This is a genomic window from Paenibacillus sp. FSL H8-0280 (assembly GCF_045040665.1).
GTDB lineage: Bacteria > Bacillota > Bacilli > Paenibacillales > Paenibacillaceae > Paenibacillus > Paenibacillus xylanexedens_A.
In genome coordinates, this window is sequence record NZ_CP150296.1 from 5,824,816 (window position 1) to 5,882,486 (window position 57,671).

Genomic DNA, 57,671 nt, shown 5'->3' on the forward strand with positions numbered 1-57,671 from the left:
AGGAGCCTTTTCGTTTGGAGCATATCGCAGACACTCTTCATCTGTCCCCCTATCATCTATCTCATGTATTCAAAAAAGCGACCGGCACCACAATTGTTGCTTATGCTCAAGCCACCCGCATTCGTCATGCCTGTGTGCTACTCACTCGGTCCTCGCTCACCGTTCCCGAAATCGGTCACCGTGTCGGTATGACCAGCCCCTCCTACTTTTGCAAAGTATTCCGTACTACCACAGGCTCTACACCACATCAATATCGGCTGAAGATGCAGGGGAGGAAGTAATGAAGTAATGGATCACAACAACAAGAAAGAAGCGAAAGAATTCACTTCTCCGCTTCTGCTCCTCTTTTACACTTCACCCGACTCAACGCAGATTGAGCTCCAACCGTTTCAAATAGGGGATTAGGCGTCTCTCTAGCTGACTTAAATCATCCTTCTGCTCCGCTGACAATCGTTCCTCATGGGTACTTCCATCCTTGTCCATCACCATAACTTTGTATTTTTTCATTTGTTCATAGACAGACTTGAACTCACGATATTGTTCCTTGGTAAATGTCTTTTCTGCCTGTTCCAACTGTTCCGTCCAAAATTGCTGCTCGTCCATCAGTTTTTTGGAGGACCCTACACTCACAGTTTCCAGCTTCTCGAAAAACGGTTCCAGCTCAGCTACAAGAAGGTTGTATCGTTCCTGCTCCACTGTACTCCACTGCTCTGGATGCAAGTTTCCCTGAGAATCAGCATACTTCACAGCCATTTGCCCTAATTGCTTCAGCAAGTCCATATATTGAACAAATTCTTCTTCGCTGAAATGGGCCTTGGCCGTCTGCAGCTTTGCTTCCAACCTCATATAATCCTCAGCTGTCCCCCCCATAGCTGTGATGTTTTCCTGTGAACCGTATATTCCGTCTGCGAGATAGGTGTACCCTGCGTAGGCTCCGGTGGGAATAATGAGTACAGCAGCCAAGAGCCCCGTGACCAGCCATTTTTTTCGATTTCTTCTGATGTGTGAATCACTTCGAATACCATCCATCATTTTATGTTTAATCCTCGCAGGAACGGACCAGTCTTTGGTCTCTTCCTGGTAGGCTCTTCGCAACTGTTCATCGAGTTTCATGCAGATCCTCCACCTTTCCCCGCAATCTTGGATTCATCTTCTCTTTTTGTCTCAACTTCGCCAGCGCCGCATGTATACGCGATTTCACAGTTCCAAGCGGAATCTCCAATATGTCAGCAATCTCCTCTTGCGTATATTCATTTAAATAATGAAGTGTAACCACCTGCTGCAGCTTGTAAGGCAAACGGCGGACCTGTTCCAGCAGAGGACGATTAGCCAGTTTGTTGACCAGATCAGTGGAAAAATCATATTCTAATCCCACGTCAGATTTTTCGATTCGCTTGCCAAACCGAAACTGCATCAATCTTTTGCGTCGATAACTCTGAACCTGCCGCATTGTCACACCCATTAACCAGGGACGAAAAGCACGCTCCGCATCATATTGCGCCAATGATCGATACGCCTGAATGTAAATCTCTTGTACCACATCCTCCGCGTCATACTTGTCCTTGATGAGAAATCGTACAGTCCGATATACCCCCGTCACTGTTTTCTCATATAATTCTCCATATGCTTCTTCCTGCCCCGCCCGTATTAACGTTACAAGTTCTATGTACTCATCTTGCTCACTCATTATCCATCCCCCTCCTCCTTACACTATATATTGGCATGCCAGCATCATATCGTTCGATTTAATTATTGATGAGTAGGTATGGCTGAATCTTATACAAAAAGGGCCTCTGGTATTTATCATGATATAATATACCTAATTTTGATATAATTGGAGGTTCTGCATCTGAGTTATAAAACACCTTTGGTCTTTTGATATTATCTATTTCGATCATCGGATTTGCAATCGCCAGAAGCAACCTCGAGGCCTACGTCACGGTATATAGACTTATTGGGATCTTGGTTATCTTATCGTCTCTTTTTCTTTTGAAACCGGATATAAGAGAGTAACTTAGCAGGGGTGGTCACTACTGTAATGAAACTTTTCAGCAAATTGTACTCAGAATATCTCCTGATTCCACGACCTTTACGTTTGTTGTTTCTATGGGGATGGATTGTTTTATTTTTTGTTGCCGGTGCCAAATTCAGATGGTTTCACTTCCTACAATAATCTGATTTCAAAAAGTCCGTCCTCATGGTACATATAAGAAGAGCTGAGTCGTCATTATGACGTCTCGGCTCTTCTTTTGTACTATCTGTTATACCACTATTTTTCGAGACAAACTTTACCTGATATTCAGAAATTCTTTAGAAAATTCCTCTCAAGTTCTTCAGAGTTTATCTCTACTATGGATACATTGATAAATCTGTATAGGAGTTGAGCATTTGAAGCTTTCCAGTCCGTCCTCTACCAAATCAGTCTGGCTTTCCCTGCTTTGGCTTGCAGCCGTTCCAATCTTAAATATCTTCTATGGTGTACTAAATCACCCTGGGAATCATGTCTACAGTCTTGCAACGCCCCTGATTTCCATGATCCCTTTTGTGCCGGCCTTTATCATCCCTTATGTATTATGGTACCCGTTCATAACAGGTGCATTAATAGCACTTGCTTTTAAGGACAAACGAACCTATTTTCAAACCCTCATTGCACTTTGCAGCGGTCTGGTGATCTCGTACATCTTCTTCGCTCTGTTCCAGACAGCGATTGAGCGCCCGAACATCGAGGGGGAGAAAAGCTTTCTCATTACTATGGTTGATTACATCTACCGTAACGATCAAACCTATAACTGTTTTCCGAGTATTCATGTGCTAAACAGTTATCTGATCCTTAGAGGAACGCGTGTGTTTGGACGAGCGATTTGGGCGATGACTTCCGCCTTCTCGATTGTTATCATCGTGTCTACCGTACTAGTTAAACAACATGTCGTCGTAGATATTGCGGGTGGGATCCTGGTTGGAGAGCTTTGTTTCCGCTTGGCTGGAACAACCCTCCATGCTCTCTCATCCCGTGTTAAATCGACTCGATTGGAGTGAGATGAACATTGACTGATGTCCCCTGGTTTTATCGCAAACATAGTATTCGTTTCCATATCCTAATCAGTTCTGGTTCCAGTTTTCTGATAGCCTTTCTCATGACCTTCATAGGCATACTGCCGCTTGCCGCAGTTCATCATCTAGCCAAGCTGCATCTACTGCAATTGCATCTGGCATACCTTGTTCCTATCCTATTTACTACGTTTTTTGCGATATCTTTTTCCATACTGACTCATCACATCGTTAGGGAAATTGCCGCTTTGGACCACGCCATACGCATCATCTCGGGAGGAGATTTGAGCTATCGAGTGCCTCCACTGCAACATGTTGAATTAAGAACATTTTCGTCTCAACTTCATTCCATGGTGGATCAATTACAAGAACAGATGATCGAGGAACATGAGTGCGAGACCGCCAAAAGGGAATGGATCGAAGGTATATCGAAAGAACTTCACGCACCCCTCGAAGGGATCATTCAAAATGTGGAGTTATTAAAAACCAACTCAGTTACGAACCCGGAAGAATATAGACGAATTGTACAAGAAACATATACAGCTGCCTTTCAATTACGAAAGTTAATAAATAATCTAATCCAGCATGCCCGACTCTCATCCCATGATACCTGATGAATACGGCATACCTATGGATCGTACACAACAGCACAGCTCATACCGCACTGCATCAGAGGTCTATGCCAGCACTGCAATGGGCCTTCATTCGCCAGATATATGATTAAGCTGTAAGGTGGCAAGTTAACATTAAATCACGCGAACAACATTATGGTTGTGACTGTGCCAATTGATCACCGCTCCTAAGTATATCCACCTATTCGAGTCTTGCCAGTACGTGGGCAAGGCTTTTTCTCTTGAACGCAGTTTTTTGACTTTACTTATGTATTCTTTAGATTTTCTTCAGAATTATGCTCATTAATTCCTTAGTTTTTTTCATTATGATTGCAATATCAACAAGAGAGGAGGCAAAACAATGATCAGTAATACGATCTTAGAGCTACTTCATCAGTATGGATATCTGATTTTTTATTTTGCCTTCTCATTGGGGCCTTTCGGCATTCCAATTCCAAATGAGATCACGATTATCAGCGGTGCCATTCTGAGCCACACAGGAGTTATCAATTCATGGATCACATACTTCTGTATTTTATCTGGACTATTAACGGCCATTACCTTTGCTTATTTTGCAGGGAAGTTATTTGGAAGCAAGATAAAACACAAGTTTCAACATCATAAACACTTCGTCAAGGCTGAACTGATTCTGAATAAAAGTGGCAATTGGGCGATGTGCATCGGTTTGTTCATTCCAATTGTGCGTTATGTTCTCCCTTTGCTTATTGGAATGAGCGGCGTGCGGTATCGGAAATTTGCTCTCATTTCATATTCCAGTGCTTTGTTATGGACCATCACCTATTTTACAGCAGGAACTTACTTCGGCGGTCCCATTCTATCTACGCTGCAATTATTCCATTTCTAACTGGTTTGATAACATACCATCACATATATGGAGGAACCACAAATATGAATTCTAATGAACCCGTTTTATTTCTGAAAAGCTTTCTACAAAGCCCTAAACATGTTGGCAGTATCATACCCAGTTCCCGATTTCTCGCAAGTAAAATGGTGAAGCAAGCCTCTTGGCTAGAGGCAAAAGCAGTCGCCGAGCTTGGATCGGGTACAGGTCCTATCACTCGCTATATTCATCAACAAGTACAGGATTCCACCAAAGTCCTATTGTTTGAGATGAACGAAACGATGAGGAATACTCTTAAGACGGCATACCCGGAGTTCTCCTGTTATCCAGACGCCGCTCGATTGGTAGAATCCATGAATCAAGAGGGCGTTCAGCAACTGGATTACATTTTTAGCGGATTGCCGTTTTTCAACTTTGAGCCTGAATTAAGAAATACGTTGGTAGACCAGATCTATAAGGCACTCAAACCTGGAGGATTATTCATCGCCTTTCAATATTCACTTCAAATGAAAAAAACATTATCCGAACACTTTATCATCGAAAAAATAGAATTAGTGCCTTTGAATATCCCACCTGCGTTCGTTTATGTCTGTCGCAAAAAGGAAACAATTTAAACATTCCGGACTATCGTTTACACTGATGTTATCCTAATTTTTAAGGAGTGTTGAATTATGAATACCGTTCTCGTTGTTGATGATGAACCCGATATCCGGGATGTCATTCATGTCTATTTACGTAACGAAGGATATCAGGTCATTGAAGCAGCCAATGGTGAGGAAGCGCTAAATATTATCAAAACAACATCGGTCCAACTCGTAATACTGGATGTCATGATGCCCATCATGGACGGAATCAAAGCCTGCTTCAAAATAAGAGAAGTATCATCCACTCCGATTATAATGCTATCCGCCAAGGAAGAAGACATTGATAAAATCACTGGCCTGACTACCGGGGCTGACGATTACATGGTCAAACCGTTTAATCCATTAGAGTTACTAGCTCGCGTTAAAGCTCAGTTACGACGTCAAACACTGATCGGGAAACCAGAATCCAATTCACTTATTTTGATTAAAGACCTTGTCATTGATACGAGTAAACATTCTGTGAAGCTCAAAGATAATGACATTTCGCTTACACCACTGGAGTTTTCCATTCTGGTGTTACTTGCAAGCCATCCCGGACAAGTATTTAGCTCCGAGAAGATTTATGAGACCGTGTGGAAAGAACCTTATGGATATTCAGATAATACCGTGATGGTCCATATTCGTAATCTGCGAGAAAAGCTGGAATTGAATCCAAGAGAACCTCAGTATATTAAAACGGTATGGGGAGTGGGATATAAAATTGATTAAACGAATACCACAGTTTAAAAAAAAGATACAGATTAACATTCTATATCAAATGTTGATCAGTTTATTGATTTCGTTTGTTGGCTCTGTGGGTGTAAATAATATGTTAATCATAGCTGCCGCAAAAATTAGTGAAAGATTTAATTGGCCTTCGCTTCTCTACATCTTTCCTTATGTTCTAACACCAATCTTCATCGTAATTTTCACTTTAATTTTTTTGTTTTTCACACGAAAAATTGTGAGAGATCTCATTACACTAGAGCAAGGGCTTCAAATCATATCTGAAGGAAATTTGAATCACAGGGTGCCCGTTAATCGACAAGATGAACTTGGGCGCGTCGCTTCCAACATTAATCACATGACAGAACAGTTAAAGCAACAGATTGCTAAAGAACGTGAATTGGAGCAATCCAAGATGGACCTAATCACTGGCATCTCACATGACCTGCGTACACCGCTTACCAGCATAATTGGCTATATTGAGCTTCTCAAATCAGAATCATTTCAAGACAAAGCGGAGTATGACCGTTTCATACAAAACACCTATAACAAAGCAACGCATTTGAAGAAGTTACTCGATGATTTATTTGAATATACGCGTCTTAACGAAGTGAACACCCAATTGGATTTGAAAAATGTTGACCTCTGTCAGCTATTGGACCAATTGTTGTTTGAATTCGAACCTTTAGCTCAGGAGCATGGGATTCGTATTGAAAAAAAACTCGGTGATGCTCCAATCATGATTTCCCTGGATAGTGATAAGATCGCTCGAGCCATCGACAATCTCCTCATGAATGCACTCAAGTATTCCTTTAAACCGGGCACGATTCATGTTCGAATGAGTGTGCAGCATAATCACGTTACCATTGAAGTAGAGAATAAAGGCATACCACTAACGATAGAACAAAAAAACAGGCTGTTTGATCGCTTTTATAAGGTGGATTATTCGAGGAATAGCGAAGGTATTCAATCAGGATCTGGTCTGGGACTTTCTATTGCGAGAAACATTGCGGATTTACATCAGGGGACTTTAACACTAAAACATACGCGTAACGTATTTATATTCCAACTAAGCTTGCCTTCTAACATCCAGTGAAACATCAATAGCATTGATAATGGAGGATACCGCGATGAAAACATCCGAACCACTTCTTTTCCTGCAAGGATTTCTGAGGAACCCCAAACGAGTAGGCAGTCTCCTGCCCAGTTCCAAATTTCTAGCCCGTAAAATCGTCCAATCAGTACGATGGGATGAGGTTAGAGCCATTGCTGAGCTGGGGCCAGGAACAGGTGCCGTCACACGTCTCATGGAAGCACATTTACCGCAATCTGCAACCGTGTTTTTATTTGAAAGAGACCCCAAAATGAGAAGTAATCTGAAGAAAACTTATCCTGAATTCATGTTCCATTCGAACGCGTCCTATCTATTGAAAAGGATCAATCAAGAACATATTCATCAGTTGGATAGCATCATTTGCGGACTGCCCTTTTTTAATTTTTCCAGAGAAATGAGACAAAACATCCTGTCACAGATCCATACAGCGCTCCGACCTGGAGGCACGTTAGTTTTATACCAGTACTCCCTTCATATGAGGAAACAATTAGCTGAGTTATTTGAGATGGAGAAAATTCAATTTGTGCCTTTCAGCTTTCCTCCTGTTTTTGTGTATGTTTGTCGTAAAAGACAAGATGATGAACAACGTGAAGCGATCGACTTGAGGAAGACTTGATTTATCCTCTTTATATGTTTAATGTTCTGTCTTATCCTGGGAGGATCTAATCATGCGAGTCATCATCTTACGTGGTAACAAGCGCGGCATAAATGCAATGAATCGGTTTCGAGCTCCAGGCATAATTAACGTCTTGCCACGCAAGAAGCCTTGATACCCTTCTTCGGCCACCTGTCCGGCTTCCATGATCGGGCCCTGCAACATCTTCGAGACACCCATACCCGAACGATCAACAAATCCGGTAGATGTCAGGCCTGGGCACAGTGCTGTCACCGTAACACCAGTTCCGCTTACTTCATTTTCCAAAGCCTCAGTGAACGATAGCACATATGCCTTTGTTGCATAATATACCGACATCATCGGTCCAGGGAAAAAACCTACCAACGAAGCCACATTCATCACACCGCCGTGCCCACGTTGGATCATATCCGGCAAGAATAGCTTTGTCATGATGGTTAAAGCCTTAATATTCACGTCAATCATATTAACTTCTTGTTCCATATCCGTTTCCATAAACGTCCCGAACAGACCGAAACCTGCATTGTTGACAAGATAGTCAACAACAATGCCCTTTTCCTTCAGCTCATGATAAATCTCTTGTGGTACCCCAGGTGCCGCCACATCTTTGGCAATAACCGTCGTCTGAATACCATACTTTTTCTGATACTCCTGAGCTAGATCCTGTATTTTACCCTTGCTTCGTGCTACCAGCACAATATGATGTCCACCTTTGGCAAACCGATCGGCTAACTCTTTACCGATCCCACCCGATACGCCTGTGATTAGTACTGTCTTTCTCATGTCGTTACCTGCCTCTCTTTTCTATAACATATGTTTCATCTGGAACACCTTTATTAGAACGATCATTCTTTTAAAGTAAAAAAAATAGACTACCTTCGTATGAGATCCATGGATAGCGTCGCTATACGAAGCAGTTTTTCCTTGGTCGTCGAAGTCTTTGCCATCACCCTTAGACCAACGCCTACATTATGCAGATATTCCGCCAATACCTCGGCGTTGTACTCCGTTGTGAATTCACCTTCTTGCTGGCCCCACACAATAATGTCCTTGATTAGTTTCTCCGTATTTGCAAACATCTCCGTCGATCGGTGGTTCATGTCCTTATCGCGTGCCGCCAATTCTACCGTCGAATTAACAATGAAGCAGCCTGATGCTGGATGCTCCTCTCCATGATGAATTAAAGAAGAAAATATAAACTGAAGTGCTTCCGTTGCCGTTTTGGAACGCTTTACGCCTGCTACAAGGGCGGAGCTGATTTTGTGATCATACAGATCTACTGACTTTAGAAACAAGGTATGTTTGTCGCCAAATGTGTCATACAAGCTTTTACGATGAATTCCCATATGATTAACCAGCTCCGTCATAGACGTCTTCTCATAGCCTTGTTCCCAAAAAAGTCTCATCGCTTTATCCAGTACAACAGACTCTTCGAACTCTTTGCTTCTCGCCATTGGCTTCCCTCCTGTTCAGAAAACGAACATTGAATAGTATGAGCATCATCTTAACGAGCCTTTAAAAGGTAACAATGACTTTGCCCTGAGAGTGACCCGTGGATACTTTAATCAATGCCTTTTCAATGTCATCAAACGTATACGTAGAATCGATCGAAGGTTTAATGTCTTCTTTTTCTACAAGAGCAGTGATTTCTTGCAATTGAACTCCACTGGAGTGCACAAATAAAAAACGATATTCATTTTGATTCTTACGCGCTAAAGAATCCAGGCGTGCACCTACGAGACCAAACAATGCTCTTTTCCACAACGGGAATTGACTGTCCACTGCAAAGCGATAATTGGGTCCTGCCTTCAAAGAGACTAATTTCCCCTGTGGTTTCAAAATGCTCAGTTCAGCTTTGATCTCGTCCGCACCCAAGGTGTCGATCACATAATCAATATCGGACAGAATATCAGCATACTGCTCGGTCTTATAATCAATGAATTGATCTGCTCCAATAGATAAACTACGTGCTCTACCCCTTTCACTGCCACTTGTAATAACCGTTAATCCCATGGACTTGGCAATCGGGATGGCCATCGCACCGAATCCACCGGTTCCGCCAGGAATAAACAACTTTTTATTCGGTTCAGCTCGGAGTACATCATGCAATGCTTGATATGCGGTCAGGGCAGTAAGGGGTACCGCAGCAGCTTCGATAAAAGACAGATTTTCAGGCATTATGGATAAGGCATCCTCATGTACAGCCGCATATTCAGCAAAAGCACCAATTTTATTTAGTGGCAATCTGGTATAAACCGGATCCCCCACTTTAAAATTCAAAACATCATCACCAACAGCTTCAATGACACCCGATAGTTCATTACCTAAAGTTAAAGGTAACGTATAGTCAGCAATCATCCGAACACTGCCATTCATATTCAAGATATCCAGTGGATTTACACCCGCAGCTTTTACTCTGACGAGAACCTCATGGCTCTGAATCTGAGGTCTCTCAATAATATTGATTTCCACTTGGATTTTTTTAGAGTATTTCTGAATTTGAGCTGCTCTCATCATATATCCTCTTCCTTTGCTTATAGACTATATAAGTTGAACTCAAGATTATTTACACTGACACTACGATGACAGAACAACCTTCCAATCGCTGTTAATGTGTAAATGATTAGTTCAACTTCAACTTATGTTAGGAACATGGCGCACAATGTTCAGTTGTACGCCACCTTACTTGCTTGTGCTAGTGTAGCCCCTCTTGTGACTTTAATTCTTCCAACGTAGGATAATCCGTGTAGCCCTTACTTCCCAATCCAAAGAATGTTGTCGGGTCTGCTTCATTCAGTGGCTCACCTTGTTGAAGTCGTTCCACCAAATCTGGATTAGCTAAGGACCATACACCAACCGGTACCAGATCAGCGAGACCTCGATCTAGATCTACACTGATATCCTCCAAAGTTCTTCCAGCCCGGTTAACCAATAGTGGATTTTGCCAGATCGAACGAATGTCTTGGAGCAGTTGTTCATCTCCAAGATGCATAACATGAAGGTAAGCCAAATCCAATTGAGCCAATTCTCTTACAAGATAGCGATAGAGTTCAGGGCCTTGTTCGCCATCTTGAATTCCACCCAGCGGTGTGCCTGGTGAGATACGGAAGCCTGTTCGTTCTGCCCCTATTTCCTCCACGATGGCTTTCGTTACTTCAATCGCAAAGCGAGTACGATTTTCAATAGATCCGCCATACTCATCTGTGCGTGTATTCGAATTTTCTCCTAAAAATTGATTGATCAAGTAACCATTGGCCCCATGAATCTCAACGCCATCCGCCCCTGCTTTGATCGCTGCGACTGCTGCTTTTCGGAAATCGGCAATGGTCGTTTGAATATCCTCCTGACTCAATTCCCGGGGAACGGGGATATCCTGCATCCCTGTAGCCGTAAACATTTCTACACCCGGTGCGATTGCTGATGGAGCAACCGGTTGACGATGATGCGGGGTATTTTCCGGATGTGACATGCGACCCGCATGCATTAATTGGATGTATACATATCCGCCAGCTTCATGCACCGCATCCGTTACCTTTTTCCATCCTTCAATATGCTTATCGGTGTAGATGCCAGGTGACCACAAGTATCCCTGTCCATCATCGGAAGGTTGTGTTCCTTCCGTAATCAGAAGTCCCATCGTTGCACGCTGAGCATAATAAAGTGCCGCCAACTCTCCAGGTGTACCATCTTCTTGTGCTCGACTGCGTGTCATGGGTGCCATCGCTAGTCGATGAGGCAATTCCATGTTGCCAATCTTTGTTTTACTCCATATCTTTTCCAATTGAATGTACTCCTCTTCTTATTTGAGATTTTGTAGATGTATCCTCTAGATTCTGCTGTATTAATTCAATTCTGAAATCACCGGGTAGATTGCGCCTGTCAGTTGGAACTCATAGTTCTGGTCTACAATTCCTACGACCACTTCATTGTGATCATACAGATCGATCATGAAGCCCGCCATTTCTTTGGCCGTGTGGTACTTAGGCATATTTGCTTTGTAATCAAATCCTTCAGCATCTATTGATTTTTGTACAAATTCTGTTTCCGTGATCGCTGGTGCAAGCACCTTAGCTTTTAGTTTTGCACCCTTCAGTTCCAGTTCTTTGGCAAGACCTTCTGTGAAGGCACTAACGTAGTATTTAGATGCAGAATAAGCTACACTGCCTACAGCAATGGCATATCCGAGTGCGGATGAGACGTTAATCAATTGAGTGCCTTCCACATTCGCATAATCTCGTACATACAGTGTAGATAGAATGGTCAAAGATTCGATGTTAACACGTAACATGGTCTCCACTTTATCCAAATTCTGTTCAGCAATGAACGAGCCTTCTCCAAGCCCTGCATTATTGATCCAAGTCTCAATTTCATATTCCTTCAAATTGTTGTACAGTGCATATGCCTCTGCGGTAACAGACAGGTCGCTTGTATGAACGATAACATTTACTTTAGGGTCGATACCCTGAATAGTTGATTTAAGTTCTTCAAGCTTATCCAATCTTCTAGCTACCAAGATCAAGTTTTACCCCGTGCTGCAAATGCCAATGCTGTTTCATATCCAATTCCTGAACTTGCTCCTGTAATTACGGTGTATTTCATCATATTCTCTCCCTTATATTCTTTAGATTAGTGTAATTTCAGTTTCGAGAACGATCGTTCTATATTGTGCAAAAAAAAGTAGTTAGATCTAACTTGCTGTTAGCATATCATTTCTAGAACGAACAGTAAAGAATTAATTTATATATAGAAAAAAATGCTTGAAACATACTTAAATGAGACTAAAATCACGCTATATAAACCATTTTTTATATCATAAATTGAGAATTCCTATATCGTTTCATAAGTTCTTTCATTGAATAATCTAATGTCAGGCCGCTGGCCACAAGTATAACCATCAGGGCAATCAGCATTAGGCAAACACGCCTTACCCCGGCCTCGCTTACGAAAGTGATTACTTCAGATATTTTCCTTCCATCACTAAACATCAACCTTTCCTAGCTACACTAATCTGAATTCGACATCATCCATGCCAGAAATTCTCCAAACGAATCGGATACCTTTTCAACCTCTTCAAATTCAGGCTCACATCCACGGACAATAGCTCCACTGTCGGTTGTTAAGTCAATGGCATAGAAGGAATATCCATCCTCCACAGACATTACGATCGGTAAGTGATGATCCCACCAGGCCGTTATCTCTGACTGCCAAATAGAATCACCCTCTGCTGCCTCCAAACTAAGCATTTCAAATTCATTCCATTGGAATGGGGTCTCCGTGCTATTGTTAAACTCAGCCTCACAAATAAACCAGGTTTGCTCATCCGGTGCAACGCATTTTTTAACTACATTTAGAAATTCTAAATATTCATCTGGAAGTCCTTTATATCTTGAAGTAATGCTGCTGTTTAAATGTGACTGCGAACCGGATTTACTCATTATGTCCCAGCCCTTTTCCCCGGCCCAAGTCATAAATTCCCTAAGGTGAGTTTTTCCTTTTCCATTATTCATTTCCAATTTATACACCTGCCCATCAGCTTAAGAAATAGAAACTATATCACCTATTCGGGATTTGAATGGAAAATCCCTGCTGTGGTGCTTCAAAGAGAAAGACAAAAAGACTGGAAAAATGGTTGGGAATAGCGACAACCAAGTTCCAGTCTTTGGTGGTTTGGGGACAGTTAATTTGAAATTGGACAGGAATTATTAGTTAGTTAAACATCCGCTGTCTCATCGCCTCAAACAACAAAATCGTTGCCGCCATTGCCGCGTTAAGCGATTCTGCCTGTCCTTGCATCGGGATCGTAATCGCATCATCCACCAAGCGTGCTGTAGCGTCCGAGATACCTTTGCCTTCGTTACCGATCACAAGCCATACCGACTGCGTAAAATCATAACTATAACATGAATGCTCTGCCTGCAAAGAAGTACTAACCAGCTTCACGCCCGCAGCCTTCGCTTCGGGAAGCAAGGATTCCAACTGGCCCTCCACAATGGGCAAATGAAACAATGACCCCATCGTCGAACGAATCGTCTTCGGATTATATACATCAGCACAGCCAGCGCCAAGTACCACCCCAGCAGCTCCAGCTGCATCTGCACTACGGATGATTGTCCCCACATTCCCTGGGTCCTGCACACCATCCAGCACCACAACAAGCCCGCGCGCTCCGGTAATCAGGCTTTCCAGTGGCTCACTGCCTTTACGCACAATCGCGAATACAGGCTGTGGAGTCATTGTATCCGTACATTTGGCGATAACCGCAGGAGATACACTGACCCACTCCACACGCTGTAGCGGATTCTCAAGCCCGGCGAGTTCGCTAGGTACGCCTTGCTCTCCGTCGTACACAATACACTCCAGATCTGCTCCGGCGCGCAATGCTTCCTGTACCAGATGAATGCCCTCAATGATATATTTATGTTGACGGGTACGATGCTTTTTCTCCAGCAACTGCGCCCATTCTTTTACACGTGTATTTTGCGGTGATACAATATCCATCTTTCCATCCTTCCCATCTGCATCCATCACTTCGGATACGCAAGCTCCATTTTTGTCAAATGATCCTTGTGACCCACAATGATCAGCACATCTCCAGCTTCGATCCGGTCCTCCGCGTACGGCGAGATGTTCATCGAATTCCCACTGCGAATCGCCATCACGTTACAACCAAAACGTGCACGGATGTTTAATTCCATCAGGTTTTTACCGATCATTTGCTCGGAAGCTCTCATCTCCAGAATGCTGTAATCCTCAGACAATTCGATGTAATCCAGTATATTAGGCGAGGTCAGATGATGGGCTACGCGTAGTCCCATATCCCGCTCAGGATAAATGACTTTATCTGCCCCAATCTTCTGCAATACCTTACCATGAAGCTCATTTTGAGCTTTTACGATCAGAACGGGTACACCCATATCTTTCAATATCAGGGTTGTCAGAATACTCGCCTGAATATCTTCACCAATCGCCACAACGACAACGTCGAAATTCCGTATGCCCAGCGCACGCAGCGCTTCTTCATCTGTTGAATCTGCCGATACCGCATGGGTCACCACATTGGACATTTCCTGAGTCCGCTGCTCGTCCGCATCAATTGCCAGCACGTCGAATCCCATGCCACTCAGTGCATTGGCGACACTTGATCCGAACCGTCCCATGCCAATTACGGCATACTGTTTCTTGGCCATTAGGGTCTTAACCTCCCGCTGCACTTCAGCATGACGCATCATTACGGATACCCATGCTAACGTAAATAATCCTTCGTAGTATACCACAAAGCCCGATAAACTTGAATGCGCTCGCGCTTCCCAGGGAACAGTATTAGAGCAGCCGAATATACGAGGAGGGAATTGCGATGCCCATTACATTAAGCCTGCGTGAAGCGATTGTTCATAAAGTTCATGACAAGAGTGATGATCAGCTCCGGGAGATGATTGAAGGTTCAGTAGATGGACCGGAAGCTGCATTACCTGGACTTGGCGCCATTTTCGAGATGATCTGGAAGAACACAGAACCTGCCAAGCAGGAAGAACTCATTCAAATCGCGCAGGAGCATCTGCACACCATTCCCATTCAACCGCTTCGCTAATCGAAGCAGTGGAGGGTAAGGTAACCATCAAACCGTTTGTTCTGTCTGCAAAAGAAAGCTTTCCCTTATTCGGCTGGATCATACCCGCCTCTAAGTAAGGTGTATAGCAATAGATCCCTCCGCCAATTAGCGGAGGGATCTTATTTTTAACAAGCTCTATCTCATCACATGAACTTGTCACGTTTAACTAACCTTTTAACAATATCCACGAAACTTCTGTCTTCACTTAAGGCGCAGTCTCCAGGAATTGAGCTGTAGGATTTTTATCCATAGCCGTTCTCATGGCGTACTCATTTTCGAAGAGCACTACATAATTTCCTTTTTTATCTTTTACAAGCGCAGAGTTAATCCGGAATTTGCTTGGGTCCAGATTCTCGTCCACGATCCAGCGAGCGAACTGATAAGGCATACGCTGCAATTGAACATCTACCCCATACTCGCCTTTCATCCGGTATTCAAATACCTCGAATTGAAGTTGACCAATTACGCCGAGGATTGTCTCGTCGAAACTTGCCGTCTGGAACACCTGAATGGTTCCTTCCTCCGTCAACTGATCAATTCCCTTTTGGTACTGTTTATGTTTCAATGCATTTTTCACGGTAACTTTGGCGAAAATCTCTGGTGAGAACGTTGGCAACTCCTCAAAGACAATCTCGCTGCCTTGGCTCAGTGAATCGCCAATCCGGAAGATACCCGGATCGAACAAACCGATAATATCGCCAGCATATGCCTCTTCGACAATATCCCGGTCTTGTGCCAGGAATTGCTGTGGCTGTGACAGCTTGATTTCTTTGCCCACACGAGTATGCTTCACACTCATGCCACGTTGGAACTTGCCTGACACAATACGCAGGAACGCAATACGATCCCGGTGTGCCGGGTTCATGTTTGCCTGAATCTTGAACACATAACCGCTGAATTTCTCATTCGTTGGCTGAATCTCTCCTGCCGTACTGCGACGTGGTTCAGGCTTCGGTGCCAGTTCCAGGAAGTTCTCCAGGAAAGTCTGTACGCCGAAATTGTTGATCGCACTACCGAAGAAAATAGGTGTCAATTCGCCGCGTTGAACTTTCTCCATGTCGAATTGGTCGCCCGCAATATCCAGCAACTCCAGATCCTGACACAATTGATCATGCAGATATTCCCCTGCCATCTCACGGATAATCGGATCTTTGTAGCCATCTACCTTTTGTACTTTGATCGTGGAGTGATCGTCCCCTTGGAACAATTCCACCTGATTTTTCATCCGGTCGTAGACACCGCACAGCTCGCGACCTGTACCAATAGGCCAGTTCATCGGAACCGAACGAATACCCAGTACATTTTCAAGTTCCTCCATCAGGTCAAATGGGCTTTTACCCTCACGGTCGAGTTTGTTGATAAACGTAAAGATTGGAATGCCACGCTTCGCACATACCTGGAACAACTTGATCGTTTGTGCCTCGACACCTTTTGCCACGTCAATCAACATTACCGCGCTATCGGCAGCCGTCAGTGTCCGATACGTATCTTCACTAAAGTCCTGGTGACCCGGTGTGTCCAGAATGTTGACGCGATGATCCAGATAATCAAATTGCATTACGGAAGAGGTAACCGAGATCCCCCGTTGTTTCTCAATTTCCATCCAGTCACTTGTTGCGTGTTTGCTGGCTTTCCGAGCCTTTACCGTTCCCGCAAGGCGAATCGCGCCCCCGAACAGCAACAGTTTCTCGGTCAATGTAGTTTTACCCGCATCCGGGTGAGAGATAATGGCAAACGTCCGGCGTTTGTCCACTTCCTGTTGAAGAATATCATTTGCAGCTTTGCTCATAGGTTTAATCCCTTTCGTCCGTTCATTCACGTTAATCCGGCATGGCCGGTCCATCATTCAATCTTTATGCAATCCGGCGAGGCCGGTTGATTGTACACAAGTTTTTACGTACTAGGTATTTACACACTAGATTAATTTTACACATTTACAATGGAGTTCATCCTCCTCAAATCTGTGCTTTCATGCATACCGTGAACTGCTTCTTAACCCAACTCTCCTATTGTACCATAATCTGTACCGAAAATAACCGATTACTACAGCAGATTCTTCTCTTTTCATTTGCAAAAAAAAGCACCCTTCAGCCATTTCCATGGCATCCAGGCACTCCTCATTCATTTTTATTTATCGGGTTTAGAAAATCAATGCATCCAGCGCGTATTGTCCGCCACCTGTCAATGCCAGCGCTACACCAATCACCAGAATCGCGAGATTATACTCGAATCCGTTCTGTGTGGACCAGTATCCGTTCGCTCCATGGACTTTCACAATCGCAATGACCATCGTCAATGCAATCAGAATGCCACCTACCGGTGTAAGCAGACCCAGGGCCAGCAGCAATCCGCCACCAAATTCCGCGAGTCCAGCCAGTAACGCCACCAATGCACCGGGCTTCATGCCCATCGACTCAAACCAGCCACCTGTACCCTTGATCCCGTAACCTCCGAACCAACCAAACAGCTTCTGAGCCCCGTGCGCCATGAACGACAATCCAATCACCAAACGAATCAACAACAACCCTAAGTCTAACATCATTTTCTTTTCCTCCATTCAATATATACAAAATAGTATTCTTAGATTAAAGATATTATGCGAAATTTTTTTCTTCATGATTCTCTGTGACGCAAACCCCTTCAACTGGTTTACATTTTATCTCATGAATGATAACTTATCCGAAACGTTTGCCCGAATGAAGTTGGTCATTTGCGTAACTCTTTAACTCATGTGTTGAGTATAAGTTACATACTTACTTTTTGTCAACAACTTAATTTAAATTACTTATTTCCTTATGATGGATACCTCCCTTTTCCCCTACTAAAAAGCCTGGGTACACCGCAAAATTTGCGATTTCCCCAGGCTCAGTCATGTTGTGTATGTTGTTAATACTGTTGTTAATGCCCTTACCCTACCCTAACCATTCACTTGCCAGATCACGCTGTCCTCGTCCTGACCATTCACCGGCCACCAGTGGAATCCGTCCTGCTCCAGCAGCTTGTCTGTCGCTTCTGGCCCCCAAGTTCCAGCAGGGTACGTATGAAGCTCTCCTTGATTCTGTCCCCAGGCTGCTGCGATTCTATCCACAAAAGACCATGCTGTTGCCACTTCATCCCAACGGGTAAAGTACGTAGAATCCCCCTCTGCGGCATCGTGCAGCAGACGTTCATACGCTTCAGGCGAGTTAATTCCAATCATGCAGCTCTGACAGAAATCCATTGCAAGTGGCTGAATCTCGGAATCCGAGCCTGGCTTCTTGGCATTGATTTTGATATATATGCCTTCCATCGGATTCACCCGAATAACCAGCAGGTTCGGTTCGAGCTTATATTTTTTCCCAAGGTACACGTTGTTTGGCATCGACTTGAACTCAACTACGATCTCAGTCGTTTTCACCGGAAGACGCTTGCCTGTCCGAATGTAGAATGGGACACCTGCCCAGCGGAAATTATCCACGAATACACGTGCTGCAAAATAAGTCTCCGTATTCGACTGCGGATCAACCTTGTCTTCCTGGCGGTACCCCGGAAGCTGCTTGCCACGGTACTCCCCTTCGGCATATTGCCCCCGCACAACGTTGTTGCTCACTTCCTCATCCGAGGTGAACGCCCGTAGAGAGCGTAATACCTTCACCTTCTCATCCCGAATGTCTTCCGGGAATAGGCGACTTGGCGGTTCCATCGCAATCATCGTCAGCATCTGAAGCATATGGTTTTGCCCCATATCACGCAGTGCGCCAGAGTGATCATAATAACCACCACGTTCTTCCACGCCTACCGTCTCACCAAGCGTAATCTGAACGTTGGCGATATGTTTATTGTTCCAGAGCGGTTCAAAAAAAGCATTTCCGAAGCGGATCACTTCGATATTTTGCACCATTTCCTTGCCTAGATAATGATCAATCCGATAGATTTCTTCTTCACGAAATACCTCACGAATCTGCTCATTCAGATGTTCCGCGGATTGCAGATCATAACCAAATGGTTTTTCGATCACCAAACGGTTCCACCCCTGACTTTCCAGCATACCGCCGTCCCGCAAACTGTATGAGACACTGCCAAACAACTCAGGTGCCAGTGCCAGATAGAACAGCCGGTTCCCCGGCGTGTTAAACTTCGATTCCAGATGCTCCGTCTGCGCACGCAGCTCTTTGAATCCTTCCACATTATTGATGTCCAGTGCTTTGTATTCAAAATGATCGACAAAAGCGTTCCACTCATCAGGTTCCCCCGCTGGATAACGGCAGAACTCTTTAATGGATTCATAGATGTCTTCCCGGAATTCTTCTGGGGACCTCGGACGACGTGCTACGCCAATAACCGCAAAGTCTTCGGCAAGCTTGCCTTCACGGTAAAGACTGTAGATAGCCGGAAACAGCTTCCGGCGGGCCAAATCACCCGTTGCTCCAAAAATGAAAAATACTGCGCCTGGTGTCTGTACTTCATCTTGTAACTGTTTTTCAACCATGGGCTCCTCTTTCTTCCGGGAAGATAACCTTCACGCTCTCCCCGAGCTATGTAATGGTGTTATATATGCACGACATACAACTGTCAATTACCAGCAAGTTCCTTCTTGGATGTGATGCCATTTTAGCATATCAACTGAATGGATGCACTATTTCAGGCTCATTTTTCTGATAAAGATTCTCAATATTGGGTCCCAATTCATGAAAAATCCATCCCTTAGTATTCAATCGTAATCACCGGAAACCCCACTGTAATTCGATTATCGACCTCGTCCCCAACCTGGTGAACTGCGAGTTGCATATTCAACATGTGCGAGCCACTCTTGATCGACAAGGGCAGCTCAGCCGCCTTATAAGAGACACTTGCAGTGCCTGCATCTGTATAACGTTCAACTGAGGCAATATCTATCGTTCTGGACAACGTTTCTTCAATCAGTTCCAGTTGCTGACTCGCATCATGTTCAGTAGCAGTAACTGCTGTACCTTGCACTGACATATTCCAACTTGCCTTCATCCCTGAGTCTACAAGCAGTTGATCGACCTGTTCATGTAATGTCATTAATGTATTCCGATCCGTGTGTGCATCCCCTGAAAGTTGTACGATGGCATAGTAACCATTGTCACCTGTATCGACGACATTGACCAACAAGCCTACACCTCCATTAGCCATATCGACAACCACTTCACTGCGGTACACATCATGGCCCGTCTGGCGTACCTGTACCGGTTGTTCCAGTCCCAAGTGACCAGCCAGTAATGCTGCCTGTGCTTGTGCATCTCCCCGGCCTTCTCCTTGCCATTTAATAACCAAACGATCCACATTATCAATCACGCTGTCAGCAGTATAAATTAACTGTTCCAGTTGGGCAGCTTTGGATTCGTTCTTCTCTGCGTATACCTGTGTCACACCAATAAGAATTATGATAGCTATTGCCAAGATACCTGCTGTCATCCATCGATTTAACATTTGAATCCCCCGCTTCTTTCTTGCATTCTATGAATCTATCAACAGCATGCCCCTTTCCCACATTAGCTATACTTCTTCTGCACACAACAAAAAAGCCCCACCCGCCACATCCATGGCAGATCAGAGCTTTCCATTCATCCTTTTCTAGATAAATTGAACTAATCAATATTTACACTCGCACTCCGCTGACAGAACAACCTTCCGATCGCTGTTATCCCCAGATTTTTTTAATTCCCTTTTTTAAGGTGAAAATCTGAGGATAAAGGCGAAGTGTATGCTTCCGAAGTAGCTTTCTTTCAGAAAGCTTTTAGCTTCGCTTCTTCAGGTTCTTTCTGTCCTCTCCGTTTTGTATAAATCTTTAGTTAAATTTATATAATCACTTATCTATTACTTCCGCACATTAATGCACGGTTCTTTGGCTTAATGATGTCATTGCATATAATCCTGCTTACTCTGCAAGTCCGTTTTTATAAGCATAGATCGCGGCCTGTGTACGGTCGTCTACGCCCAATTTTGCCAGTAGGTTTGTAACATGGAATTTAACTGTCTTGATACCAATGATCAGATCATCAGCGATGTCCTGATTCGATTTGCCTTTGGCGAGCAACCGGAGCACATCCATTTCACGGTCTGTCAATTCATCATGCAAAGGAGCTGCTGCCTGTGGCTGCCGGAAGCGATTCATCATTTTTGAAGCCACCTGTGACTCCAGAACGGATTGCCCGCGAGCGGCTGCGCGAATCGCATCTGCCACTTCATTGGCTCTTGATGTTTTCAACAGATAACTGAATGCGCCTGCTTCAATGACAGGATACATTTTTTCATCATCCAGGTAACTGGTCAATACGATGACTTTGCACTCCGGATACATTTTAAGTACCTGACGAGTAGCCTCAATACCATCCATTCCTTCCATCACCAGGTCCATCAGAACAACATCAGGCTTATATTCCTGTGCGAGCCGAATGCCTTCCTCTCCACTACCTGCTTCACCAACAACTTCAATTCCATCTTCGGTATCCAGTACCGCTGCAAGACCAATACGTACCATCTCATGATCATCCACGAGCAATACTTTGATCGACGTTTCCGTCTCCGTTTCGACTTCCGGTTCCATTGACATGTTCTTCCTCGCTTTCATCGTTCATCAAAGGTATCGTAATCTCAATCCGCGTTCCTTTACCAGGCGCTGTTACAAATTGTATGGCCCCGCCAATCTCCGTAACACGTTCACGCATGTTAGCTAGACCGTAGGAAGCTTGTTTATTCTCATCCAGATCAAAGCCTTGCCCATCATCACGAATCAATACCCGGATCGCATCAGTACGGCGCTGGATCCGTATCTCCATTTTTTCCGCTCTTGCATGCCGTAACGTATTGGACATAGCCTCCTGAACGATTCGAAACAGATGATTCTCGATGCCTTTGATCAGATCAATGTCTTCGTCCATTTCGAGCACAATGTCCATCGGTACTTTTGTTTTCAGTTCCATCACCAGATCACGCAGACCTTGTTCGAGATGTTTACCCTCCAGATAGACTGGCCGCAGATGTAACAGTAACGCACGCATCTCGGACTGAGCTACCGAAGCCATCTCCTCAATCAAAGCCACCTGCCGCTGAGCACGTTCAAAATCCTTCTCCATCTTCCGTCCAACGGCTGTTGCTGTCATGGATATCGCGAATAATTGCTGCGATACCGCATCATGCAGTTCCCGTGCCAAACGTTGCCGCTCTTCCACAATAGCCGTAATTCTGGCTTGTTCAGCAAGCTGTGCATTATGAGTAGACAATCGCTGGAGCGAAGATATCTGATCTTCCCACTTTTTGCCGATTCGTCCGAGTTGCTCACTTAAACGGCCCACATCATCATCGCCCAGATCAGGTACAGTGCGTGATAGAGAACCCTTCTCCCACAGTAGAAGTGTTTCCCGCAGCAGTTCAAGCCGGCGTTTAACCCGGTAACTCTGATAGAACCCAAAGACCGCACCGATTCCAATCAGAAGCAGCAATAAGGCCAGACCCGATTGAATCAGATGCCGCCAGCCTGTAAACGGAGCAAGATAACCATATGTATACAATACATACAAAATAACTGCGAGCACAATGAAAACCAGGAGGATCCCTTCACCCATACTTCGGGTTACCATGTCGGTATGTCGTTTTGTCTTCATCGGGGTCTCCTCCTTCTCTTCATCTATTTTACTACGGATTACTGATGTTTAGGTCGCCAACAATATAAGAAATGACAAATTTTGCTTTATGTTCACTGGATTCATATCCAGGCGTTCTCCATACTAATTTGTTCATCATGCCGCTATCTTGTTCTCCAAGAAGATTAATCCGGCCGAAAAGAACCGATGCTTCAATCTCCACACCATAATCTTCTGGTAGTGTAAGGCGAACATTACCCATAACTCCTTGCAGCAGCACAATTGTTTGTTTCTCCTCCGGAATTGAAAGAGATAGATCCGCGTTAACCTCACCTATGGCATGCCACAGACTCATACTACGTAACGTCCAGGATGATTGATCCCAGTAGTACCGAGCCATGAAATTCTGTTTCTTCATAACGCCTTCGTCCAGATGAATCTTTTTGTTTTTTGAATAAAAGTAAGCTAAAGAAGCCAGTACAATCAAAAATACAATCATTAAATTATCCAGCAATAACAGTGCCGCACCAATGCCAAGATACCGATGACCTTTGCGGGTATCCCCATTGCGGACTTGAAGCATTCCAACCGTTAACAGAATCAGTGCGGCAGCGGTCAGGAAGTTAATATTGTCATTCAATAACATCATTGTGCCAATAATCATAATGACAACTGCAAGCCATTTACTCTTTTGATTCATCCCGCCGCACCTCCTCTGTAAGTTAATCTCTCTTTATTCAACGGAAAAGCCATACCAGGCAATGAAGTCCTGTATGGCTTAACTTTTGTTCTACCAACCGTACATTATACACGATTTATAGAATATCATATTGTCCACTAAGCGAACAGTTATTCTTTTGAAGTTCCGTTCGCTTCATTCTTGGAACCATTGCCCATTTTATTTTTGAGGGCTTGTAATTGCTGGTCCACTTTGAATTGTTTTTCCACATCTACAGGATTCGTATACGTGGATGATGTGTTGCGATAAGGTGCACGAGCTACGTCAGCTTCAGCTTCCAGCTGCATGATTTTCTCTTCCATGCGGTGGAATCCAAGTGATGCCCCGCCACTTTCGATCGAATGCAAGCTGTTGATGGAAGACATTTGTTTTTTAGCTTTTGCCATTTGTGCACGGGATACAAGTTCATTACGTTTGTTACGCATTTTGTAGAACTCATCTTTCATATCATGCAACTGTTGCAACAGATCTTTTGCTTGTGCTTCGGACTGTGCATGCAGTTCACTGTACTCCGTAATTTTTTGATCAAAGTAGATTTTCTCTTCCAACAATTTGCGTGCCACTTCTTCCTGACCGTTAGACAGAGCAGCTTCTGCTTGGGACTCACGTTGTACCGAAGTACGCTCCGCTTCATCCAAACGTTGTTTCATGCGGCGCTCATTTGCCATTTGTTTAGCAACAGTTACCTCTGCCTCATGAATCTCAGCCTCCATATCACGCAAGTACTGGTTCAACATTACAATTGGGTCCTCTACTTTATCCAACATATCATTTACCGATGCTTTCGTCATATCCTTAATCCGTTTAAATACTCCCATTTTACTTTTCTCCCTTCTCGTAACGAGATAATTTTTGGCGAAGCTCTTCAACTTCTTTTTTCAGTGCTTTTTTCTCGATATCTTTCATCATGGAATCAAGTTCACTTTCTTGCGGTGCTCCTGCTCCGTAGGCGTTGTTGTCATAAGAACGGGGACCTGATTGAGGTCTGCCATTGAATCCAGGGCCGGGACCGAAGTTACCAGGACCTTGTTGGTTGTGATTATTTTGAAAAGGACCTCTTGGTGGCTGATGATCATAGTTGTCGTATCCTCTGCCAGGACCAGGGCCTTGGCCCGGACCGTAGCCATATGGATCATAAGGCGGATACGGTTCTTTTGGTACCACCAGTGCTGCAATAAAGTATATTAACAACGACGTGCCGCCAGTTACGAAGATACTGATAACAAAGATGATACGCAGCAGTGTAGAATCCATTCCGATGGTTTCGGAAATTCCGCCGCACAAGCCGGTTAACATCCGGTCACGCGTTGAGCGGTATAATTTGCTCATGTGCTTGCTCCTTTCGTTTACTTGTATCCTCTTACGTTGGAATCATAAGCATATGGATCAACGTGATTGGATTCCTTTGGTACCACCAACGCAGCGATGAAGTAGATCAACAATGATGTACCTCCCGTAGCGAAAATACTGATGAAGAAAATGATACGTAGCAGCGTGGTACTCAATCCGAGATTTTCAGAAATGCCACCGATCAAACCTGTTAGCATTCGATTACGCGCCGAGCGGTATAATTTACTCATTGTGACTACTCCTTTCTGTCATTGTTCAATTTTTGTCTTAAGCGTTCCAGTTCCTTATCCAACGTAGAGGATGACATGCTGCCAGTCACTCCTGAACCATCTTGATTCATCCGCCGGATATCGCGGAGACTTTGTGCTTCATATTCGAGATCAGAGACTTGATCATCCAGTCGGTTAAACATACGGGGTACATTCTGACCGTTGTGATTGCTTCTCTGGTTCATACGTTGCTGTAACTGAATCGTCTGCATACGAGCGTAGTAATATTGGCGTTTGCTGTATACGTTCTGATATTCAACCTTCAGCTGGTCGATCTGTTCATCCAGCTCCTGTAATGCCGCATAACTTTGTGCATACAATTCATTGTACTGTTCCATTTTTTCCTCGTGGAGGATTTTCTCCTGCAAGGCCAGCTTAGCAAGATGTTCTTCCCCTGCTTTCAGAGCCATGGATGCCTGTTCTTCCCGTTTGTTCACCATACCTGCTGCCTGATCGGCTTGTTGTTTCATTTGTCTGGTATGGCTTGCATATTGATGACGAAGTTTCTCGGCTTCACCGATGTCTTGGCGGGTCGAGACCAGGAACTGATCAATCAGTTTGACTGGGTCCTGACTTTGCTCCAAATGTTCGTTCAGATTGGCTACGGTAATATCCCGCATTCGACGAAATACACTCATTATGTTCTGTCCCTCCTTTTCATAATCGTGAAAGTTTAGTACCGACCACGACGACTGCGGTTATTGCTTAGCATTGAGATACCAAAGATGATTAACCCGATCGCGATGATCGGTCCGATCAACCATGCCAGTTTACCCATCAGTGAGATGATACCGATGATGAGAACAATCCAGCCAAGCATCACATTCCCTCGTTTGACTCCGTAGTATCCCAGTGCAATCATCAGGACTGGAATCAGATAACCCATTAAGTGTCCAAGAAGTGGAGTTAACTTTCCGAAGAGGAGTAGTGCACCCAGCGCGATCAATACAATCGCCCAGCCATTTCCCTTATTCAATCTCATAATTGTTGTTCACCGCCCTTTCCATTCGTTCCTTTTAATGTGTTGAGTCATTTGTTCGTTTGTTTCTTGTTTTTTGTTTCCGTGTTTCTTGTTTAACCTTATGTCCTTATTCTAGGGGATTCCGCGACTTTTCAAAACAGACCGTGGACGGTTTTTCATCCTAGACTCAGGTCGGGGATCTAGTTGGACCTTTGACTGTCCCTATATAAGACCAACGTTCCACCTAAACTGAATAGCACTCCAAGATACCTTCTATTACCCGTATACAGGCTCTACTTCACCCGATATCACCAGGTAGAAAGAATGACGTCCATGTCTCTATTTACGTTCACACTGCAATTTCGTTTCTCATGATTCCATATTGGATAGTCAGTCCAAGCCGTTACTCTAGCCTTTTCTGCAAAATCATCTATCAGCAATCCCTTATCTCTACTTCTATACCCTCTCGTGAAATTACTTATTTATCCAAATAAACAAAATTTAGATTGTTCTATATGTAAGCGTTTACTAAAATAGAAAGTGTTACTATTTCTAATGTCAGGGGTGGAACTGAAACTGTGCGACCAATCAGCTATCTCCATAAAATGATCATCTTCGGAATCCTGTTAAGCACCCTGCCCATTTTGTTAACGGGAATTGCCGCATTTATCTATTCATCAAACCAAACAGAGCTGCATCGTACGCAGGCTAACAGACAGTTGCTGGAACAAATGCAATCCAACGTAGAGCACAAACTCGCTACAGTCAGTTATATGCTTGATCAGGCCGTTCGCTCTCCAGTAACCCTCCGTTCCCTGTCTGCTTCTTCTTCAATAGAAGGGAACGGACCTTTACTTGCCGACAAGCTGCAGAACGAATTTCAGAATATGAGGTCATGGGAACCTTTGTTAGATATTACCCTGGTGAATCAATCTCAGAATTGGCTTATTGATCATGCCGGATTATATCGTAATACGGATTTTCCATTGGCTCTTCCCATGAAGGAATTGATATCGGATACGTTAACTTCTGGATGGCAACTCTCCCCTTCATCGGTGTTCAGCAATGATGAGCGTTCACCCGGTACAGGCTGTATTTATCATATTGCCCTTGCGAGGTCTATTCCGAATCTGAATAAGTCATCCGATGCTGCCCTGATTGCGGGAATCCCTGCATGCTCTTTGCAAAACACACTAGGAGAAGCCTCCTTAGGCAATGCTGCCTCAGGACTGATCATTTTGAATCGGGAACAACGTATCTTGGTCCATCCCGATCCTGTATACATTGGACAACCGTTGTCTGCCATTGGATTGCAGGATAGGGATACGGAAGCCAACATAACCAAACTATCGCCCATTACATTTTCAACAGGCTTTGAAAAACGGGAAGTTAAGATCGCCGATACACATTATTCTCTGACGTATAGCCCTTCTACCTTAAAAGGATGGACTTATGTTCTAATCTCACCTACCAATATTCTGACACAAGAATATATCGATATCGGATTGCACACCTTGTATATCAGTATCTTCTTACTTTTACTTTCATTATTACTCGCATGGCTCGGCTCCAAGCGAATGCATGTCCCGATTCGTAAACTTTTAACTCAACTTGGTGACAACCACCTGTCCAAAGAAGGAAACACGGTAGCTCAGCAATCACCACCATTTTCTGATGAGTTCGAACAGATCAGAGCAGGGGTCTCACAATTATCTGCCTCTCGCTCCCAATTAGAGAACACACTTAATGTGCATCTATTGCAGATTCGCAATCATTTTATGATGAATCTGTTCCAAGGTAAGATCCCAGTTCATACTCTTCATGACACCCTGAATGAATATGGCTACACGCATCAGGTTCGGGAATGGCAACAAATTGCTGTTATTACACTACAGGCCGATCTCGTTAATCATACAAAATATAGAGCTAGTGATCGTGACCTCTTATTATTCGCTATTCAAAATATATTGGAGGAAACGGTTGTGCATAACCAACAATTGCTTCCCATTGTGCTGGAACATACGGTAGTCACGGTGATTGGGACCGTGGAACAGGATCAGTTTGTTTTTTCACAGCAGCTATATGTATTAACAGACCAGTTACAACAACAGATGGATAAGATTCTAACTCTTCAAGTCAGTATAGGATTCAGCCAGCCACACAGCTCTCTATATCACATCCCTCAAGCTTATACAGAAGCCATGGTAGCATTGAGGCATCGGATGAAGCTGGGAACAGGCATTATTTTTCAATATGAGAACATAGATCATTACGCTCCCACTTGGTCCATGACCTACCCGGAATCATTGGAATATTCGTTGATCCAAGCTATTCAAAGTGCGGACGAAGTCCAGGCCTCTGCTCTTTTGCAACAACTGCTTGAAGTGATCTTTGGTATGGAGGTTACACCCGAGGAGTATGAGGTGGCTCTTACGAGGCTACTCACACATATTTTGCAAATGACTCAGGAATCTGGCATACGACTCGGACAGATCTCCCAAGGTCGTGGCTCGATGTTTCATGAACTTCATAGTTTGCAGTACGCCGCTGAAGTTGAGGAGTGGTTTAACCATCAAGTCATCTTGCCCGTCATTCAGGTTTTTAAAGCGAGACAATATGCCCAGTATCAGCATATATCTGAGAAAATGATTGCCATGATTCATCAAGATTATGATAAGGATCTGACACTTGAAGAATGTGCTGTTAAGCTTCACTACAATGCCAACTACTTAAGTAGTGTTTTCCGCAAAGAGACAGGCTGTGCATTTAGTGAATATCTGACCAAGTACCGATTTAATATCGCTAAAAAATGGCTGGACGAAAGTGATCTAACCGTTAAAGATATCGCAGCACGACTTCGGTACAACAATCCGCAAAACTTTATCCGATCATTTCGTAAATGGGAAGGAATCACCCCTGGCCAGTACAGGGAGCGTAAGCAGAAAGCAGAAGTATCGAACAAAAATTAGACAAGGAGCACGATTGTAAGTCGTACTCCTTCGGCCAGCTCGGCCACCTATCCGTATGGCTCCCCGAACAGGGATAGGGCTCGGACCTGTGACAACTCGATTAACCGTGGAGTGCTCTACCAACTGAAATATCAGGGAATATGCTTCAGAGATCATTCTCTGAAAACGAGGGTCTGGTTCAAAGTGGTCGATGAATTAGTGGCTTCAAAAAAGAGGGAGCACATAACCTGCTCCCTTCACTTACACCTTCACTTCTGCAATCTTAACTTCATATGTTTCAACCGTTCATCTTTTGGCACAGCGTTGTGATGCTTCCTAGTGCCATCTTAGACGTTAGACTACATTGTCTCTGTCTCAATTCCTGATTATCAGTATACGTGCCAAGCTTATGCGATTTATTGCTTATCCTTAGTGCGAACTGTTTTCATATTTGGCTGTTCAAGTTGGATTAGAATTTTACCAAATCTTGCTCCACGTGAGAAGGTCACCGTACTATCCTTGTACGTATCGCTAATGTAATCCTCAGCCAATCTGAGGGAATCTTCATCCGATGGTAACTCATACGTATTAAGCCATTCTGGCAGCTTCTCGATAATCTCTTCCACCGGTACTTCAAATGAGTTAACTTCTCTCGTAATGATCATGGTGTATGAATAACCCTTCAAATACAGCAACTGTTGAATATATCCCATATCACCGGCCTTATATGAAGAAGTTACACCCAGTACATCCTTAAGTTCTTCCATTAGTGTGTGTTCCTTCTGTCCCGCCATAGTGCTTATATATACATACTTCCGGGCACAGTTGATCGCCATCTCAATCGTTTCCCAATCCGACATTGCTGGACACATGGATGCAAATGCAAAGTCATATTTCTTCTCCCAGCCTTTATCCTGAATGGAGATTTCCTCATATCGTTCGTTTACGATTTCGATATTGGATTCCAGAGCTGAAGGTATCGTCTCTTTCATAAGGGAGACAAGCAACTCAGAAGGCTCAACTGCGGTCACACTTGCCCCCTTTTCTGCAAAAGGAATGGTAAATATGCCTGAAGCGGCTCCAATGTCCAAAATGGATAACCCTGCGAATTCCACACCCTGGTTTTCAATCCAGCCCATAATGCGTTCAGAACGCTGCTTTCCTTCTTCAGTGAACGACTGTGCATGATAATCTCTTGCCCATCGCTCAAATACTTCTTCTGTATTAAATGGTGCGCTTTTCTTCTTATATTTTGAACTTCTCGGACCATTCTTCCATGCCTCTTCCCATACAGAAAGATCAAATAACAGATCGGTATCCGAAACATTTTTTCCATTAGTCACTCTACTTCACTCCTCCATATTAAAGACTTTACTTATCTACAATATACTGAATATAATTATACGTCAATCTTTATTAACGTCCATCTTCTCTTACTCTAGATTTTCTTACTGCACATAAATCATTTCATATGAAATAAAAATAGCCCTACACATTGCATAAGCAACATGTAGGGCTATTCAATATACCGGCGAGAGGACTCGAACCTCCACGGTTTCCCACTCGATTTTGAGTCGAGCGCGTCTGCCATTCCGCCACGCCGGCATATGCTGGAGGCGCCACCCAGATTCGAACTGGGGATAAAGCTTTTGCAGAGCTGTGCCTTACCACTTGGCTATGGCGCCATATTTTGGAGCGGACGACGGGAATCGAACCCGCGACCCTCGCCTTGGCAAGGCGATGCTCTACCGCTGAGCCACGTCCGCATAATGGCTGGGGATATAGGATTTGAACCTATGCATGACGGAGTCAAAGTCCGTTGCCTTACCGCTTGGCTAATCCCCAATAAAAAATGAAAAAACAAAGGGGCGATCGAGGGGAATTGAACCCCCGAATGCCGGATCCACAAACCGGTGCGTTAACCACTTCGCCACGATCGCCACAAAAGGTTATTTTCTAAAAAGTTAATTGGCAGGGGCAGCAGGAATTGAACCCACACCAACGGTTTTGGAGACCGTTGTTCTACCTTTAAACTATGCCCCTATAAAACTGGTGGAGGATGATGGATTCGAACCACCGAACCCGTACGGGAGCAGATTTACAGTCTGATGCGTTTGGCCACTTCGCTAATCCTCCAGGATTACATGGTGCCGGCGAGAGGACTTGAACCCCCAACCTACTGATTACAAGTCAGTTGCTCTACCAGTTGAGCTACACCGGCATATTAAATTATTTTAAAAATGGTGGCTCGGGACGGAATCGAACCGCCGACACGAGGATTTTCAGTCCTCTGCTCTACCGACTGAGCTACCGAGCCATAATAAAGTCTAATCTTAATTCCTTACACTTTATATAGGGCATCAGTGCCATACAGCAGATGTAGTGAACAGTTTGCCTCATGTAAAGATTAAATGGCGGAACCGACGGGATTCGAACCCGCGATCTCCTGCGTGACAGGCAGGCATGTTAGGCCAACTACACCACGGTTCCAGATCACTTTCTCAAAGGAAAGTATAATTGCGGGGGCAGGATTTGAACCTGCGGCCTTCGGGTTATGAGCCCGACGAGCTACCGGGCTGCTCCACCCCGCGTCGTTATAAAGTTTATATGGTGGAGGCTGAGGGGATCGAACCCCCGACCCTCTGCTTGTAAGGCAGATGCTCTCCCAGCTGAGCTAAGCCTCCGAACAACACATTTATGATCATACCATAATCTTGTTGTAAAAATCAACTTCTTTTTTTGAAGTTATTATGACCCGTAGGGGATTCGAACCCCTGTTACCTCCGTGAAAGGGAGGTGTCTTAACCCCTTGACCAACGGGCCTTAATATTATGGCGGAGAGAGAGGGATTCGAACCCTCGAGACGCTTGTGACGCCTACACGATTTCCAATCGTGCTCCTTCGGCCAGCTCGGACACCTCTCCATATGGCTCCCCGAACAGGGCTCGAACCTGTGACAACTCGATTAACAGTCGAGTGCTCTACCAACTGAGCTATCAGGGAATATGCTTCAGAGATCGTTCTCTGAAAACTAGATTCGAAACGAAACATGCGAATTATCACTTGCTATTGGATAAGCCCTCGACCGATTAGTACTGGTCAGCTCCATGCATTGCTGCACTTCCACCCCCAGCCTATCTACCTCGTCGTCTTCAAGGGGTCTTACATACTGGGAAATCTCATCTTGAGGGGGGCTTCACGCTTAGATGCTTTCAGCGTTTATCCCGTCCGTACATAGCTACCCAGCGGTGCTCCTGGCGGAACAACTGGTACACCAGCGGTACGTCCATCCCGGTCCTCTCGTACTAAGGACAGCTCCTCTCAAATTTCCTACGCCCACGACAGATAGGGACCGAACTGTCTCACGACGTTCTGAACCCAGCTCGCGTACCGCTTTAATGGGCGAACAGCCCAACCCTTGGGACCTACTTCAGCCCCAGGATGCGATGAGCCGACATCGAGGTGCCAAACCTCCCCGTCGATGTGGACTCTTGGGGGAGATAAGCCTGTTATCCCCAGGGTAGCTTTTATCCGTTGAGCGATGGCCCTTCCATGCGGTACCACCGGATCACTAAGCCCGACTTTCGTCCCTGCTCGACTTGTAGGTCTCGCAGTCAAGCTCCCTTATGCCTTTGCACTCTTCGAATGATTTCCAACCATTCTGAGGGAACCTTTGGGCGCCTCCGTTACTCTTTAGGAGGCGACCGCCCCAGTCAAACTGCCCACCTGACACTGTCCCCGCACCGGATTACGGTACCAGGTTAGAACCTAGATACGATCAGGGTGGTATCCCAACGTTGCCTCCACGCAAGCTGGCGCTCACGTTTCAAAGGCTCCCACCTATCCTGTACAGATCGTACCCAAATTCAATATCAAGCTGCAGTAAAGCTCCATGGGGTCTTTCCGTCTTGTCGCGGGTAACCTGCATCTTCACAGGTATTAAAATTTCACCGGATCTCTCGTTGAGACAGCGCCCAAGTCGTTACGCCATTCGTGCGGGTCAGAATTTACCTGACAAGGAATTTCGCTACCTTAGGACCGTTATAGTTACGGCCGCCGTTTACTGGGGCTTCGGTTCACAGCTTCGGATTGCTCCTAACCACTCCCCTTAACCTTCCAGCACCGGGCAGGCGTCAGCCCGTATACTTCGCCTTACGGCTTCGCACAGACCTGTGTTTTTGCTAAACAGTCGCTTGGGCCTTTTCACTGCGGCCCCCTCGTGCTATTCACACTACCGGGGCACCCCTTCTCCCGAAGTTACGGGGTCATTTTGCCGAGTTCCTTAACGAGAGTTCTTCCGCGCGCCTTAGAATACTCTTCTCGCCTACCTGTGTCGGTTTGCGGTACGGGCACCATCACCTGGCTAGAGGCTTTTCTTGGCAGTGTGAGATCATGACCTTCGCTACTACAATTTTCGCTCCCCATCACAGCTCAGCCTTACAATGTGCGGATTTGCCTACACATCAGCCTTACTGCTTAGACGGACATCCATCAGTCCGCGTCACTACCCTACTGCGTCCCCCCATTGCTCATAACGGCTTACGGTGGTACAGGAATTTCGACCTGTTGTCCTTCGACTACGCCTTTCGGCCTCGCCTTAGGTCCCGACTTACCCTGAGCGGACGAGCCTTCCTCAGGAACCCTTAGGCTTTCGGCGGATCAGATTCTCACTGATCTTTTCGTTACTCATACCGGCATTCTCACTTGTATAATGTCCAGCGCTCCTTACGGTACACCTTCAACCCTTATACAACGCTCCCCTACCCCTGATGCAAAGCATCAAGCCATAGCTTCGGTGGTGTGTTTAGCCCCGTTACATTTTCGGCGCAGAGTCACTCGACCAGTGAGCTATTACGCACTCTTTCAATGGTGGCTGCTTCTAAGCCAACATCCTGGTTGTCTGTGCAACTCCACATCCTTTCCCACTTAACACACACTTGGGGACCTTAGCTGATGGTCTGGGCTGTTTCCCTTTTGACAATGGATCTTAGCACTCACTGTCTGACTCCCGGAAGTAAGTCTATGGCATTCGGAGTTTGACTGAGCTTGGTAACCCTTGCGGGCCCCGCACCCAATCAGTGCTCTACCTCCACGACTCTGTTTTCCGAGGCTAGCCCTAAAGCTATTTCGGGGAGAACCAGCTATCTCCGAGTTCGATTGGAATTTCTCCGCTACCCCCACCTCATCCCCGCATTTTTCAACATGCGTGGGTTCGGGCCTCCAGTGCGTGTTACCGCACCTTCACCCTGGACAGGGGTAGATCACCCGGTTTCGGGTCTACGTCCACGTACTATGTCGCCCTATTCAGACTCGCTTTCGCTGCGGCTCCGGCTCTTCACCTTAACCTTGCACGGGAACGTAACTCGCCGGTTCATTCTACAAAAGGCACGCCATCACCCCTAAAACGGGCTCTGACTTTTTGTAAGCACACGGTTTCAGGTTCTATTTCACTCCCCTTCCGGGGTGCTTTTCACCTTTCCCTCACGGTACTGCTTCACTATCGGTCGCTAGGAAGTATTTAGCCTTGGCAGATGGTCCTGCCGGATTCATACGGGGTTTCACGTGCCCCGCACTACTCGGGATCCGTCTCGGAGGGAACCAACTTTCAACTACAGGGCTTTTACCTTCTTTGGCGGGCCTTTCCAGACCTCTTCGCTTAACCGGTTCCTTTGTAACTCCATGTGAGACGTCCCACAACCCCAAAGAGCAAGCTCTCTGGTTTGGGCTTCTCCGCGTTCGCTCGCCGCTACTGACGGAATCACTATTGTTTTCTCTTCCTCAGGGTACTTAGATGTTTCAGTTCCCCTGGTATGCCTCTACACAACCTATGTATTCAGTTGTGAGTAACTGGAAATTACCCCAGCTGGGTTTCCCCATTCGGACACCCCCGGATCAAAGCTTGCTTACAGCTCCCCGAGGCAGTTTCGTTGTTCGCCACGTCCTTCATCGGCTCCTAGCGCCTAGGCATCCTCCGTGTGCTCTTAGTAGCTTAACCATTGCGCTCGTGTTCGAGCTGTCGCTCCGCTTGGTTTGGACTACGTCCAAATCCAAAAGTCGCTCCATTTCGATCACTCGCTCCAGCAATCTACCGTTTTTATTGAAACTTGTTTAACACAAGTTCAGCTAAAAAGGAATGTTCTAATTCGCGTTTGTTTCGTTTCGATATCTAGTTTTCAAAGAACAAGCTCCATGCAAAAGCAAGCTGTTTGAGAGTTTGAGCTCTCAAAACCGAACAACGAGTGAGTGTTTTGCAGCTAAGCTGCATATTTGAATGTTTCCGTTGCAGGAAACGATTCTCCATAGAAAGGAGGTGATCCAGCCGCACCTTCCGATACGGCTACCTTGTTACGACTTCACCCCAATCATCTATCCCACCTTCGGCGGCTGGCTCCTTGCGGTTACCCCACCGACTTCGGGTGTTATAAACTCTCGTGGTGTGACGGGCGGTGTGTACAAGACCCGGGAACGTATTCACCGCGGCATGCTGATCCGCGATTACTAGCAATTCCGACTTCATGCAGGCGAGTTGCAGCCTGCAATCCGAACTGAGACCGGCTTTGTTGGGATTGGCTCCATCTCGCGATTTCGCAGCCCGTTGTACCGGCCATTGTAGTACGTGTGTAGCCCAGGTCATAAGGGGCATGATGATTTGACGTCATCCCCACCTTCCTCCGGTTTGTCACCGGCAGTCTATCTAGAGTGCCCACCCGAAGTGCTGGCAACTAAATATAAGGGTTGCGCTCGTTGCGGGACTTAACCCAACATCTCACGACACGAGCTGACGACAACCATGCACCACCTGTCTCCTCTGTCCCGAAGGAAAGATACATCTCTGCATCGATCAGAGGGATGTCAAGACCTGGTAAGGTTCTTCGCGTTGCTTCGAATTAAACCACATACTCCACTGCTTGTGCGGGTCCCCGTCAATTCCTTTGAGTTTCAGTCTTGCGACCGTACTCCCCAGGCGGAGTGCTTAATGTGTTAACTTCGGCACCAAGGGTATCGAAACCCCTAACACCTAGCACTCATCGTTTACGGCGTGGACTACCAGGGTATCTAATCCTGTTTGCTCCCCACGCTTTCGCGCCTCAGCGTCAGTTACAGCCCAGAGAGTCGCCTTCGCCACTGGTGTTCCTCCACATATCTACGCATTTCACCGCTACACGTGGAATTCCACTCTCCTCTTCTGCACTCAAGTCACCCAGTTTCCAGTGCGATCCGGGGTTGAGCCCCGGGATTAAACACCAGACTTAAATGACCGCCTGCGCGCGCTTTACGCCCAATAATTCCGGACAACGCTTGCCCCCTACGTATTACCGCGGCTGCTGGCACGTAGTTAGCCGGGGCTTTCTTCTCAGGTACCGTCACCTTGAGAGCAGTTACTCTCCCAAGCGTTCTTCCCTGGCAACAGAGCTTTACGATCCGAAAACCTTCATCACTCACGCGGCATTGCTCCGTCAGGCTTTCGCCCATTGCGGAAGATTCCCTACTGCTGCCTCCCGTAGGAGTCTGGGCCGTGTCTCAGTCCCAGTGTGGCCGATCACCCTCTCAGGTCGGCTACGCATCGTCGCCTTGGTGAGCCGTTACCTCACCAACTAGCTAATGCGCCGCAGGCCCATCCCCAAGTGACAGATTGCTCCGTCTTTCCAGTTTCCTTCAGGCGAAGAAAACAATTATTCGGTATTAGCTACCGTTTCCGGTAGTTGTCCCAAACTTGAGGGCAGGTTGCCTACGTGTTACTCACCCGTCCGCCGCTAACCATCAGAGAAGCAAGCTTCTCTTCAAGTCCGCTCGACTTGCATGTATTAGGCATGCCGCCAGCGTTCGTCCTGAGCCAGGATCAAACTCTCCAATAAAGTATTGAAAAGAGCGATAAGCTCATTTTGAATCTGACGAGATTAAAAATCTCATTTGTGCTCCAGTCGATTCAAGCCAAGGCTTGTCTCAAACTTTTGCGTTCATTCTGCAAGCAGAATGTTTACTCACTCGTTGTTCAGTTTTCAAAGATCAAAAACGATTTGTTATACTTCTTTTTCGTCTCAACCAAGTTTCGGCGTCGACTTAAATAATGTAACACATTTCGTTTATTTTCGTCAAGAACTTTTTTTGATTTCTTTTTTCAAGCTTTAGTTCTTCACTTTTCCTCTGAAGAATTTATCGTTTGTTGGTGATAATCTCGTTTGAGGAACGAAATATAATGTATCATATATCGTGAATGAGAGTCAATATCTTTTTATAAATTATTAAACAAACAAAAAAGGAAGGTTTCCCCTCCCTTATGTGATCAATATAATGTCAGGCCTCTGGAGAAGGTTATGCCTCTATCCAATACCGAATCTCCCGGCCCTCTCCTCCGATCGATGGCCATCCTGCCGATTCTTTTACAATAGAACGAAAGACCAGCTTACGTATAACCAAAGGCAGATCTTCTCGAACAAATCTTAACTGCGGATGATGAACAAGTTCATTCATGCTCCACGGCTCCTTGCGACTTCTTAACACACGCAGCAGCAGTTCTGAGCATTCACTCATTTTGGACATTACCGAAAACTCACAGGCAAGCAGGACAAGCTCTACTCGCTGCTCCAGCGTCTCCGAGCTTACGGTAAGCTCTTGATATAGTTTCCATAAAGCGCGATCCAGATTCTGCACATGTGTCCAGACGGCATGATCCGGGTATATCCCCTGTTCAATCAATACAATTCTTGCCCAGTTCCCCAGAGCCTCTAATACATTGTAGTAGGCGTCTACAACATGACCTTCCTGAATATGACGTTTGGCCTCCACATACATTCTCAAGAAACTGGTGAATTCATGAAGCAGCTTCTGCTCACGCAATTCTGCACCAAAGGTAGACAGTTCTTCTCGCAAATCACTTAAGGCGCTGTCCGCTTCCCAGATAATCTCACCTTCAATCAGACACTGGGTGAGATTATTATGATTCCCGGTTACTACACTACTCTTTAATTCATGACGGCTCGCATAGATCATCTGATAACGAAGATCACCATATCTGTAATGTCCCACTGCCGACTTCAATTGATCATCATTATGAACAACAAGTACTAATAATTCGAAATCTTGAATTAGGGAGCCGTGGAATCGCTCTCCCGGGTGGGAATAAGCGATAGCCCCAACTGCCCCTGTCTCTTCCGACTGTTCGGACAAAAAAGCAAGGTTCTTTAATTCCACGATTCCCTCCATACATTTCATGGCAGATAAGCGCCAAGTCAGTTATAATGTAATTCTACATCCAGACTGAAGTTTCCTTCTTTTCCAGGTCCAATACTACTCATACGATAGGAGCATTTTTCATGATTTTTAAATCAGCAAAAATTAATGCTTTTCGCACTTGGGGATTACTACTGACCATGCTAGGTATGGGCCTAATGATACTGGGAACAGCCGGGATTGTTTTCTGGGGACATGCAGGCAAGGTATTCGCAGCTGTAGGACTCGTCATTGGACTGATTGCCATGATGGCCAGTCTAGCCATTTATTTCTGGGCGGGTATGCTCTCCACCAGCGCAGTACAAGTCGACTGTCCGGAATGCGGGAAATTAACCAAAATGCTTGGCAAAACGGATCGTTGTATGTTCTGTCATACCATTCTCACCCTGGACCCTAATAAGGCCAACATGACCAGTCAACAACTGAAAGCGCCTTCTACACAAGCTCCCCCCACCGATGGTTAGCACAAAATGGTCTCCAACCGCTAAATGTCTTTTACCTTAATTTCATTGAAGAACAAAAAAAGGCCCGGTATGTTTACCGGACCTTTTTTGGACTTGGCTTATAAGTGAGCCCTTATTGCTGTTATCAATAGCTAAAATATGAAGTTAAGTTATAAGTTCTACGACCAATAAAACAGTAGACTGCACGTATGATGGTACCCAATGAGAAACTTTGAGCTTAGCGAAAATAAATTAAAGCAAGCAGACACTCTGAGTTTGAGTAAATTATTTCTGGTAACCGGCCTGCTTTAATACCTCCCATGCAGAAGCATTAGCAAAACTTCGATTCCATGCTGCTACTCCGCCCAGCTTCAACGAAGCAATCAAATCCACACGCGCCTGAAGGGACACGGCATCTTCGATCCATATTTTCTTGGTAGCTCCGTCTTCCTTATATTCCACATAGTTCTGTCCACTTGCCTGATCCAGTTCAGGTTTGAGTTTCTTCTCTTTGATCAGCTCCACGATGGTATTCATGCCCACCGCTTTGGAAGACACTTTAACCTCACCCTGATCATTCGTCTCTTCCGTCCATATCCGGGTATAGAGCGGAACCGCCATGATCAACTTGTTAGAAGGGACTTCATCCTCCTCAAGTATGCGTCTCATGGAAGCCTCGGTCCAAGGCAGAGATGCAACCGAACCTGCCTTAGGACTGGCCGCCCAATGTTCATCATAAGCCATCACAATAACATAGTCTGCAAAAGAACCTAATGCACGGCGATCCAGAAAGGCAGACCACATCTCACTGTTCGATTTTGGTGTTACATCGATTGATAACATCAATCCATGTATACGAGCCATCGCCTTGATCTCGCGCACAAACTGCGTAATATTCGGCCCATCATCGGTATACACGTTCTCAAAGTCGATGTTGATACCATCCAGTTGATACGTCTGTGCATACTCTAACATCTGCTCAATAATATGCGTGCGTGTCTCGTAAGAAGCTACAGCTTCTTTGGTAACGTCCGGATCAAAGCTGTTATCCATGAGTCCCCATACTTCCATACCCGAATGGTGAGCCCAGTTCACATAAGCTTGGTTTCCCTTGCTTTTCACAGTGCCCTGTCCATCCGTAATATGAAACCATGTAGGGCTGACCACATTCACACCTGGCATTTTACAGATAGAGCCCACATCAGGCTGACGATTGTACACGGCTTCCCAAACCAGATTTACCGGTTTATTCTGCCACTTCTTCTCTGCTGCAGTCAGCGTATACTTGGGCAAGTCCACCTTCTTTTTCTCGGTGAGGACAATATAATCATTATCTACATATCCGGCATATCCATTATCGAGCTGAACAAAACTCTGTTTATCCCCCGTCTGCCATACACGTACCCTTGCATCCTTTTCCATATCGGCAATGATTGGTGAGGATTCTCCCCCACGTTTATATAACGGCACGGTCTTGTCCGCTTTGGAGGATAATGTATCAATCTCTGCATACTGTATCAAGTCTCCTCCACGCATCAGCAGCACAGCACCTGTTACTGAGTCTTCCTGTACGGTTATGCCATATACTTCTTTCAAAGGTTTGAGCGGAATATAGGCTTCTCCGTCCTTAACCTCAGGCTTAACTGTCATAGGATAATCTTTGTGATTAAGTTCTGCTTGCGTGCTTCCTTCTTTCATATGAAGGACTCGCTGAGGAGAGGCAATAATGATATCTCCCGATTCTGATTCATAACGTATGCCTGCATCAATCGCTTCTTGCAGCACATCTACAGGCAACTTGAGTTGATCTCCTGTACCCAGAGCGTCTCCATCCATCAGTTGCCCATCTACAAAAATAGGCTGGCTTCTTCCTACCCAGTCGGGGTCTTCATGGGTCTGGTTCAACCATACATTTGTTATAAGCCAGTAAGCCCCCCCGGCGATCAGACAAGCCCCGAGAAAACCGGGCCAAAATGAACGTCGCTTCTGACGTGTATATCTGCTTTTTCTACCCAAACGTCTACCTCCGTTAATTATGCTGATCATAAGGATGTGCGCATAAGTTGTTATAAAGATGAGCATTTTGCATAAATGCTAAAAAAAAAAACGTGAAGAATCCATACTGAATTCTGCACGTTAATATTGTAATTCAACTCTCTTAATCCCTGCAACTTTTACAAACACCATATACTTCCAATCGGTGACCGTGTACTTCGAATCCTGTACTAGACTCTGCTTGAAGCTCTACACTTTTGAGTGAAGGATAGCTGAAGTCTTCAATCTTGCCGCATTGATCACAGATAACATGATAATGATCCGTCACATTGGCATCGAAGCGGCTTGAATTATCTCCGTATGTCAATTCCCGGACCATGCCAGCTTCCAGAAACATCTTCAAATTGTTATATACCGTCGCCACGCTCATACTGGGAAATTGGGGTTCAAGCGCTCGGTAAATTTCATCGGCTGTCGGATGCCCCATGGATTCCATCAGATAGTTCAATATGGCATGACGCTGGGGTGTAATACGGACACCGGTCGTTTTCAGATGCTCCAACGCATGTTGGACACGTGTTGCCATAAAACCCACCGCCTTACCTTTCATTCATTCTCTGCTGACGAGAATATTGCTGGCTCATCGTACAGAGTTGATTCCCGGCCATTAACAACGACAACACATCTTTCGTGTCGTGTAATCTTGCCAGTGTACATTTATTGTACGGCGATTACAAGTTTATTGTCAACGCGGCCGTCAAGGAACCTCTGTAGAATCATCCTGGGAATTTGCTCCGTCTTCGGTCGTTTGTTCCATATCTTCAGCGTTATCCTCAGTTTCCTGTGTGACTGTATCCGGTGTAGACACAGCGGGGTTGCTCTGAATGGTGAGATCACTGTTGCCTTCAATTTTCACCCTGTACTCGCCCTCACCGAGCTGGCCTTCTATGGTTTTATTCTGTACTTTGAACGGCAGATCCGTACTTAGATCTCCATAACTGCTGGAACCCGCAAGACTGTAGTCTCCACGATCAGGAAGTAATACGTTAATGGCTCCCACCGCACTGTACACATCCCAGTCCCCTCCGACTTTGGTAGATACGATGTTAATACTGCCATTAAGCGATTGGGCTTTGATTCCCAGATTGGCTCCATCCAGCGTAATATTGCCGTTGCGTGTCTCTGCGATGAATTCACCAACGGAGTCCGCAATACTGATACTTCCCACTTGTGTAGCAAGATCTACATCGCCGGAAATACCGCGAGCCTTCATATCTCCACGGTTACTGTCCAGATCGACATTACCAATGGCATTGGCTACAATGACATCCCCGTTCAACGTTTTCCCGGAGATATCTCCCACAGCATTGGTAATCCGGATACGTCCGTTACCCGTTTCCGCCAGTATGGTACTAATGGCTTCCGGACGGTTTAATAATATGGCTCCATTGGAAGTTCGAATATCCAGATTAAAACGACGATCATCCGGGATCGTAATGGTAAGATTCATCCGTGGCTGTGTTTTTTCATTGTCACCATACGTCTTGCCTGTAGCTTTGATATAAATTACTTTTGTACCATCGGCCTCTACAAAAGAGGCTGCTGCAACGGCCTTTGCCTGTACTTCCGTCGTCTGATCTACCCAGATCACTGTCCGTACTTCAATCTCATCCGTATCTCCGCGTTGTACCGAGATATCTCCGTTGACACCTTCAACCACCAAATCTGACGTATCCATGCGAACAGGTACACGAATCGTGCCCTTATCCTCCATATACCCTGCCGCTTGACTGTAGTCCATGGATGCCGCTCCGAGATTTAGACTCACTCTATTCCATAAGTGCATGTAGTGATCCTGCTCGGTGACGATAAATACGGAAGCTGCCAAAATCAGTGAGGTTAGAATGCCTTTGGCATCGGGTCTGAAACGTACTTTGATTTGCTCATCAGGATTGCTCGGGTTATCCGATTGCACCTTGTTTTTTCTGCGTGTCCACAGGAACAGCACAATATATTCAACACCTAAAACAACGAGCAAAAACGGCCACCAATCCACCATCTCATACACATAGTCAGTTCCCCACCGTTTATCCAAAATCAACAGCACACCGACCGCTATGATTAAGGCGGCAGCCGTATAGCGGCCAACCCGGACTTTACGGTTCATCACGTTCCCTCCTTGTATCGTTTCCACTACATTTTTTTCTTGTTCAACATCACCCAGAATTCACGACCAAACAGAAGCAAACCACCTACGATCATGAGAACCGCAAATGAATATCCACCGTACATGGCGAGAATCTCTTGAAACCAACGTGGTTTACGGAAAAACAGCACCATCAAAGACCCTCCCACAATCAGAAGTAATCCAAACGATATGCCTCTCTCCCAGACCATCATTGCATCTCGTGTAGAACGTTCATTGGATATCGGCTTGTCCGAAGTTGCCTGGGTTACTGCTCTACGTCTGCGCATCATGACCCAATCTGCAGATTGCAACACATCATATACATTGTAAAAGTAAATAACCGGAATACACAAAGCCAGTAAGATGAGCAATGGCACATTGATCTGTATACCAATAGATGAGAAGTACAACACTGCTGACAGATCAAGCAAAACAAGCAGCATAAAGGTCAAACCTCTCATGTACAATCTCAGATAAATATGACCCAGGCCAGGAATAATGGCACTCAGTAATCCCGCAATAAACTTGTGAGTCCGATTTCTAACCGGTTTGGTCTGAACTGTACGGGTCTTTTTATTCAATTGACGTCTCCGTTTCATAACATACTCCTCTCTTCTGATCTGACCTTCCGCTCTTCATGCATTTGGTTAGATAGTACCCTAAAGAGCACGGAGAGTAACTGGAAGAAATATGGATATGACCAAAAACCCTCCGGCACTACTGGCCTGGGGAGGGTTGTAATTCATTTATTCGATCGACACCTTAGTAACGTGTTCCCATTGTCTTAACTTGGATACCAAACCTACCGTTTGGAAATCATGCGGTACCTGAACATGTAACACAATCTCAATTTTGCGTTCAACTGACACCATCTCTGCATAAGCCAGGTCTTGTTCATTCACGGTAATTTTACGAATTTTGATCTTCTCCTGCTCCATACATGAAGACAGTTGTTCGAGAAAACCGGGTTCTGACAAGGTATGAAGTGTAACAACATGCAGTTTGTTCCCTCGTAAATACCTTAGCTCTAATTTGTTAAATACCCAGAGATTAAGCAATACCAGAACGGTGGATACGATAGAGGCAAAAAAGAATCCCGCACCTGCTGCGAGCCCAATGGCTGCAACAACCCAGATTGAAGCTGCTGTAGTCAATCCGGTAATGGATTTTCCCGTGAAGAGAATTGTCCCTGCTCCCAAGAATCCAACACCAGTAATTACAGCAGTAGCCAGACGCGCTGGATCAATCCTTACGTTTAATTCATTAGCAAAATCTTTAAAGCCATAAACAGATAACATCATAATCAGTGCAGAACCAAGGCATACCAGGATATGGGTACGCAAACCGGCAGCATGATTGGACCGTTCCCGCTCCAGGCCTACGAGCCCTCCAAGCAGCATAGCCAGCAATAATCGTAATAAAATGTGCCACTCATCAATGAACCAGGGATCGCCCAAAGTCGGTATTCCTCCTCAAGTTGTTAATATTATTAAAGTTTATTCTTGTGAAAAGTCGTTAATTCCACTCCAGGTGCAATCTGTGTGACTTCCACGGGCGTAAAACCAAATTTGGTGTACAGATTCACTGCGGGTTGATTCAGCGTTCCTGTGGAGACGATATAACGCGGAAGATCCGCATGCTGTTCCAACACATACGTCATCAAAGATGCCGCAATTCCCTTGCGAAAGTGATCCGGGTGCACCATCATTCGTGTAATGGTCAGTGTATTCTCCTCTTCCTCCGCTACAGCGACAGCCCCGATAAGCTCTCCGTCATTATGGATACAACCATAAAAACTCTCTCCACAATCCCGAAGTGTCTCCATCGTATCCATCAAAGGAGGAATCTCCTGAAATCCGATGATTTCGGCTTCCAATCGATAAGCTACATGTTGTAGTCTCCATAACTCTCCCAACGTCTCCAGATCACTCAGTGACAATGGTTGAATGTTCATATCCGTTCCCCCGTCCGAAATACATTTGTATCTATCAATACCAAAAAGAGGCTGTCACAGGGACGAGCCTCTTTCTGTCCGGCCTCACCGGAAGGATTAGCGGTTCAGTACATCTGCAAGCAGTTGGTTGGCTAGAGCGGGATTCGCCTTGCCTTTACTTTCTTTCATAACCTGACCAACAAGGAAGCCAATGGCTTTTTGTTTACCAGCTTTATAGTCTTCCACGGATTGAGGATTATTCGCTACAACCTGCTCAACGATGGCAAGTATGGCGCCTTCATCACTAATCTGCACAAGACCCTTCTCTTCAACGATCTGCTGTGGAAGCTTGCCGCTCTCCAGCATTTCCTTGAATACCGTTTTGGCGATTTTGCTGTTAATGGTACCCTTCTCCAGCAGTCCGATCATTTCACCCAAACCTTGACCTGTCAGTGGAACCTGAGACACCTCAAGATTGCTCGTATTCAGGTAACCCAGCAAGTCGCCCATGATCCAGTTGGATACGGATTTGGCATCCTGAGTGAATTTCAAGCTATCTTCGAAAAGATCAGCTATAGCCTTGGATGAAGTAATAACCTCTGCATCATAACTAGGCAATCCATAATCAGCCGTGTAACGAGCCTTACGCTCGTCTGGAAGCTCAGGTATGGTAGCTTTGATGCGCTCTTTCCAGGCTTCATCAATATGCAGCTTCACGAGATCAGGGTCCGGGAAATAACGGTAGTCATGCGCCTGTTCCTTACCACGCATCGACAGTGTTTTTCCTTGAGCTTCGTCCCAGCGACGCGTCTCCTGAACCACTTCGCCGCCATCATCCAGAATTTCAGCCTGACGATATTGTTCATATTCCAGACCACGTTGAACACCACGGAAGGAGTTCATGTTTTTCAGCTCAGCTCTTGTTCCCAGCTTCTCCTGTCCATGTGGACGCAGACTGATGTTGGCGTCACAACGCAGTGATCCTTCCTCCATCTTCACGTCCGATACATCACAGTACTGCATGATCGCGCGCAATTTTTCAAGATACGCACGTGCCTCTTCCGGAGAAGAAATCTCAGGTTCGGATACAATCTCCACCAATGGAGTACCGACACGGTTAAAGTCCACCAAAGACGCGTATCCGCCATCGATATGTGTAAGCTTCCCTGCATCTTCTTCCAAGTGAAGACGTGTGATACCGATTCGTTTCGTTTCACCATTCACTTCGATATCAATCCAGCCGTTCTCACCGATTGGTTGATCGAATTGCGAGATTTGATAAGCTTTTGGTGAATCGGGGTAAAAGTAGTTTTTACGGTCAAACTTGCTGACATCAGCAATCGTACAATTCAGGGCCATCGCTGCCTTCATTGCGTAGTCTACCGCCTGACGATTCAGTACTGGCAGTACGCCCGGATGTCCGAGACAGACCGGGCAGGTATGCGTGTTCGGCGGAGCTCCAAAAGCTGTGGAGCAGCCGCAGAAAATTTTGGAGTTGGTATGCAACTCCACGTGGACTTCAAGTCCAACGACCGTTTCATATTTAGATGCGGACATTTCTATATTCCTCCGTTCCGGGCAGTCTACAGCTGCGGACGCTGCTTGTGGAATTCTGTATTTTGTTCAAACGCATGCGCTACACGCAATACCGTTGTTTCATCAAAGGCTTTACCGATAATCTGCAGGCCAACAGGCAATCCATCCGAGAATCCACATGGAATGCTAACAGCAGGTACACCAGCAAGGTTAACCGGAATAGTCAAAATATCGTTCAGATACATCGTAAGTGGATCATCCACCTGTGAACCCAGTTTGAACGCCGTAGTTGGCGCAGTTGGTCCGATAATCACATCATATTTGGCAAATACATTGTCGAAATCCTGTTTGATCAATGTACGTACCTTCTGTGCTTTCAGATAATAGGCATCATAGTAACCCGAGCTGAGTGCATACGTTCCGAGCATGATACGACGTTTCACTTCGGGACCAAAGCCTTGACTGCGGGACTGATGATACAGATCCAGCAGGTTATCCGGATTGTCTGCACGCACGCCATAACGTACACCATCAAATCGAGCCAAGTTGGAAGAAGCCTCTGAAGATGCCAGCAGGTAATACGTAGCTACCGCATATTCGGTATGCGGAAGGGATACTTCTTCCCATGTTGCCCCGAGCCCTTCAAGAACTTTCAATGCAGACAAAACCGTTTCTTTCACTTGTGGATCGACGCCTTCACCGATGTATTCTTTCGGAACGGCAATGCGAAGCCCTTTAACATCACCTGTCAGTCCACTCAAATAATCCGGGATCTCTACTTTTGCAGATGTCGAATCTTTGGCGTCATAACCAGCAATGGCTTGCAATACATAAGCAGAATCTTCAACATTTTTCGTCAAAGGACCAATCTGATCCAGGGATGATGCAAATGCAACCAATCCAAAGCGGGAAACAAGTCCGTACGTCGGCTTCAATCCAACAACACCGCAATACGAAGCAGGCTGTCTGATAGAGCCACCTGTATCTGATCCAAGCGTGAAGTATGCTTCTCCCGCAGCCACAGCTGCTGCAGAACCACCGCTGGAACCTCCTGGAACACGATCAAGTGCCCATGGATTACGTACAGGGGAGAAACTTGAATTCTCATTGGAGCCGCCCATGGCGAATTCGTCCATGTTGAGTTTACCAATAGTTACGGTGTCCGCAGCTTTCAATTTCTCGACAACTGTCGCGTCATACACCGGGTCGAAATTACGAAGGAATTGGCTACCACACGTCGTGCGCAGTCCGTTCGTAACGATGTTATCCTTAATACCTACAGGCAGACCAAAAAGCAAACCTTTCTCCTCGCCGCTAACCAGACGGTCATCCAGTTGACGTGCACGAGCGCGTGCTTGTTCTTCATCCAGTGCCAAATATGCCTTAACTTTATCGTCATGCGCACCAATGTTCTGATACGCCTGATCCACCAAATCGCTGACCGACAGCTCTTTGGCATGCAGCTTGTTATGTAACTCAGGCAACGATTGTTCAAATAAACTCACAGTTTTTGTCCTCCTTCCGGTTATCCGTTATTCCATTACTGCAGGCACTTTAAACTGCCCGTCTTCTTCTTCCGGTGCATTGCGCATCACCTGTTCAATCGACAGGCTTTCTTTGGTCTCATCTTCACGCATAACATTGCTTACGTGCAGAACGTGAGTGGTGGGCTCGATGTCTTCTGTATCCAGCTCATTCAGCTTTTCTGCATATTTTAAAATCGCGTTCAGCTGACCTGTCAGGGTCTGTTCTTCTTCAGCAGTCAAGTTGAGCCGGGCCAGCTTGGCCACATGCTGAACGTCATTATTCGAAATACTCATTAGCGGATGCCTCCTTCATTCGGTCTGATTCCCGAAACGACCTGAAACGAATCGCTCGTTTAACGGGCTAAAGTCTCAAGATAACTTTTTTCATTATAGGTGAGATAGTTCGACAATTCAATGCAAATGACCTGACGGGCTTCCGGGAAGCTAAAATCAAACTTATAAAATCAGGACCACCCGTCCAACGGGTGGTTTGCTCTGGGGGTATAACCCCCTGTTGCCAAACTGCGCCTAAAGACGCTAGCCTGACAGCAGGGCTGTTCAGGCTCAGTGTTGTTTGTCACTTTCACTCACCAGTTAAACTGGTTTTACTTCTTTTTGCTCCGATTACTGCTGAATGGATCTTCGTATTCTTTTACACTCAGCTTATCTAACGCTTGATCATGTGCTTCTTGTTCACGAATATATTTTCTTACCGTTGCTTCATTTAGACCCACTGTACTCACATAGTACCCTTCTGCCCAAAACTTTCGATTGCCGTATTTATACTTGAGCTGGGCATGCTTCTCGAATATCATTAGCGAACTTTTTCCCTTTAGATATCCCATGAACGTGGAGACAGCTATTTTCGGTGGAATCGCTACCAACATATGAACATGATCGGGCATCATATGACCTTCTATAATTTCTACTCCCTTGTACTTACATAGACGTCTAAAAATTTCGATTAAGTCTTTTCTCACTTGATTATAGATTTCTTTCCGTCTATACTTCGGGGTGAATACAATGTGGTATTTGCACATCCACTTTGTGTGAGCTAGGCTATAGCTCTTGTTTGCCATCTAAGACCATTCCTTTCTTTGAGCCTGAACATCTCAATTTTATCGGAATGGTCTTAGTGGTCAAACCCTCGATTCCTCCACCCGCATAGCGGGTGGTTTTTTGTTTCGCGCGTTACACGCACTCAACTGGCTAAAGCCATAATAAAAAAGAGCCGGCATTAGCCGACTCTTAAAATTCTAAATCCATGCACGCAGATTAACCTGCTTTATAAAATCCGCCTGTGACATAACATCGTTCGCGGTTTCCTCTTCCTCTTCCACAGCTTGAAAATCTCCGTTCATCAGATGATGAAACAGCTTCTCATTGTGTGTCGCAAGGGCGTAATCTATCAACGCTTCTCGCTCGACCCGCTCAGCTTCCTGCTTCAGCAGAACCTCTTCCAGATCGACGTCGCCGGATGGAACAAAAAAGTTCCGGTTCACCTGCGGCACTCGAAGCACGTAATCGAACGCATTGTCCGGATTCCGGTCATAAGCGATGATGAAACCATATTCCCCCACAGGAAGATTCTGCTCAAACGCATCCGCGACGATGACAACCTTCTCTCCTAATCGCAGCATCGTCTAACCTCCTGGTAGTCTATCATTAATATTTATTTGTATAGTCTACTAGAAAAGAATAACGATGTCTAGGAATACTAGAATTAAACAACATATTTGTGCAAAATCTTTTTTCCATTTTTAAAATGATGTTATTTCTGATTCCGTCCACCTGGCTTGCGCTGTGATCGAATTACGACAAACCAATATATTATGAGCGGCGTGGGAAATCCGGTGATGCCCCATAATCCCCATAACCAAGGGAAATGTCCACGTCTGCGTGCGTCCCGAAAGATCCATGTGCCCTGAACCAGAAGAAAAATGCCAAGCAATGTAAGCCACAGTGGAGAAATCTCATCCAATGAATAATGCATTTTATTCATGATGAACCTCCTTCCGGCGCCGTCCAGCCCAAATCACAACCAAAACCACCGCAACAGCTGTACCAAGAGCCTGGATTCCCAGATATAGAGCTGGAGCAGATACGAAAAATAATGCCCCGAAGGTAATGGCAAGCAATCCAACCAACCAGAAACATATCATCTCGATCCAATTGGCTCGACGTCTAATCTGTCTCCGTTCCCTAACTTGGGCTTCAAGTGCACCCAAAGAAGGAATACTTGTCGGCTCAAATGCATCATCCAGCACTTTCATGTGTTGCTGCAATCGTTCTACAACTTCTTGTTCTTGTGCATCTTCTGATCTGCTCATCCTTATTCCAGCTCCTTTCTTAACTGACGGAGACCATAAGCTGTGCGTGACTTCACCGTTCCCGCAGGAATACCCAGTATCTCCCCGATTTCGTCATACCCGTATCCATAATAATGCTTCAGTAGCACTGCAACACGATGTTCGGGTGTCAGTCTTGTCATCGCATCCATGACATCTGTCCATTCTTCATTCCGAGTCTCAAGCTGCCAGCGGAATCGACGTACAGCCTGATCACGGATGAGAGCAAGCCAGTTCTGTTCTCTCTTCTTACGTCTTGTCTTATCGATATAGATCCGAGTCGCAATGGTGATCATCCATGATGAAAAGGCAGACGTGCCATCATATCGATGGATATTTTCCATACAACGAATCATCGTATCCTGCACCGTCTCTTCTGCGAGGTTAGCGTCCATTGTCACTTTGACAAGATACTTATACACAAACGTGTAGTGACGTTGCAACAACGATGCGAGTGCACTATCGTCTCCCGATACTGCTCTGCGTACCTCTTCCAGCTCAGCTGCCTTTATCATGAAATCACCTGCTTCCCGTTCAATCTGGAGTTAATACGACAGGCTCTGTAGAAACGTTCAATGGAATTAAAAAAAAATTAAAACCCGACAATTTCCCGGGCAATCAGACTTGATTCCGGTAATCTTGCAGCTTGTCGAACCATGGTTGGTTGCGGGCTCCATTTCTTAAAACACGGCTTGTCCATATATTCTGCTGAGACTTCATCATTTCATTGGCCACGCTAGGGTTATGTATTAAAGCTCGCTCAGTACCTGTTTCTCTTTTCCCACTTTCCAATATGCGACGGTTTTCTTCAATGATCGGATACTCGACACGCTGATTCAACGGAATAACTCTTGTTTTCTCCACTTTGATATTCCCCGCTCTCTTGATCTATATAAGTTGAACTAAAGATTATTTACACTGACACTACGATGACAGAATAACCTTCCAATCGCTGTTGTCCCCAGATTTTTTGATTCCCTTTTCTTCAAGGGAAAATCCGGTGATAGCGTATGCTTCCGATGCAGCTTTCTTTCAGAAAGCTTTTAGGCGAAGTGTATGCTTTCGGAGTAGCTTTCTTACAGAAAGCTTGTAGCTTCGCTTTTTCAGTTTTTTTCTGTACTCTCCGTTATCCTGTAAATGATTAGTTCAACTTATATACTATTTTTAAAAATTTATTATTTCTAAATCAATCTGTACTAACTGCTAACTTGCTATTGGTCTAAAACTGGCTTGTGATGAAGCGCATCTTGCATCTCTATGTAGCGTAAAAAAGGCTAATTCTGTGATAAAAAGGGGCTGAAAACAAAAAAAGAACGCAAACCGGGTATAGACCACAGTCTGCGTGCTTCGCGAGGTTGGGTGTTTCTTGGTAATGCTTCAGTTAGATGATGCCTTAACGCTTGTAACAACTAATTGCTATTCTAATGAAAAAGTTGTCACTTGTCCAGACTTTCTTCACATATCATGTCGGATTATCTTGCGGACACGTAAGGATTGTTCTGTTTCTCATAACCAATGGTCGTTTTTGGACCATGACCTGGATATACTTTTACCTCATCAGCAAAGGTGTAAAGCTTGTTCTGGATTGAATCAATCAGATCCCGTTCACGCCCTCCTGTCAGGTCCGTTCTGCCCACACCCATGCGGAACAGCACATCACCAGCAAACAGGTCGTTATCACAAAGCAAACTTACACTGCCTGGTGAATGTCCAGGTGTATGGAACACTTTAAACGTATGACCAATCAGATTCAGCTTCTGCCCTTCGTCCATGGCATATTCAGCAGGATCTGTCGAAAGCGGTGGTGTCGCCTGCGGCCAATTCAAAGATCCATTTAATTTCGGGGTGGTAAGCCAGTCGCTCTCCAAGTCATGAAGATAGACGGGACATCCCTTCAATTTACGGATCTCATCTACCCCGCCCATATGATCAAAGTGAGCATGAGTGAGGAGAATGGCTTCAATCTCCAAGTCTTGGATCGCCTTAAGCAGCGGCCCTGGATTCATGCCTGGGTCGATAATGACGGCTTTGCCCGGATCATCTCCTTGTAGGAGATACGCATTGGTCTGAAGCGGGCCTAATGAAAACGTACGAATGTTAAGCATATCGGCTTAGTAACCCGAAATCAGTTCACGCAGCTCACGGATAATGGCCGCATGTGACTCCGTTCCTTCCCCATAACGTTTACCAATCTCTTGACGCGCCACAGCCAAATTTTCTTGATAATCTGCTGCTTCACGATCTGGATTAAGGCGTTTGAATTCAATCATGACTTCCTGTACATGCTGCGGACGAGGTCCCCACTGACCCAACACATGACCACCTGTATCTGCGAAAATAACAACTGGCACGGAACGGCCACCCATCGTCAGGAATTCATCCATCACTTCCGGATGGTTCTCCATAATCAGAACTTCTGTTGGAATTCCTGAGATTTCAAGCGCCTGGAACACAACCGGAATATTACGGACAACATCTCCGCACCAGTCAGCAGCCAGAATTAACACACGCAGATCATCGCGATGGTTCAGACTCTCAAAGAACTCACGATCCTCTTCGTTCGACCAAGTAAAGCTATCATAATTGGCCTGGAATTCACTTTGGTTCTTGGTCATACTCTCGATAAAATCTTTCGGTGGAAGACCTTTACCGAATTTGTGAGACAAGTTGGGTTTACCCATGACTAGACACTTCCTTTCTTTTTACGAACATTCATCCATTTAATAAGTACATAAACGATCATAAGGGCGAGAGCGACAAGCAAAATAGGCATAACATATGGCGCCGCTTTCTCATCAATATGCTTCCATTGATCTCCAAGAATCATCCCTAAATATATAAACAATGCAGTCCAAGGTATAACAGCGAGTGTAGTAAGCAAGATGAATTTGCCTGTGTGCATTTTCGTGATGCCAGCCGGGATGGAGATGGCATGTCTTACCACCGGAACAAAACGCGCCGTGAAAATGACACCTGTACCATACTTGCGGAACCACTCCTCGGAATGGTCGATGTGTTTTTTCTGGATGAGTATGTATTTACCGTAGCGTTCAAGTACAGGTCTGCCGCCATAACGGCCAATCCAGTAAATAAATAACTGGGCAATCACACCGCCCACCGTACCAAAAATCATAGCACCGAAGAAGTTGATATTACCTTGTGAAACGAGAAAACCTCCATACGCCAGCACAATTTCGCTTGGGATAACTTCCAACATTAATCCAAGCATGATTCCAAAGTACCCAAGACTTTGAATCCAATCGAACAATTGGCCAACAAGGTTATGAATAAAGTCCATCTCAACCCTCTTTCTCCATCCTGATTGGCGGTGCCCCTCCGCACCATGGATGTTCGTCCCTATTTTATCACAGGGCTGTGGACGTTGCTACATCACGAGGTTAGGATAGTGTCCCGTTCGCAGCAGTCCGCATATGGTATGGGGAGAGGAGCGTGAGAAGATGTCACACAAGTCAATACCCGGTTCTCCGCCGGTCAAACATACGCAATCCGGTCAAAACCTTCCTTCCGCCAGAGGAATTCGCAGAGCATGCAGCAAGGAATTGTACCGGACAGCCAAAAGGCTAAAAGTATATGTCTCCCCCGAACGGATGAAGCAGGCGGAAGAATATTATTACGGTAAGGTGATCACAAATCTGCTCTGGATTGGGGAGAATCGCGACAACCGCAAGAAATTATGTGAGTGGTGGAACACGGATGTCAGTGCAGAGATCGCCGCGATGTGGGAAGTAGATGTTGAACCATTAAAAGATGCGTTTCAGCATGCATTTGGCGGTTATCGTCTGTAGATATGGAGGAATGAGGCGGGTAGCTGTGTCTTCAAACCTACTGAAAGACGCAGCAAGGCTGAAGCGAATCTGAACATGTTAGGAACAGGCAAGGGCACTGAGTCCTTAACGTGTGATGTTAATGCCTCCTTCACGTACGAGCAAGCGATAGAGACATATAATGCGAATTTCTCACTTATGATGTAAAGCTTTGCTCTGAACGGAATTCGAGTGCGACCCTTTGCGGATCGAGCAGAGCATGGAGCCGACCACCACGGGCAGCATGAATATAAGCTGGGATTATATTTTCATGCTCATGCTCATAACTCATACTCATAACTCAAGCTCAAGACCAAGCCCATGAGCGGTAACGAATCTGAGGCGTCTTATTCAAGGATTTGAAGCACTTTTAGAAATCTAAGGAATCCGAGACACGTTATATCGGAATTTTGGACTTTTATAGGGCTTTTGTTAGGGAATTTCCGGAAATAACGTGTCTGATGTTCCTTACAATTTAAAAAGAGGAGCTAAAGGCCAAATAAGACGTCCTGTGTTCCTTAGAAAATCGCATACCTATCAGCCAGGAGCAGCCAGCTTGGACTTCCAGAATTTTTAGACGCTGACATCCATCATCATATAACTTGGGTAAACGTCAAGATCCAGCAGTTATTCAAGGGCTCCGCTTGGTCAACTCTGGAGTGAACGGAGGAGAAGAAGCCGAAGCAAGCCTGCGCAGGTTCTCTCCATAGCCTGGAGCATGTTCTTCCAGTACAAAACGACGATCATTACGAACGTCCCCTGCTTCCACTTCCTCAGCCAACAGTTGATACCGTTCATACATCTGGACACCAGCGGCGGCAGTCTGTTGGGCTCGATCCGTGAATCCTGCCTTCCATTCCCGCCTCGCTGCCTGCTCCATCCAATACAAAGCCACGGATTGGCCAATACCATCATACCGATTCAATGCGATCGCTTTTTCAAAATATTCTCCAGCCTGCTGTCCTTCGCCGAATTGTGCTGCCAATCGTCCCAGTTCGATGTAAATCTGAGGGTGCATCGGGGAATGGGACAGGCTGTTTAAAAGGAGTGATTCTGCTTCTCGTCCCGGGAGCGTTCGCGCAAGAGATATCACGATATCCGATCGATTCGGGTTAGACTGAAGGGCAGCCATAAGATGCATCTTCTGTGCTGGAGTGCCATCCGGTTCAGACATCGCCTGACGGTACTGCACTTCTGCTACGGCATATCGAGAGGTCAGCCAGACTGTTCCACCAATCCAGGAAAGGATGATCATCACTGTGGATACCCTTATTAGCCGAGCAGTTACTCGCTGAAAAATATGAAAGAAGGAACGCATCGGGACAGCTGATGGGTGGGATTGGGTTGGTAAATATCGCAAGAAAAGAGATCTGGATTTAAATCTCGATTTAGATCTCAATTTAGATCCCGATTTGGATCTGATAGGAGTGTATTTCACAGTTACGCCGGATCGTTGGACTCCCTCTGTTTCCGTCTTCAATGCGACTGCCCAAGCACCGAGCCAGATGAAGAGCATCCAAAATAATGTAAAGCTCCAGTCAAAGTCCATCGTCCCATGCAGACCAAAAACAAACACGGATGGAAAGAGCTGCGGTGCAAAATGAAAGATGCTTCGCAGGGTGAGGAGAAACCACCCTGTGACAAGCAGGATGCCGAGCATGCCCGTGTCCAGGGCGAGATCGAGCAAGCCGTTGTGGACCTCGCCTCCAACATAAGGCGAGGATTGAATGGCGCGAAACATGTTGCGCCATGTATCCCCACCGTGGCCGAGCCATGCGGCCTCGGTCCACAGCTGGAGGGCGTCCCGCCACATCTGTAGGCGGGACACCCCAGTGCCGACACCCGCCGCGAGGCGATCGGCGGTGGAGGCCACGGCCATCAGTGCGGCGGCGGCTCCCGCCAGCACGATGGCCGTCAGGGCAGCGGCGCGCGGAGCCTTGGCGGCGCTGCTGTGCCATAGACGGCACAGCAGCAGCGTGCCGAGCAGCGCAGCTGCCCATGCCCCGGCCAGTGCCAGCAGGCCGGGCACGGGTGCAGGCGCCAGCTGGGCAGCAGCCAGCTGGCGGTATAGCCAGGCCGCGCACGCCAGTGGCGCGGCCGTGGCCAGCAGCAGCGGCAGGCGGGCACCGCGCCGCTGCAAAGCAAAGGCGGCGACCGCGGCGCAGCCGGTCGCCAGCCAAGCGCCGCGCGACTCGCTCAGCAGGAGCGCGGCTTGCGCGGGCATGAGCGGCAGCACTGCCGCGATGAGTCGCCCGGCCGGCACAGGCCGGGCTATGACTCGCGCGGCGGCTATCAGCCGCTCCAATGCGTACATGCCAACAACGGCACCGTACGCATTCGGGTACTGCAATAGTCCGCCAAGCCTTGCTCCGGCGGAGCTGATCTCGGGGTCAGCAGTCCGCATCACCCCGAAGGGCAGCGGCAATATCCCGCACACGGCAAGGATACCGCTTAGCACAAGCAAGCCGCCTGCCATCTGCCAACCGCAGGCTAACCAACGCGTACCATCCGTGCGCGCAGCCAGTATTGCAGTGAGCAGAGTAAACATCGCGAGCAGGCTCCACCGTAGCATCTCATCCATGCTGCCCTGTTTACTCACCGAGCCTGCCCACGCATGTACCCCAAAACATGTCATCATCCCCAGCGGCCACAATACCCGCCACATCCCCGGAAATCGGAATATTTTCTCAACGATTCGTTCGAGTCTCCCCTGACCCTGTACCAATGACATGGGTATTCGTTCACTCGCCTTCTGTGGACGAATACCTACAAGGAAAAGCAAAAACATGATCAATATGCTTCCTGCTGCAATCAAAAGGACAGGATATAGATCGGCCGAATAATACAATCCCCGACTCAGACACCCTGCGAGTAGCAAGACAATAGAGAGTATGCCCAACCCAACAGTCCACCCAGATCCTGAATAACGTTTACACTTCAAACTTTGAGAAAAATTCCCTGACGCATCGGTCTGGATAGCTCCATTTGGATTATTTTTGTCATCTTTTTTATACGTATCATCTTTGTTGTATGTATGTTCCCTATTATATGTACTGTCTTTACTGCCCTTATTGTCCCCATTACATAAGTCCTTGTTATCTACAGATTCTGTACCATTTGCATGGTGAGACCCCTCAAACACCTGTTCCATCATTTCCTCATTCGCCGCATACCCTCGTCTATACCTTACAACTTTATCCATTGTCCTATTCTTCATCCTTATACACACTCCTTCCTTCCACCGCTCCGTATGCATAATCAGGACCACCCGTCCAACGGGTGGTTTGCTCTGGGGGTATAACCCCCTGTTGCCAAACTGCGCCTAAAGACGCTAGCCTGACAGCAGGGCTGTTCAGGCTCAGTGTTGTTTGTCACTTTCACTCACCAGTTAAACTGGTTTTACTTCTTTTTGCTCCGATTACTGCTGAATGGATCTTCGTATTCTTTTACACTCAGCTTATCTAACGCTTGATCATGTGCTTCTTGTTCACGAATATATTTTCTTACCGTTGCTTCATTTAGACCCACTGTACTCACATAGTACCCTTCTGCCCAAAACTTTCGATT

The 57,671-nt window shown here is 45.8% G+C and carries 55 protein-coding genes, 16 tRNA genes, 2 rRNA genes and 1 pseudogene (2 of these 74 only partly in view); 12 read left to right on the forward strand and 62 right to left on the reverse strand.

Features of this window, described 5'->3' with window-relative positions; genetic code table 11:
- Positions 1–281, forward strand: partial view of an AraC family transcriptional regulator gene (locus tag MHI12_RS25360; RefSeq protein ID WP_405170670.1) — the end only. It extends 595 nt beyond the left edge of the window; only the last 281 of its 876 coding nucleotides appear in the window; its start codon lies beyond the left edge, outside the window; its stop codon occupies positions 279–281.
- An 82-nt stretch (positions 282–363) separates the two neighbouring features.
- Here MHI12_RS25360 and MHI12_RS25365 read toward each other — a convergent pair whose 3' ends face one another.
- On the reverse strand, positions 364–1,113 hold the full coding sequence (locus tag MHI12_RS25365) for a DUF3600 domain-containing protein (RefSeq protein WP_405170671.1): 750 nt from the start codon (positions 1,111–1,113) through the stop codon (positions 364–366).
- On the reverse strand, positions 1,100–1,687 hold the full coding sequence (locus tag MHI12_RS25370) for a sigma-70 family RNA polymerase sigma factor (RefSeq protein WP_405170672.1): 588 nt from the start codon (positions 1,685–1,687) through the stop codon (positions 1,100–1,102). The genes MHI12_RS25365 and MHI12_RS25370 overlap by 14 nt, the downstream gene beginning before the upstream one ends.
- A 701-nt stretch (positions 1,688–2,388) precedes the next feature.
- Between MHI12_RS25370 and MHI12_RS25375 the strand changes: the two genes are divergently transcribed.
- The 7 genes from MHI12_RS25375 to MHI12_RS25405 all read left to right on the forward strand — a co-directional run bounded on the left by MHI12_RS25375 (position 2,389) and on the right by MHI12_RS25405 (position 7,600).
- On the forward strand, positions 2,389–3,036 hold the full coding sequence (locus tag MHI12_RS25375) for a phosphatase PAP2 family protein (RefSeq protein ID WP_405170673.1): 648 nt from the start codon (positions 2,389–2,391) through the stop codon (positions 3,034–3,036).
- 8 nt (positions 3,037–3,044) lie between these two features.
- Positions 3,045–3,662, forward strand: coding sequence for a histidine kinase dimerization/phospho-acceptor domain-containing protein (locus MHI12_RS25380; protein WP_405170674.1), 618 nt, complete (start codon positions 3,045–3,047; stop codon positions 3,660–3,662).
- A gap of 358 nt (positions 3,663–4,020) precedes the next feature.
- Positions 4,021–4,524: a DedA family protein gene (locus MHI12_RS25385; RefSeq protein ID WP_405170675.1), complete on the forward strand. Its 504-nt coding sequence runs from the start codon at positions 4,021–4,023 to the stop codon at positions 4,522–4,524.
- A gap of 44 nt (positions 4,525–4,568) precedes the next feature.
- Positions 4,569–5,135, forward strand: coding sequence for a class I SAM-dependent methyltransferase (locus MHI12_RS25390; protein WP_405170676.1), 567 nt, complete (start codon positions 4,569–4,571; stop codon positions 5,133–5,135).
- Positions 5,136–5,192: 57 nt separating this feature from the next.
- Positions 5,193–5,873 (forward strand): response regulator transcription factor, encoded by a 681-nt coding sequence (locus tag MHI12_RS25395; RefSeq protein ID WP_341008854.1) that lies wholly within the window; start codon positions 5,193–5,195, stop codon positions 5,871–5,873.
- Between the two features lie 49 nt (positions 5,874–5,922).
- A complete protein-coding gene (locus MHI12_RS25400; RefSeq protein ID WP_405173052.1) occupies positions 5,923–6,966 on the forward strand; it encodes a sensor histidine kinase in 1,044 nt (347 codons plus the stop codon).
- Between the two features lie 34 nt (positions 6,967–7,000).
- The gene (locus MHI12_RS25405; protein ID WP_405170677.1) at positions 7,001–7,600 is read left to right on the forward strand and encodes a class I SAM-dependent methyltransferase; all 600 of its coding nucleotides are present in this window, start codon (positions 7,001–7,003) and stop codon (positions 7,598–7,600) included.
- An 18-nt stretch (positions 7,601–7,618) separates the two neighbouring features.
- Here the strand turns inward: MHI12_RS25405 and MHI12_RS25410 are convergent, their stop codons facing one another.
- The 8 genes and pseudogenes from MHI12_RS25410 to MHI12_RS25445 all read right to left on the reverse strand — a co-directional run bounded on the left by MHI12_RS25410 (position 7,619) and on the right by MHI12_RS25445 (position 14,844).
- Positions 7,619–8,401, reverse strand: a complete 783-nt coding sequence (locus MHI12_RS25410) for an SDR family NAD(P)-dependent oxidoreductase (RefSeq protein ID WP_405170678.1) — start codon at positions 8,399–8,401, stop codon at positions 7,619–7,621.
- Positions 8,402–8,490: 89 nt separating this feature from the next.
- The gene (locus MHI12_RS25415; RefSeq protein ID WP_405170679.1) at positions 8,491–9,072 is read right to left on the reverse strand and encodes a TetR/AcrR family transcriptional regulator; all 582 of its coding nucleotides are present in this window, start codon (positions 9,070–9,072) and stop codon (positions 8,491–8,493) included.
- Positions 9,073–9,133: 61 nt separating this feature from the next.
- Positions 9,134–10,132 carry an NADP-dependent oxidoreductase gene (locus MHI12_RS25420; protein ID WP_405173053.1) on the reverse strand — a complete coding sequence of 333 codons (999 nt, stop codon included), beginning with the start codon at positions 10,130–10,132 and terminating at the stop codon, positions 9,134–9,136.
- A 181-nt stretch (positions 10,133–10,313) separates the two neighbouring features.
- On the reverse strand, positions 10,314–11,399 hold the full coding sequence (locus MHI12_RS25425; RefSeq protein WP_405170680.1) for an alkene reductase: 1,086 nt from the start codon (positions 11,397–11,399) through the stop codon (positions 10,314–10,316).
- Positions 11,400–11,459: 60 nt separating this feature from the next.
- A pseudogene (locus tag MHI12_RS25430) lies at positions 11,460–12,217 on the reverse strand (SDR family NAD(P)-dependent oxidoreductase).
- A 404-nt stretch (positions 12,218–12,621) separates the two neighbouring features.
- Positions 12,622–13,125 (reverse strand): SMI1/KNR4 family protein, encoded by a 504-nt coding sequence (locus MHI12_RS25435; RefSeq protein WP_405170681.1) that lies wholly within the window; start codon positions 13,123–13,125, stop codon positions 12,622–12,624.
- Positions 13,126–13,324: 199 nt separating this feature from the next.
- Positions 13,325–14,116: a TrmH family RNA methyltransferase gene (locus tag MHI12_RS25440; RefSeq protein ID WP_405170682.1), complete on the reverse strand. Its 792-nt coding sequence runs from the start codon at positions 14,114–14,116 to the stop codon at positions 13,325–13,327.
- 26 nt (positions 14,117–14,142) lie between these two features.
- Positions 14,143–14,844 carry a TrkA family potassium uptake protein gene (locus MHI12_RS25445; RefSeq protein WP_076211287.1) on the reverse strand — a complete coding sequence of 234 codons (702 nt, stop codon included), beginning with the start codon at positions 14,842–14,844 and terminating at the stop codon, positions 14,143–14,145.
- A gap of 128 nt (positions 14,845–14,972) precedes the next feature.
- Here MHI12_RS25445 and sspI point away from each other — a divergent pair, with 128 nt between their 5' ends.
- Positions 14,973–15,206, forward strand: a complete 234-nt coding sequence (sspI, locus tag MHI12_RS25450) for a small acid-soluble spore protein SspI (protein WP_405170683.1) — start codon at positions 14,973–14,975, stop codon at positions 15,204–15,206.
- 226 nt (positions 15,207–15,432) lie between these two features.
- On the opposite strand, the gene MHI12_RS25455 is transcribed toward sspI, so the two are convergent.
- The 12 genes from MHI12_RS25455 to MHI12_RS25510 all read right to left on the reverse strand — a co-directional run bounded on the left by MHI12_RS25455 (position 15,433) and on the right by MHI12_RS25510 (position 26,153).
- Positions 15,433–17,016 (reverse strand): peptide chain release factor 3, encoded by a 1,584-nt coding sequence (locus tag MHI12_RS25455; protein WP_074096423.1) that lies wholly within the window; start codon positions 17,014–17,016, stop codon positions 15,433–15,435.
- Positions 17,017–17,367: 351 nt separating this feature from the next.
- Positions 17,368–17,766: a DoxX family protein gene (locus MHI12_RS25460; protein ID WP_026081473.1), complete on the reverse strand. Its 399-nt coding sequence runs from the start codon at positions 17,764–17,766 to the stop codon at positions 17,368–17,370.
- A gap of 378 nt (positions 17,767–18,144) precedes the next feature.
- Positions 18,145–19,695 (reverse strand): glucose-6-phosphate dehydrogenase, encoded by a 1,551-nt coding sequence (gene zwf, locus MHI12_RS25465; RefSeq protein WP_036605690.1) that lies wholly within the window; start codon positions 19,693–19,695, stop codon positions 18,145–18,147.
- A 215-nt stretch (positions 19,696–19,910) separates the two neighbouring features.
- Positions 19,911–20,660, reverse strand: a complete 750-nt coding sequence (locus MHI12_RS25470) for a YwmB family TATA-box binding protein (protein ID WP_405170684.1) — start codon at positions 20,658–20,660, stop codon at positions 19,911–19,913.
- Between the two features lie 448 nt (positions 20,661–21,108).
- Entirely contained in the window at positions 21,109–21,777 is a 669-nt protein-coding gene (locus tag MHI12_RS25475) for a response regulator transcription factor (protein WP_091020933.1), read from the reverse strand.
- Positions 21,719–22,834 (reverse strand): sensor histidine kinase, encoded by a 1,116-nt coding sequence (locus MHI12_RS25480; protein WP_405170685.1) that lies wholly within the window; start codon positions 22,832–22,834, stop codon positions 21,719–21,721. The genes MHI12_RS25475 and MHI12_RS25480 overlap by 59 nt, the downstream gene beginning before the upstream one ends.
- Positions 22,835–22,865: 31 nt before the next feature.
- Positions 22,866–23,513 carry a cell wall-active antibiotics response protein LiaF gene (liaF, locus tag MHI12_RS25485; RefSeq protein ID WP_036605686.1) on the reverse strand — a complete coding sequence of 216 codons (648 nt, stop codon included), beginning with the start codon at positions 23,511–23,513 and terminating at the stop codon, positions 22,866–22,868.
- A 149-nt stretch (positions 23,514–23,662) separates the two neighbouring features.
- Complete coding sequence (locus MHI12_RS25490) at positions 23,663–24,370, reverse strand: PspA/IM30 family protein (protein WP_017692315.1); 708 nt, start codon at positions 24,368–24,370, stop codon at positions 23,663–23,665.
- A 1-nt stretch (position 24,371) separates the two neighbouring features.
- Entirely contained in the window at positions 24,372–24,881 is a 510-nt protein-coding gene (locus tag MHI12_RS25495; protein ID WP_017692314.1) for a PspC domain-containing protein, read from the reverse strand.
- Positions 24,882–24,898: 17 nt separating this feature from the next.
- Positions 24,899–25,132, reverse strand: a complete 234-nt coding sequence (locus tag MHI12_RS25500; protein WP_017692313.1) for a PspC domain-containing protein — start codon at positions 25,130–25,132, stop codon at positions 24,899–24,901.
- Positions 25,133–25,137: 5 nt separating this feature from the next.
- Positions 25,138–25,809 carry a PspA/IM30 family protein gene (locus tag MHI12_RS25505; protein WP_405170686.1) on the reverse strand — a complete coding sequence of 224 codons (672 nt, stop codon included), beginning with the start codon at positions 25,807–25,809 and terminating at the stop codon, positions 25,138–25,140.
- A 35-nt stretch (positions 25,810–25,844) separates the two neighbouring features.
- Positions 25,845–26,153, reverse strand: a complete 309-nt coding sequence (locus tag MHI12_RS25510; RefSeq protein WP_017692311.1) for a LiaF transmembrane domain-containing protein — start codon at positions 26,151–26,153, stop codon at positions 25,845–25,847.
- Positions 26,154–26,710: 557 nt separating this feature from the next.
- Here MHI12_RS25510 and MHI12_RS25515 point away from each other — a divergent pair.
- Positions 26,711–29,101 carry a helix-turn-helix domain-containing protein gene (locus tag MHI12_RS25515; protein WP_405170687.1) on the forward strand — a complete coding sequence of 797 codons (2,391 nt, stop codon included), beginning with the start codon at positions 26,711–26,713 and terminating at the stop codon, positions 29,099–29,101.
- A 56-nt stretch (positions 29,102–29,157) separates the two neighbouring features.
- On the opposite strand, the gene MHI12_RS25520 is transcribed toward MHI12_RS25515, so the two are convergent.
- The 20 genes from MHI12_RS25520 to MHI12_RS25615 form a co-directional block, all read right to left on the reverse strand.
- Positions 29,158–29,239, reverse strand: a tRNA-Asn gene (locus tag MHI12_RS25520).
- Between the two features lie 257 nt (positions 29,240–29,496).
- On the reverse strand, positions 29,497–30,423 hold the full coding sequence (locus MHI12_RS25525) for a methyltransferase domain-containing protein (protein ID WP_341008870.1): 927 nt from the start codon (positions 30,421–30,423) through the stop codon (positions 29,497–29,499).
- Positions 30,424–30,606: 183 nt separating this feature from the next.
- Positions 30,607–30,685, reverse strand: a tRNA-Leu gene (locus tag MHI12_RS25530).
- Between the two features lie 6 nt (positions 30,686–30,691).
- A tRNA-Cys gene (locus MHI12_RS25535) sits at positions 30,692–30,765 on the reverse strand.
- Between the two features lie 6 nt (positions 30,766–30,771).
- A tRNA-Gly gene (locus MHI12_RS25540) sits at positions 30,772–30,846 on the reverse strand.
- A 4-nt stretch (positions 30,847–30,850) separates the two neighbouring features.
- A tRNA-Gln gene (locus tag MHI12_RS25545) sits at positions 30,851–30,925 on the reverse strand.
- Positions 30,926–30,947: 22 nt separating this feature from the next.
- Positions 30,948–31,020: transfer RNA gene (locus MHI12_RS25550), tRNA-His, on the reverse strand.
- A gap of 29 nt (positions 31,021–31,049) precedes the next feature.
- Positions 31,050–31,123, reverse strand: a tRNA-Trp gene (locus MHI12_RS25555).
- A gap of 7 nt (positions 31,124–31,130) precedes the next feature.
- Positions 31,131–31,216, reverse strand: a tRNA-Tyr gene (locus MHI12_RS25560).
- A gap of 9 nt (positions 31,217–31,225) precedes the next feature.
- Positions 31,226–31,301 (reverse strand) — tRNA-Thr (locus MHI12_RS25565).
- Positions 31,302–31,321: 20 nt separating this feature from the next.
- Positions 31,322–31,397 (reverse strand) — tRNA-Phe (locus tag MHI12_RS25570).
- Between the two features lie 95 nt (positions 31,398–31,492).
- Positions 31,493–31,570 (reverse strand) — tRNA-Asp (locus MHI12_RS25575).
- A 27-nt stretch (positions 31,571–31,597) separates the two neighbouring features.
- Positions 31,598–31,671: transfer RNA gene (locus tag MHI12_RS25580), tRNA-Met, on the reverse strand.
- 17 nt (positions 31,672–31,688) lie between these two features.
- A tRNA-Val gene (locus MHI12_RS25585) sits at positions 31,689–31,764 on the reverse strand.
- Between the two features lie 67 nt (positions 31,765–31,831).
- A tRNA-Glu gene (locus MHI12_RS25590) sits at positions 31,832–31,903 on the reverse strand.
- Positions 31,904–31,912: 9 nt separating this feature from the next.
- Positions 31,913–32,004, reverse strand: a tRNA-Ser gene (locus MHI12_RS25595).
- Positions 32,005–32,007: 3 nt separating this feature from the next.
- A tRNA-Asn gene (locus tag MHI12_RS25600) sits at positions 32,008–32,083 on the reverse strand.
- A gap of 66 nt (positions 32,084–32,149) precedes the next feature.
- Positions 32,150–35,075 (reverse strand): 23S ribosomal RNA (locus MHI12_RS25605).
- Between the two features lie 308 nt (positions 35,076–35,383).
- Positions 35,384–36,936, reverse strand: a 16S ribosomal RNA gene (locus MHI12_RS25610).
- The 16S and 23S rRNA genes sit together here with 15 tRNA genes alongside, the layout of an rRNA operon.
- Positions 36,937–37,393: 457 nt before the next feature.
- Entirely contained in the window at positions 37,394–38,272 is an 879-nt protein-coding gene (locus tag MHI12_RS25615; RefSeq protein ID WP_036607052.1) for a nucleotidyltransferase-like protein, read from the reverse strand.
- A 122-nt stretch (positions 38,273–38,394) separates the two neighbouring features.
- On the opposite strand from MHI12_RS25615, the gene MHI12_RS25620 reads away from it, so the two are divergent.
- Positions 38,395–38,775 carry a DUF2614 family zinc ribbon-containing protein gene (locus tag MHI12_RS25620; RefSeq protein ID WP_017692307.1) on the forward strand — a complete coding sequence of 127 codons (381 nt, stop codon included), beginning with the start codon at positions 38,395–38,397 and terminating at the stop codon, positions 38,773–38,775.
- Positions 38,776–39,039: 264 nt separating this feature from the next.
- Here the strand turns inward: MHI12_RS25620 and MHI12_RS25625 are convergent, their stop codons facing one another.
- From MHI12_RS25625 to MHI12_RS25710, 18 genes are all read right to left on the reverse strand, one after another.
- Entirely contained in the window at positions 39,040–40,770 is a 1,731-nt protein-coding gene (locus tag MHI12_RS25625) for a glycosyl hydrolase family 18 protein (RefSeq protein ID WP_405170688.1), read from the reverse strand.
- A 142-nt stretch (positions 40,771–40,912) separates the two neighbouring features.
- Positions 40,913–41,335: a peroxide-responsive transcriptional repressor PerR gene (gene perR, locus MHI12_RS25630; protein ID WP_026081471.1), complete on the reverse strand. Its 423-nt coding sequence runs from the start codon at positions 41,333–41,335 to the stop codon at positions 40,913–40,915.
- Positions 41,336–41,506: 171 nt separating this feature from the next.
- Positions 41,507–42,916, reverse strand: a complete 1,410-nt coding sequence (locus MHI12_RS25635) for a DUF4097 family beta strand repeat-containing protein (protein WP_405170689.1) — start codon at positions 42,914–42,916, stop codon at positions 41,507–41,509.
- A gap of 26 nt (positions 42,917–42,942) precedes the next feature.
- Positions 42,943–43,536: a hypothetical protein gene (locus tag MHI12_RS25640; protein WP_405170690.1), complete on the reverse strand. Its 594-nt coding sequence runs from the start codon at positions 43,534–43,536 to the stop codon at positions 42,943–42,945.
- A gap of 147 nt (positions 43,537–43,683) precedes the next feature.
- Positions 43,684–44,394, reverse strand: coding sequence for an MgtC/SapB family protein (locus MHI12_RS25645; RefSeq protein ID WP_017692302.1), 711 nt, complete (start codon positions 44,392–44,394; stop codon positions 43,684–43,686).
- Positions 44,395–44,426: 32 nt separating this feature from the next.
- Positions 44,427–44,891 (reverse strand): GNAT family N-acetyltransferase, encoded by a 465-nt coding sequence (locus tag MHI12_RS25650; RefSeq protein ID WP_405170691.1) that lies wholly within the window; start codon positions 44,889–44,891, stop codon positions 44,427–44,429.
- Positions 44,892–44,987: 96 nt separating this feature from the next.
- On the reverse strand, positions 44,988–46,427 hold the full coding sequence (gene gatB / locus MHI12_RS25655) for an Asp-tRNA(Asn)/Glu-tRNA(Gln) amidotransferase subunit GatB (RefSeq protein ID WP_405170692.1): 1,440 nt from the start codon (positions 46,425–46,427) through the stop codon (positions 44,988–44,990).
- A 26-nt stretch (positions 46,428–46,453) separates the two neighbouring features.
- Positions 46,454–47,911, reverse strand: coding sequence for an Asp-tRNA(Asn)/Glu-tRNA(Gln) amidotransferase subunit GatA (gene gatA / locus MHI12_RS25660; RefSeq protein ID WP_036667997.1), 1,458 nt, complete (start codon positions 47,909–47,911; stop codon positions 46,454–46,456).
- Between the two features lie 27 nt (positions 47,912–47,938).
- Positions 47,939–48,226 (reverse strand): Asp-tRNA(Asn)/Glu-tRNA(Gln) amidotransferase subunit GatC, encoded by a 288-nt coding sequence (gatC, locus tag MHI12_RS25665; protein WP_036607033.1) that lies wholly within the window; start codon positions 48,224–48,226, stop codon positions 47,939–47,941.
- Positions 48,227–48,537: 311 nt separating this feature from the next.
- Positions 48,538–49,011, reverse strand: a complete 474-nt coding sequence (tnpA, locus tag MHI12_RS25670; protein ID WP_307536646.1) for an IS200/IS605 family transposase — start codon at positions 49,009–49,011, stop codon at positions 48,538–48,540.
- A gap of 177 nt (positions 49,012–49,188) precedes the next feature.
- Positions 49,189–49,572, reverse strand: a complete 384-nt coding sequence (locus tag MHI12_RS25675) for a hypothetical protein (RefSeq protein ID WP_024631336.1) — start codon at positions 49,570–49,572, stop codon at positions 49,189–49,191.
- Between the two features lie 131 nt (positions 49,573–49,703).
- Positions 49,704–49,934 carry a sigmaY antisigma factor component gene (locus MHI12_RS25680; protein WP_341008877.1) on the reverse strand — a complete coding sequence of 77 codons (231 nt, stop codon included), beginning with the start codon at positions 49,932–49,934 and terminating at the stop codon, positions 49,704–49,706.
- A complete protein-coding gene (locus MHI12_RS25685) occupies positions 49,927–50,262 on the reverse strand; it encodes a YxlC family protein (protein WP_341008879.1) in 336 nt (111 codons plus the stop codon). Before MHI12_RS25685 ends, MHI12_RS25680 begins: the two co-directional genes overlap by 8 nt.
- A 2-nt stretch (positions 50,263–50,264) precedes the next feature.
- The gene (gene sigY / locus MHI12_RS25690; RefSeq protein WP_405170693.1) at positions 50,265–50,795 is read right to left on the reverse strand and encodes an RNA polymerase sigma factor SigY; all 531 of its coding nucleotides are present in this window, start codon (positions 50,793–50,795) and stop codon (positions 50,265–50,267) included.
- Positions 50,796–50,898: 103 nt separating this feature from the next.
- Positions 50,899–51,144: a hypothetical protein gene (locus MHI12_RS25695; RefSeq protein WP_405170694.1), complete on the reverse strand. Its 246-nt coding sequence runs from the start codon at positions 51,142–51,144 to the stop codon at positions 50,899–50,901.
- A 608-nt stretch (positions 51,145–51,752) separates the two neighbouring features.
- Positions 51,753–52,385, reverse strand: a complete 633-nt coding sequence (locus MHI12_RS25700; protein ID WP_062836481.1) for an MBL fold metallo-hydrolase — start codon at positions 52,383–52,385, stop codon at positions 51,753–51,755.
- A 6-nt stretch (positions 52,386–52,391) separates the two neighbouring features.
- Entirely contained in the window at positions 52,392–52,961 is a 570-nt protein-coding gene (locus tag MHI12_RS25705; RefSeq protein WP_017692292.1) for a thioredoxin family protein, read from the reverse strand.
- A gap of 2 nt (positions 52,962–52,963) precedes the next feature.
- On the reverse strand, positions 52,964–53,578 hold the full coding sequence (locus MHI12_RS25710) for a DedA family protein (RefSeq protein ID WP_036607012.1): 615 nt from the start codon (positions 53,576–53,578) through the stop codon (positions 52,964–52,966).
- 160 nt (positions 53,579–53,738) lie between these two features.
- Here MHI12_RS25710 and MHI12_RS25715 point away from each other — a divergent pair, with 160 nt between their 5' ends.
- Positions 53,739–54,086, forward strand: coding sequence for a dehydrogenase (locus MHI12_RS25715; protein WP_074096436.1), 348 nt, complete (start codon positions 53,739–53,741; stop codon positions 54,084–54,086).
- Between the two features lie 649 nt (positions 54,087–54,735).
- Here MHI12_RS25715 and MHI12_RS25720 read toward each other — a convergent pair.
- Positions 54,736–57,321: an O-antigen ligase family protein gene (locus tag MHI12_RS25720; protein ID WP_405170695.1), complete on the reverse strand. Its 2,586-nt coding sequence runs from the start codon at positions 57,319–57,321 to the stop codon at positions 54,736–54,738.
- Positions 57,322–57,503: 182 nt separating this feature from the next.
- On the reverse strand, positions 57,504–57,671 hold the 3' end of the coding sequence (tnpA, locus tag MHI12_RS25725; RefSeq protein ID WP_307536646.1) for an IS200/IS605 family transposase. It continues 306 nt past the right edge of the window; only the last 168 of its 474 coding nucleotides appear in the window; the start codon falls outside the window, past its right edge; its stop codon occupies positions 57,504–57,506.

Bases quoted from the DNA above. Each gene is read 5' to 3' on its own strand.
- MHI12_RS25365 (WP_405170671.1), bottom strand. From the start codon at position 1,113: ATGAAACTCGATGAACAGTTGCGAAGAGCCTACCAGGAAGAGACCAAA.
- MHI12_RS25370 (WP_405170672.1), bottom strand. From the start codon at position 1,687: ATGAGTGAGCAAGATGAGTACATAGAACTTGTAACGTTAATACGGGCG.
- MHI12_RS25385 (WP_405170675.1), top strand. From the start codon at position 4,021: ATGATCAGTAATACGATCTTAGAGCTACTTCATCAGTATGGATATCTG.
- MHI12_RS25390 (WP_405170676.1), top strand. From the start codon at position 4,569: ATGAATTCTAATGAACCCGTTTTATTTCTGAAAAGCTTTCTACAAAGC.
- MHI12_RS25395 (WP_341008854.1), top strand. From the start codon at position 5,193: ATGAATACCGTTCTCGTTGTTGATGATGAACCCGATATCCGGGATGTC.
- MHI12_RS25400 (WP_405173052.1), top strand. From the start codon at position 5,923: ATGTTGATCAGTTTATTGATTTCGTTTGTTGGCTCTGTGGGTGTAAAT.
- MHI12_RS25405 (WP_405170677.1), top strand. From the start codon at position 7,001: ATGAAAACATCCGAACCACTTCTTTTCCTGCAAGGATTTCTGAGGAAC.
- MHI12_RS25410 (WP_405170678.1), bottom strand. From the start codon at position 8,401: ATGAGAAAGACAGTACTAATCACAGGCGTATCGGGTGGGATCGGTAAA.
- MHI12_RS25415 (WP_405170679.1), bottom strand. From the start codon at position 9,072: ATGGCGAGAAGCAAAGAGTTCGAAGAGTCTGTTGTACTGGATAAAGCG.
- MHI12_RS25420 (WP_405173053.1), bottom strand. From the start codon at position 10,132: ATGAGAGCAGCTCAAATTCAGAAATACTCTAAAAAAATCCAAGTGGAA.
- MHI12_RS25435 (WP_405170681.1), bottom strand. From the start codon at position 13,125: ATGAATAATGGAAAAGGAAAAACTCACCTTAGGGAATTTATGACTTGG.
- MHI12_RS25440 (WP_405170682.1), bottom strand. From the start codon at position 14,116: ATGGATATTGTATCACCGCAAAATACACGTGTAAAAGAATGGGCGCAG.
- MHI12_RS25445 (WP_076211287.1), bottom strand. From the start codon at position 14,844: ATGCGTCATGCTGAAGTGCAGCGGGAGGTTAAGACCCTAATGGCCAAG.
- sspI (WP_405170683.1), top strand. From the start codon at position 14,973: ATGCCCATTACATTAAGCCTGCGTGAAGCGATTGTTCATAAAGTTCAT.
- MHI12_RS25455 (WP_074096423.1), bottom strand. From the start codon at position 17,016: ATGAGCAAAGCTGCAAATGATATTCTTCAACAGGAAGTGGACAAACGC.
- MHI12_RS25460 (WP_026081473.1), bottom strand. From the start codon at position 17,766: ATGTTAGACTTAGGGTTGTTGTTGATTCGTTTGGTGATTGGATTGTCG.
- zwf (WP_036605690.1), bottom strand. From the start codon at position 19,695: ATGGTTGAAAAACAGTTACAAGATGAAGTACAGACACCAGGCGCAGTA.
- MHI12_RS25470 (WP_405170684.1), bottom strand. From the start codon at position 20,660: ATGTTAAATCGATGGATGACAGCAGGTATCTTGGCAATAGCTATCATA.
- MHI12_RS25475 (WP_091020933.1), bottom strand. From the start codon at position 21,777: ATGGAACCGGAAGTCGAAACGGAGACGGAAACGTCGATCAAAGTATTG.
- MHI12_RS25480 (WP_405170685.1), bottom strand. From the start codon at position 22,834: ATGAAGACAAAACGACATACCGACATGGTAACCCGAAGTATGGGTGAA.
- liaF (WP_036605686.1), bottom strand. From the start codon at position 23,513: ATGAATCAAAAGAGTAAATGGCTTGCAGTTGTCATTATGATTATTGGC.
- MHI12_RS25490 (WP_017692315.1), bottom strand. From the start codon at position 24,370: ATGGGAGTATTTAAACGGATTAAGGATATGACGAAAGCATCGGTAAAT.
- MHI12_RS25495 (WP_017692314.1), bottom strand. From the start codon at position 24,881: ATGAGCAAATTATACCGCTCAACGCGTGACCGGATGTTAACCGGCTTG.
- MHI12_RS25500 (WP_017692313.1), bottom strand. From the start codon at position 25,132: ATGAGTAAATTATACCGCTCGGCGCGTAATCGAATGCTAACAGGTTTG.
- MHI12_RS25505 (WP_405170686.1), bottom strand. From the start codon at position 25,809: ATGAGTGTATTTCGTCGAATGCGGGATATTACCGTAGCCAATCTGAAC.
- MHI12_RS25510 (WP_017692311.1), bottom strand. From the start codon at position 26,153: ATGAGATTGAATAAGGGAAATGGCTGGGCGATTGTATTGATCGCGCTG.
- MHI12_RS25620 (WP_017692307.1), top strand. From the start codon at position 38,395: ATGATTTTTAAATCAGCAAAAATTAATGCTTTTCGCACTTGGGGATTA.
- perR (WP_026081471.1), bottom strand. From the start codon at position 41,335: ATGGCAACACGTGTCCAACATGCGTTGGAGCATCTGAAAACGACCGGT.
- MHI12_RS25635 (WP_405170689.1), bottom strand. From the start codon at position 42,916: ATGAACCGTAAAGTCCGGGTTGGCCGCTATACGGCTGCCGCCTTAATC.
- MHI12_RS25640 (WP_405170690.1), bottom strand. From the start codon at position 43,536: ATGAAACGGAGACGTCAATTGAATAAAAAGACCCGTACAGTTCAGACC.
- MHI12_RS25650 (WP_405170691.1), bottom strand. From the start codon at position 44,891: ATGAACATTCAACCATTGTCACTGAGTGATCTGGAGACGTTGGGAGAG.
- gatB (WP_405170692.1), bottom strand. From the start codon at position 46,427: ATGTCCGCATCTAAATATGAAACGGTCGTTGGACTTGAAGTCCACGTG.
- gatC (WP_036607033.1), bottom strand. From the start codon at position 48,226: ATGAGTATTTCGAATAATGACGTTCAGCATGTGGCCAAGCTGGCCCGG.
- tnpA (WP_307536646.1), bottom strand. From the start codon at position 49,011: ATGGCAAACAAGAGCTATAGCCTAGCTCACACAAAGTGGATGTGCAAA.
- MHI12_RS25675 (WP_024631336.1), bottom strand. From the start codon at position 49,572: ATGCTGCGATTAGGAGAGAAGGTTGTCATCGTCGCGGATGCGTTTGAG.
- MHI12_RS25680 (WP_341008877.1), bottom strand. From the start codon at position 49,934: ATGAATAAAATGCATTATTCATTGGATGAGATTTCTCCACTGTGGCTT.
- MHI12_RS25685 (WP_341008879.1), bottom strand. From the start codon at position 50,262: ATGAGCAGATCAGAAGATGCACAAGAACAAGAAGTTGTAGAACGATTG.
- sigY (WP_405170693.1), bottom strand. From the start codon at position 50,795: ATGATAAAGGCAGCTGAGCTGGAAGAGGTACGCAGAGCAGTATCGGGA.
- MHI12_RS25700 (WP_062836481.1), bottom strand. From the start codon at position 52,385: ATGCTTAACATTCGTACGTTTTCATTAGGCCCGCTTCAGACCAATGCG.
- MHI12_RS25705 (WP_017692292.1), bottom strand. From the start codon at position 52,961: ATGGGTAAACCCAACTTGTCTCACAAATTCGGTAAAGGTCTTCCACCG.
- MHI12_RS25710 (WP_036607012.1), bottom strand. From the start codon at position 53,578: ATGGACTTTATTCATAACCTTGTTGGCCAATTGTTCGATTGGATTCAA.
- MHI12_RS25715 (WP_074096436.1), top strand. From the start codon at position 53,739: ATGTCACACAAGTCAATACCCGGTTCTCCGCCGGTCAAACATACGCAA.
- MHI12_RS25720 (WP_405170695.1), bottom strand. From the start codon at position 57,321: ATGAAGAATAGGACAATGGATAAAGTTGTAAGGTATAGACGAGGGTAT.